General features: G+C 71.3%; 63 protein-coding genes (1 of these 63 cut by a window edge). 34 read left to right on the top strand and 29 right to left on the bottom strand.

Features of this window, described 5'->3' with window-relative positions:
* The 6 genes from pstB to BJF86_RS01305 form a co-directional block, all read right to left on the bottom strand.
* On the bottom strand, positions 1-90 hold the 5' portion of the coding sequence (gene pstB, locus BJF86_RS01330) for a phosphate ABC transporter ATP-binding protein PstB (protein ID WP_075816657.1). Its footprint begins 690 nt before the window's first position; 90 of the gene's 780 nt are visible here — the first part of the coding sequence; it begins with the start codon at positions 88-90; the stop codon falls past the left edge of the window.
* A gap of 23 nt (positions 91-113) precedes the next feature.
* On the bottom strand, positions 114-1,271 hold the full coding sequence (gene pstA, locus BJF86_RS01325) for a phosphate ABC transporter permease PstA (protein WP_075816656.1): 1,158 nt from the start codon (positions 1,269-1,271) through the stop codon (positions 114-116).
* Positions 1,271-2,218 (bottom strand): phosphate ABC transporter permease subunit PstC, encoded by a 948-nt coding sequence (pstC, locus tag BJF86_RS01320; protein ID WP_075812067.1) that lies wholly within the window; start codon positions 2,216-2,218, stop codon positions 1,271-1,273. The genes pstA and pstC overlap by 1 nt, the downstream gene beginning before the upstream one ends.
* Before the next feature lie 101 nt (positions 2,219-2,319).
* Positions 2,320-3,441 carry a phosphate ABC transporter substrate-binding protein PstS gene (gene pstS, locus BJF86_RS01315; protein WP_075816655.1) on the bottom strand — a complete coding sequence of 374 codons (1,122 nt, stop codon included), beginning with the start codon at positions 3,439-3,441 and terminating at the stop codon, positions 2,320-2,322.
* 228 nt (positions 3,442-3,669) lie between these two features.
* Positions 3,670-6,240, bottom strand: coding sequence for an ATP-dependent chaperone ClpB (gene clpB / locus BJF86_RS01310; protein WP_075816654.1), 2,571 nt, complete (start codon positions 6,238-6,240; stop codon positions 3,670-3,672).
* Between the two features lie 115 nt (positions 6,241-6,355).
* Positions 6,356-7,210 carry a ZIP family metal transporter gene (locus tag BJF86_RS01305; RefSeq protein ID WP_075816653.1) on the bottom strand — a complete coding sequence of 285 codons (855 nt, stop codon included), beginning with the start codon at positions 7,208-7,210 and terminating at the stop codon, positions 6,356-6,358.
* A 6-nt stretch (positions 7,211-7,216) separates the two neighbouring features.
* On the opposite strand from BJF86_RS01305, the gene BJF86_RS01300 reads away from it, so the two are divergent.
* Both BJF86_RS01300 and BJF86_RS19255 read left to right on the top strand, forming a co-directional pair.
* The gene (locus BJF86_RS01300; protein ID WP_075816652.1) at positions 7,217-7,732 is read left to right on the top strand and encodes an O-acetyl-ADP-ribose deacetylase; all 516 of its coding nucleotides are present in this window, start codon (positions 7,217-7,219) and stop codon (positions 7,730-7,732) included.
* Positions 7,733-7,874: 142 nt separating this feature from the next.
* Positions 7,875-7,997, top strand: a complete 123-nt coding sequence (locus BJF86_RS19255) for a hypothetical protein (RefSeq protein ID WP_269087244.1) — start codon at positions 7,875-7,877, stop codon at positions 7,995-7,997.
* Between the two features lie 49 nt (positions 7,998-8,046).
* On the opposite strand, the gene BJF86_RS01290 is transcribed toward BJF86_RS19255, so the two are convergent.
* The 5 genes from BJF86_RS01290 to BJF86_RS01270 form a co-directional block, all read right to left on the bottom strand.
* Positions 8,047-9,282: an MFS transporter gene (locus tag BJF86_RS01290; protein WP_075816651.1), complete on the bottom strand. Its 1,236-nt coding sequence runs from the start codon at positions 9,280-9,282 to the stop codon at positions 8,047-8,049.
* A complete protein-coding gene (locus BJF86_RS01285) occupies positions 9,279-10,385 on the bottom strand; it encodes an ATP-binding protein (protein ID WP_075812055.1) in 1,107 nt (368 codons plus the stop codon). Before BJF86_RS01285 ends, BJF86_RS01290 begins: the two co-directional genes overlap by 4 nt.
* Positions 10,315-10,764 (bottom strand): response regulator transcription factor, encoded by a 450-nt coding sequence (locus tag BJF86_RS18500; RefSeq protein ID WP_075816650.1) that lies wholly within the window; start codon positions 10,762-10,764, stop codon positions 10,315-10,317. Before BJF86_RS18500 ends, BJF86_RS01285 begins: the two co-directional genes overlap by 71 nt.
* 127 nt (positions 10,765-10,891) lie before the next feature.
* Entirely contained in the window at positions 10,892-11,566 is a 675-nt protein-coding gene (locus BJF86_RS01275; protein ID WP_075816649.1) for a response regulator, read from the bottom strand.
* Positions 11,563-12,858 (bottom strand): sensor histidine kinase, encoded by a 1,296-nt coding sequence (locus BJF86_RS01270; protein WP_075816648.1) that lies wholly within the window; start codon positions 12,856-12,858, stop codon positions 11,563-11,565. Before BJF86_RS01270 ends, BJF86_RS01275 begins: the two co-directional genes overlap by 4 nt.
* Positions 12,859-13,022: 164 nt before the next feature.
* Between BJF86_RS01270 and BJF86_RS01265 the strand changes: the two genes are divergently transcribed.
* The 4 genes from BJF86_RS01265 (at position 13,023) to BJF86_RS01250 (ending at position 16,665) form a co-directional block, all read left to right on the top strand.
* Positions 13,023-13,916: an ABC transporter ATP-binding protein gene (locus BJF86_RS01265; RefSeq protein ID WP_075816689.1), complete on the top strand. Its 894-nt coding sequence runs from the start codon at positions 13,023-13,025 to the stop codon at positions 13,914-13,916.
* Positions 13,913-14,830, top strand: a complete 918-nt coding sequence (locus tag BJF86_RS01260) for an ABC transporter permease (protein WP_075816647.1) — start codon at positions 13,913-13,915, stop codon at positions 14,828-14,830. The genes BJF86_RS01265 and BJF86_RS01260 overlap by 4 nt, the downstream gene beginning before the upstream one ends.
* 200 nt (positions 14,831-15,030) lie before the next feature.
* Positions 15,031-15,981, top strand: coding sequence for a type IV toxin-antitoxin system AbiEi family antitoxin domain-containing protein (locus tag BJF86_RS01255; RefSeq protein WP_075816646.1), 951 nt, complete (start codon positions 15,031-15,033; stop codon positions 15,979-15,981).
* Positions 15,982-16,200: 219 nt separating this feature from the next.
* Positions 16,201-16,665, top strand: a complete 465-nt coding sequence (locus BJF86_RS01250; protein WP_075816645.1) for a hotdog fold domain-containing protein — start codon at positions 16,201-16,203, stop codon at positions 16,663-16,665.
* A gap of 205 nt (positions 16,666-16,870) precedes the next feature.
* Here the strand turns inward: BJF86_RS01250 and BJF86_RS01245 are convergent, their stop codons facing one another.
* From BJF86_RS01245 to dnaK, 4 genes are read right to left on the bottom strand one after another with little or no spacing between them, the layout of a single operon-like run.
* On the bottom strand, positions 16,871-17,308 hold the full coding sequence (locus BJF86_RS01245; protein ID WP_075816644.1) for a heat shock protein transcriptional repressor HspR: 438 nt from the start codon (positions 17,306-17,308) through the stop codon (positions 16,871-16,873).
* A 3-nt stretch (positions 17,309-17,311) separates the two neighbouring features.
* A complete protein-coding gene (locus tag BJF86_RS01240; RefSeq protein WP_075816643.1) occupies positions 17,312-18,385 on the bottom strand; it encodes a DnaJ C-terminal domain-containing protein in 1,074 nt (357 codons plus the stop codon).
* A 47-nt stretch (positions 18,386-18,432) separates the two neighbouring features.
* Entirely contained in the window at positions 18,433-19,134 is a 702-nt protein-coding gene (locus BJF86_RS01235) for a nucleotide exchange factor GrpE (protein WP_075816642.1), read from the bottom strand.
* On the bottom strand, positions 19,131-21,038 hold the full coding sequence (dnaK, locus tag BJF86_RS01230) for a molecular chaperone DnaK (protein ID WP_075816641.1): 1,908 nt from the start codon (positions 21,036-21,038) through the stop codon (positions 19,131-19,133). The genes BJF86_RS01235 and dnaK overlap by 4 nt, the downstream gene beginning before the upstream one ends.
* 279 nt (positions 21,039-21,317) lie before the next feature.
* Here dnaK and BJF86_RS01225 point away from each other — a divergent pair, with 279 nt between their 5' ends.
* Together BJF86_RS01225 and BJF86_RS01220 are read left to right on the top strand one after the other, a co-directional pair.
* A complete protein-coding gene (locus tag BJF86_RS01225) occupies positions 21,318-22,544 on the top strand; it encodes an ATP-binding protein (protein ID WP_237768030.1) in 1,227 nt (408 codons plus the stop codon).
* Between the two features lie 145 nt (positions 22,545-22,689).
* The gene (locus BJF86_RS01220; RefSeq protein ID WP_075816640.1) at positions 22,690-23,688 is read left to right on the top strand and encodes an alpha/beta hydrolase; all 999 of its coding nucleotides are present in this window, start codon (positions 22,690-22,692) and stop codon (positions 23,686-23,688) included.
* On the opposite strand, the gene BJF86_RS18240 is transcribed toward BJF86_RS01220, so the two are convergent.
* Positions 23,648-23,863 (bottom strand): hypothetical protein, encoded by a 216-nt coding sequence (locus BJF86_RS18240; RefSeq protein WP_237768029.1) that lies wholly within the window; start codon positions 23,861-23,863, stop codon positions 23,648-23,650. The two genes, BJF86_RS01220 and BJF86_RS18240, sit on opposite strands and share 41 nt — an antisense overlap.
* Positions 23,864-23,981: 118 nt before the next feature.
* Between BJF86_RS18240 and BJF86_RS01210 the strand changes: the two genes are divergently transcribed.
* A complete protein-coding gene (locus BJF86_RS01210) occupies positions 23,982-24,233 on the top strand; it encodes an antitoxin (RefSeq protein WP_075812181.1) in 252 nt (83 codons plus the stop codon).
* Positions 24,230-24,655, top strand: a complete 426-nt coding sequence (locus tag BJF86_RS01205) for a TA system VapC family ribonuclease toxin (protein ID WP_075816639.1) — start codon at positions 24,230-24,232, stop codon at positions 24,653-24,655. Before BJF86_RS01210 ends, BJF86_RS01205 begins: the two co-directional genes overlap by 4 nt.
* A gap of 83 nt (positions 24,656-24,738) precedes the next feature.
* Here the strand turns inward: BJF86_RS01205 and BJF86_RS01200 are convergent, their stop codons facing one another.
* On the bottom strand, positions 24,739-25,053 hold the full coding sequence (locus BJF86_RS01200; protein ID WP_075816638.1) for a GNAT family N-acetyltransferase: 315 nt from the start codon (positions 25,051-25,053) through the stop codon (positions 24,739-24,741).
* A gap of 58 nt (positions 25,054-25,111) precedes the next feature.
* On the opposite strand from BJF86_RS01200, the gene BJF86_RS01195 reads away from it, so the two are divergent.
* The 8 genes from BJF86_RS01195 to BJF86_RS01165 all read left to right on the top strand — a co-directional run bounded on the left by BJF86_RS01195 (position 25,112) and on the right by BJF86_RS01165 (position 28,414).
* The gene (locus BJF86_RS01195; protein WP_075816637.1) at positions 25,112-25,339 is read left to right on the top strand and encodes a ribbon-helix-helix protein, CopG family; all 228 of its coding nucleotides are present in this window, start codon (positions 25,112-25,114) and stop codon (positions 25,337-25,339) included.
* The gene (locus BJF86_RS01190; RefSeq protein WP_075816636.1) at positions 25,336-25,761 is read left to right on the top strand and encodes a TA system VapC family ribonuclease toxin; all 426 of its coding nucleotides are present in this window, start codon (positions 25,336-25,338) and stop codon (positions 25,759-25,761) included. Before BJF86_RS01195 ends, BJF86_RS01190 begins: the two co-directional genes overlap by 4 nt.
* A 247-nt stretch (positions 25,762-26,008) precedes the next feature.
* Positions 26,009-26,299 (top strand): type II toxin-antitoxin system Phd/YefM family antitoxin, encoded by a 291-nt coding sequence (locus BJF86_RS01185; RefSeq protein WP_075816635.1) that lies wholly within the window; start codon positions 26,009-26,011, stop codon positions 26,297-26,299.
* A complete protein-coding gene (locus BJF86_RS01180; RefSeq protein ID WP_202817294.1) occupies positions 26,296-26,700 on the top strand; it encodes a PIN domain-containing protein in 405 nt (134 codons plus the stop codon). The genes BJF86_RS01185 and BJF86_RS01180 overlap by 4 nt, the downstream gene beginning before the upstream one ends.
* Positions 26,701-26,776: 76 nt before the next feature.
* Positions 26,777-26,929, top strand: a complete 153-nt coding sequence (locus BJF86_RS01175; RefSeq protein ID WP_202817293.1) for a type II toxin-antitoxin system VapC family toxin — start codon at positions 26,777-26,779, stop codon at positions 26,927-26,929.
* Between the two features lie 78 nt (positions 26,930-27,007).
* Complete coding sequence (locus tag BJF86_RS19445; protein WP_321166126.1) at positions 27,008-27,220, top strand: hypothetical protein; 213 nt, start codon at positions 27,008-27,010, stop codon at positions 27,218-27,220.
* Positions 27,187-27,765, top strand: a complete 579-nt coding sequence (locus tag BJF86_RS01170) for a class I SAM-dependent methyltransferase (RefSeq protein ID WP_321166125.1) — start codon at positions 27,187-27,189, stop codon at positions 27,763-27,765. The genes BJF86_RS19445 and BJF86_RS01170 overlap by 34 nt, the downstream gene beginning before the upstream one ends.
* A 1-nt stretch (position 27,766) precedes the next feature.
* Positions 27,767-28,414: a hypothetical protein gene (locus BJF86_RS01165; RefSeq protein ID WP_075816634.1), complete on the top strand. Its 648-nt coding sequence runs from the start codon at positions 27,767-27,769 to the stop codon at positions 28,412-28,414.
* A gap of 122 nt (positions 28,415-28,536) precedes the next feature.
* Here the strand turns inward: BJF86_RS01165 and BJF86_RS01160 are convergent, their stop codons facing one another.
* Genes BJF86_RS01160 through BJF86_RS01150 form a run of 3 tightly spaced genes read right to left on the bottom strand, consistent with a single transcriptional unit; the run spans position 28,537 to position 31,406 of the window.
* Entirely contained in the window at positions 28,537-28,956 is a 420-nt protein-coding gene (locus BJF86_RS01160; protein WP_075811963.1) for a VOC family protein, read from the bottom strand.
* Complete coding sequence (locus BJF86_RS01155) at positions 28,953-29,834, bottom strand: helix-turn-helix domain-containing protein (protein WP_075816633.1); 882 nt, start codon at positions 29,832-29,834, stop codon at positions 28,953-28,955. The genes BJF86_RS01160 and BJF86_RS01155 overlap by 4 nt, the downstream gene beginning before the upstream one ends.
* Before the next feature lie 24 nt (positions 29,835-29,858).
* Complete coding sequence (locus BJF86_RS01150) at positions 29,859-31,406, bottom strand: GMC family oxidoreductase (protein WP_075816632.1); 1,548 nt, start codon at positions 31,404-31,406, stop codon at positions 29,859-29,861.
* Between the two features lie 61 nt (positions 31,407-31,467).
* Here BJF86_RS01150 and BJF86_RS01145 point away from each other — a divergent pair, with 61 nt between their 5' ends.
* Together BJF86_RS01145 and BJF86_RS01140 are read left to right on the top strand one after the other, a co-directional pair.
* Positions 31,468-31,698, top strand: coding sequence for a FitA-like ribbon-helix-helix domain-containing protein (locus BJF86_RS01145; RefSeq protein ID WP_022925343.1), 231 nt, complete (start codon positions 31,468-31,470; stop codon positions 31,696-31,698).
* On the top strand, positions 31,695-32,081 hold the full coding sequence (locus BJF86_RS01140) for a type II toxin-antitoxin system VapC family toxin (RefSeq protein WP_075816631.1): 387 nt from the start codon (positions 31,695-31,697) through the stop codon (positions 32,079-32,081). The genes BJF86_RS01145 and BJF86_RS01140 overlap by 4 nt, the downstream gene beginning before the upstream one ends.
* 109 nt (positions 32,082-32,190) lie before the next feature.
* On the opposite strand, the gene BJF86_RS01135 is transcribed toward BJF86_RS01140, so the two are convergent.
* Both BJF86_RS01135 and BJF86_RS01130 read right to left on the bottom strand, forming a co-directional pair.
* Complete coding sequence (locus BJF86_RS01135; RefSeq protein ID WP_075816630.1) at positions 32,191-32,859, bottom strand: HAD family hydrolase; 669 nt, start codon at positions 32,857-32,859, stop codon at positions 32,191-32,193.
* 37 nt (positions 32,860-32,896) lie between these two features.
* Positions 32,897-33,466 (bottom strand): sugar O-acetyltransferase, encoded by a 570-nt coding sequence (locus BJF86_RS01130; protein ID WP_075816629.1) that lies wholly within the window; start codon positions 33,464-33,466, stop codon positions 32,897-32,899.
* 165 nt (positions 33,467-33,631) lie between these two features.
* On the opposite strand from BJF86_RS01130, the gene BJF86_RS01125 reads away from it, so the two are divergent.
* Both BJF86_RS01125 and BJF86_RS01120 read left to right on the top strand, forming a co-directional pair.
* Positions 33,632-34,453, top strand: a complete 822-nt coding sequence (locus BJF86_RS01125) for a phosphatase PAP2 family protein (RefSeq protein ID WP_075816628.1) — start codon at positions 33,632-33,634, stop codon at positions 34,451-34,453.
* A gap of 9 nt (positions 34,454-34,462) precedes the next feature.
* Positions 34,463-35,500 carry an ArsO family NAD(P)H-dependent flavin-containing monooxygenase gene (locus BJF86_RS01120; RefSeq protein WP_075816627.1) on the top strand — a complete coding sequence of 346 codons (1,038 nt, stop codon included), beginning with the start codon at positions 34,463-34,465 and terminating at the stop codon, positions 35,498-35,500.
* Here BJF86_RS01120 and BJF86_RS01115 read toward each other — a convergent pair.
* Positions 35,487-36,065: a sugar O-acetyltransferase gene (locus tag BJF86_RS01115; RefSeq protein WP_075816626.1), complete on the bottom strand. Its 579-nt coding sequence runs from the start codon at positions 36,063-36,065 to the stop codon at positions 35,487-35,489. The two genes, BJF86_RS01120 and BJF86_RS01115, sit on opposite strands and share 14 nt — an antisense overlap.
* A gap of 241 nt (positions 36,066-36,306) precedes the next feature.
* On the opposite strand from BJF86_RS01115, the gene BJF86_RS01110 reads away from it, so the two are divergent.
* Genes BJF86_RS01110 through BJF86_RS01100 form a run of 3 tightly spaced genes read left to right on the top strand, consistent with a single transcriptional unit; the run spans position 36,307 to position 38,026 of the window.
* The gene (locus BJF86_RS01110; protein ID WP_075811949.1) at positions 36,307-36,942 is read left to right on the top strand and encodes a methyltransferase family protein; all 636 of its coding nucleotides are present in this window, start codon (positions 36,307-36,309) and stop codon (positions 36,940-36,942) included.
* The gene (locus BJF86_RS01105) at positions 36,939-37,358 is read left to right on the top strand and encodes an ArsR/SmtB family transcription factor (RefSeq protein ID WP_083652623.1); all 420 of its coding nucleotides are present in this window, start codon (positions 36,939-36,941) and stop codon (positions 37,356-37,358) included. The genes BJF86_RS01110 and BJF86_RS01105 overlap by 4 nt, the downstream gene beginning before the upstream one ends.
* Positions 37,355-38,026: a cation diffusion facilitator family transporter gene (locus tag BJF86_RS01100; RefSeq protein ID WP_075816687.1), complete on the top strand. Its 672-nt coding sequence runs from the start codon at positions 37,355-37,357 to the stop codon at positions 38,024-38,026. Before BJF86_RS01105 ends, BJF86_RS01100 begins: the two co-directional genes overlap by 4 nt.
* On the opposite strand, the gene BJF86_RS19440 is transcribed toward BJF86_RS01100, so the two are convergent.
* Positions 37,920-38,246, bottom strand: a complete 327-nt coding sequence (locus BJF86_RS19440) for a HipA domain-containing protein (protein ID WP_414819923.1) — start codon at positions 38,244-38,246, stop codon at positions 37,920-37,922. The two genes, BJF86_RS01100 and BJF86_RS19440, sit on opposite strands and share 107 nt — an antisense overlap.
* 71 nt (positions 38,247-38,317) lie before the next feature.
* Here BJF86_RS19440 and BJF86_RS01090 point away from each other — a divergent pair, with 71 nt between their 5' ends.
* Positions 38,318-39,124: a patatin family protein gene (locus tag BJF86_RS01090; RefSeq protein WP_158068340.1), complete on the top strand. Its 807-nt coding sequence runs from the start codon at positions 38,318-38,320 to the stop codon at positions 39,122-39,124.
* Between the two features lie 6 nt (positions 39,125-39,130).
* On the opposite strand, the gene BJF86_RS01085 is transcribed toward BJF86_RS01090, so the two are convergent.
* The gene (locus tag BJF86_RS01085) at positions 39,131-39,802 is read right to left on the bottom strand and encodes an alpha/beta fold hydrolase (protein WP_075816625.1); all 672 of its coding nucleotides are present in this window, start codon (positions 39,800-39,802) and stop codon (positions 39,131-39,133) included.
* Entirely contained in the window at positions 39,799-40,308 is a 510-nt protein-coding gene (locus tag BJF86_RS18090; RefSeq protein ID WP_075816624.1) for a VOC family protein, read from the bottom strand. The genes BJF86_RS01085 and BJF86_RS18090 overlap by 4 nt, the downstream gene beginning before the upstream one ends.
* 123 nt (positions 40,309-40,431) lie before the next feature.
* On the opposite strand from BJF86_RS18090, the gene BJF86_RS01075 reads away from it, so the two are divergent.
* The 6 genes from BJF86_RS01075 to BJF86_RS01050 all read left to right on the top strand — a co-directional run bounded on the left by BJF86_RS01075 (position 40,432) and on the right by BJF86_RS01050 (position 47,498).
* Entirely contained in the window at positions 40,432-40,872 is a 441-nt protein-coding gene (locus BJF86_RS01075) for an OsmC family peroxiredoxin (RefSeq protein ID WP_022925330.1), read from the top strand.
* 77 nt (positions 40,873-40,949) lie between these two features.
* Positions 40,950-41,786 carry a crotonase/enoyl-CoA hydratase family protein gene (locus BJF86_RS01070; RefSeq protein WP_083652631.1) on the top strand — a complete coding sequence of 279 codons (837 nt, stop codon included), beginning with the start codon at positions 40,950-40,952 and terminating at the stop codon, positions 41,784-41,786.
* 14 nt (positions 41,787-41,800) lie between these two features.
* The gene (locus BJF86_RS01065) at positions 41,801-43,192 is read left to right on the top strand and encodes a DUF2254 domain-containing protein (protein WP_075816623.1); all 1,392 of its coding nucleotides are present in this window, start codon (positions 41,801-41,803) and stop codon (positions 43,190-43,192) included.
* Positions 43,189-44,028, top strand: a complete 840-nt coding sequence (locus BJF86_RS01060) for a mechanosensitive ion channel family protein (protein ID WP_075816622.1) — start codon at positions 43,189-43,191, stop codon at positions 44,026-44,028. Before BJF86_RS01065 ends, BJF86_RS01060 begins: the two co-directional genes overlap by 4 nt.
* A gap of 44 nt (positions 44,029-44,072) precedes the next feature.
* Positions 44,073-46,556, top strand: coding sequence for an excinuclease ABC subunit A (locus tag BJF86_RS01055; protein ID WP_075816621.1), 2,484 nt, complete (start codon positions 44,073-44,075; stop codon positions 46,554-46,556).
* 429 nt (positions 46,557-46,985) lie between these two features.
* On the top strand, positions 46,986-47,498 hold the full coding sequence (locus tag BJF86_RS01050) for a toll/interleukin-1 receptor domain-containing protein (protein ID WP_202817292.1): 513 nt from the start codon (positions 46,986-46,988) through the stop codon (positions 47,496-47,498).
* A gap of 339 nt (positions 47,499-47,837) precedes the next feature.
* Here the strand turns inward: BJF86_RS01050 and BJF86_RS01045 are convergent, their stop codons facing one another.
* The 3 genes from BJF86_RS01045 to BJF86_RS01040 all read right to left on the bottom strand — a co-directional run bounded on the left by BJF86_RS01045 (position 47,838) and on the right by BJF86_RS01040 (position 52,241).
* Positions 47,838-50,435 (bottom strand): hypothetical protein, encoded by a 2,598-nt coding sequence (locus BJF86_RS01045; RefSeq protein WP_075816620.1) that lies wholly within the window; start codon positions 50,433-50,435, stop codon positions 47,838-47,840.
* 238 nt (positions 50,436-50,673) lie between these two features.
* Entirely contained in the window at positions 50,674-51,411 is a 738-nt protein-coding gene (locus BJF86_RS17220; RefSeq protein WP_237768028.1) for a hypothetical protein, read from the bottom strand.
* A 149-nt stretch (positions 51,412-51,560) separates the two neighbouring features.
* Positions 51,561-52,241 (bottom strand): hypothetical protein, encoded by a 681-nt coding sequence (locus BJF86_RS01040; protein ID WP_237768027.1) that lies wholly within the window; start codon positions 52,239-52,241, stop codon positions 51,561-51,563.
* Positions 52,242-52,628: 387 nt separating this feature from the next.
* Between BJF86_RS01040 and BJF86_RS01035 the strand changes: the two genes are divergently transcribed.
* On the top strand, positions 52,629-52,835 hold the full coding sequence (locus BJF86_RS01035; protein ID WP_066638586.1) for an antitoxin MazE-like protein: 207 nt from the start codon (positions 52,629-52,631) through the stop codon (positions 52,833-52,835).
* Complete coding sequence (locus BJF86_RS01030) at positions 52,832-53,158, top strand: type II toxin-antitoxin system PemK/MazF family toxin (RefSeq protein ID WP_022923225.1); 327 nt, start codon at positions 52,832-52,834, stop codon at positions 53,156-53,158. The genes BJF86_RS01035 and BJF86_RS01030 overlap by 4 nt, the downstream gene beginning before the upstream one ends.
* Positions 53,159-53,431 lie beyond the last annotated feature (273 nt).

Below are 53,431 nucleotides of genomic sequence, written 5' to 3'. Positions count from 1 at the left end.
GCGGGGCTCGATAGACATGGAGACATCCTTCACGGCGTGGAAGTCGCCGTAGTAGATGTCGAGGTCGGTGACGTCGATGCGCTTGGACATGGGTATGCAGTGTCTCCTGGAGGTCAGCGGCCGGTCTTCGGCGCGAACATCGTGGCGATGAGCCGGGCGAGCAGGTTGAGGGCGATGACGATGAGCACCAGCAGCAGCGCGGCGGCCCAGGCGCGCTCCAGGCTCGGCTCCCGCACGGCGGGGCTGAGCGGCTTGGTGAACATGAAGTAGGCGTAGACCGCGAGCGTGTTCATCGGTCCGTCGAAGGCGTTCCAGTTGAGGCCGCGGGCATACCCGATCGCGACGAGCAACGGCGCGGTCTCGCCGATGACCCGGGCGATGGCCAGCGTGACCCCCGAGGCCAGGCCGGAGGCGGCGGTGGGCAGCACGACCTTGGCGATGACCCGCCACTTGGGCACCCCGAGCGCCAGTGCCGCCTCGCGCAGCTCGTTGGGCACGATCCGCAGCATCTCCTCGCTGTTGCGCACCACGGTCGGGATCATCAGCACCGACAGGGCGACCGCACCAGCGAGCCCCATCTTGGCGTCGCGGATCCCGAAGATCTGGGTGAACAGCGCGAAGGCGAAGAGCCCGGCGACGATGGAGGGTATGCCGGTCATCACGTCGACGAGGAAGCGGATCCCGCGGCTGAGCTGGTTGCGGCCGCCGTACTCCACCAGGTAGATCGCGGTGAACATCCCGATCGGGACCGAGATGAGCGTCGCCAGACCGGTGATGAGGAGCGTGCCCATGATCGCGTGGTAGGCGCCGCCGACGAAGTCCGCCGAGCCGTCGGCGTACCGCTGGTCGTTGAGCCCGGTGACGCCGTTCATCGTCTGGTTGAGGAAGGCGAAGTCGAAGGCCCGGCCGGCCCCCTGGGCGATGACCGTCCAGAGCACCGAGACCAGCGGCACGATGGCGCAGACGAAGGCGAAGTAGACCAGCGAGCGCACCAGGTGGTCGACGGCCACCCGGGTGCCGCCGAGCTGCCGGTAGGTGGCGTAGATCGCGCCCAGGTAGGCCAGGAACGACAGCAGCAGCGCCGCGGCCACGTGCAGGTCGAGCAGCTGCCACAGCACGAGGGCGAGGACGACGGCGCCGGCGGCGATCATCATCGCCGGGCGGCGGCCCGCCGGCCGCACCGGCGAGGGGACGATGCCGCTCACGGCCTCCTGCTGGGTGGGCCGCTGGTCGCTGCGCTGCGGCGACGGGGTCTGGGTCTGCGTGCTCATCAGTTGGCTCCCGAGAACTCGGCGCGGCGGTCCACGATCCAGCGGGCGAAGAGGTTGACGCCGAGGGTGATGACGAAGAGGACCAGGCCGGCGGCGATCAGCTCGGAGAGCCGCAGGCCGGCGGCCTCGGGGAAGTTCAGGGCGATCTCGGCGGGGATGGTGGAGTTGCCGTTGCCGATGAAGTTCCACGTGAAGATACCCGGCGCCAGGATGATGGCGACCGCCATCGTCTCCCCCAGGGCGCGCCCGAGGCCGAGCATCGTGCCGCCGATGACCCCGGGCATACCGAACGGGATGACCGCGGTGCGGATCATCTCCCACTGGGTGGCGCCGAGGGCCAGCGCGGCCTCCTCGTGCAGGCGCGGCGTCTGGAGGAAGACCTCGCGCGAGACCGAGGTGATGATCGGCAGGATCATCACCGCCAGCACGATGGAGGCGGTCAGCAGGGTGCGCCCGGTCGTGGACGAGTCCGCGAAGATCGGGATGAAGCCGAGGTAGCGCTCCAGCCACTCGAACAGCGGCACCAGGCGGGGCGCGAAGACCGCCATCCCCCACATGCCGAAGACGACCGAGGGCACCGCCGCGAGCAGGTCGATGACGAAGCCGATGCTCTTGCCCAGCCGTCGCGGCGCGTAGTGCGAGACGAACAGCGCGATGCCGACGGCGACCGGCGTCGCCAGCACCATCGCGATGAGCGAGGCGACGACGGTCCCGAAGACGAGGGGGGCGACGTAGCGCCAGAACCCGCGGCCACCGCTGATCTCGTCGGCCGGGGCGGTGAGGGCCGGCATGGCCTCCACCGCGAGGAAGACGGCGACGCCGGCCAGGATGAGCAGGATGACGACGGCGGAGCCGACGGAGGCGCCGGAGAAGAAGATGTCGCCCGGGCGCCGCACCGCCTTCGCCGGGCCGCGCTCACGCCGCGTGGGAGGGGCAGGGGCGTTCATGAGGTTCCTTCACGGGTCGGACAGGGGGCGGGCACGCCCCGACCGGCGGTCGACTCCTCGGTCGACCGCCGGTCCGGGGTGGCACGTGGGCGGGACAGGTGTCAGCCGCCCTGGATCGTGTCGATGAGCTCCAGCGCGCTGGTGCGGGTGTCCTCGGAGATCGGGGCGGACCCGGCGGCGTCGGAGGCGGCCTGCTGGCCCTCCTCGGAGACGACGTAGGACAGGAAGTCCTTGACGAGGTTGGCCCGCTCCGGGTCGTCGTAGGAGGTGCAGGCGATGTGGTAGCTCACGAGGACGATCGGGTAGGTGCCCGACTCGGTGGTGTCACGGGCCAGCTCCAGGGCCATGTCGCCCTCGACGCCGGTGTCGGCCGGCTCGGAGGCGTCGACGACGTTGGCCGCGGCCTCCGGGGAGAAGGTGACGAACTCCTCGCCCACGCCGATGGCGGCGGACTGGCCGGTGACGACCGAGGCGTCGGCATACCCGATCGTGCCCTCGTTGTCGTTGATGACCTGGATGACGCCGGTGTTCTGCGCGGCGGCCTCGGCCGGGACCGGCCAGGCGTCGCTGGGCTCGTGCGGCCAGGAGTCGGGGGCGGCGGCGGTGAGGTACTCCATGAAGTTCTCGGTGGTGCCCGAGTCGTCGGAGCGGTGGACCACGGTGATCTCGGTGTCCGGGAGCTCGGCGTCCGGGTTGTCCTCGGCGATGGCCGCGTCGTCCCAGGTCGTGATGTCCTGGTTCATGATCTGCGCCAGGGTGTCGGGCGAGAGCTGCAGGCCGTCGACGCCGGGCAGGTTGTAGGCGACCGCGACCGGGGAGATGTAGACCGGGACGTGCACGGCGCCGCCGTCACCGCAGGTGTCGGTCACCGCCTCGCGCTCCTCCTCGTCCAGGTAGGCGTCCGAGCCGATGAAGTCGGAGGCACCGGCGATGAGGTTCTCCCGGCCGGCGCCGGAGCCCACGGAGTTGTACTGCACCGTCACCTCGGGCTGGGTGCCCTGGTAGCCGGCGATCCAGGCGGTCATGGCCGCTTCCTGGGAGGACGCGCCCGAGCCGAGCAAATCGCCGGAGAGCGTCTCGCCGCCCTCCTCGGAGCCGGCGTCGGAGCCCTCGTCGGACCCCTCGTTGCTCGAGGTGGTGGGCGCGTCGTCGCCGCAGGCGGCGAGGGTGAGCGAGGCCGCCATCGCGATCGCGACGGTCGGACCAAAGCGGTGGAGCTTCACGGGTTGAACCTCTCTGCACGTCTTCCAGGACAGCCGGACGCGCCAGTGAGACGGCGCCCGGTTCGTGGTGGCGGCGTCGCCAACCGAGGTCGAACCTAGGGAGCACACGTGACGTGCTCGGGCGTGAGAGGTGAATGCCGCGTGAACGACGGTCGAAGTTCCGCGGGTGGTATGCCCGGGGCCCCGGCGACCTGCCGCGACCCCGGGTGAGGGTCGTCCGCCCGCGCGTCAGCGCAGGACGAGGTCGCCACCGTCCGGATCGACGTCGACCACCACCGTCGCGCCGTCGCGGACGTCCCCGGCGAGCAGCGCCCGCGCCAGGCGGTCACCGATCTGGGTCTGCACCAACCGGCGCAGCGGCCGGGCCCCGTAAGCGGGGTCGAAGCCACGCTCGGCCAGCCACCGGGAGGCCGCGTCGGTCACCTCGAGGGAGATCCGGCGACCCTCCAGCCGGCGGCTCAGCTCGGCCACCTGGAGCCCGACGATAGTGGCCAGCTCGTCCTGGCTGAGCGGGTCGAAGATCACGACCTCGTCGAGCCGGTTGAGGAACTCGGGCTTGAAGCTGGCGCGGACCGCGCTCATGACCTGCTCCCGCTTGGTGGCCTCGTCGGTGGTGGGGTCGATGAGGAACTGGCTGCCCAGGTTGGAGGTCATCACGAGGATGACGTTGCGGAAGTCGACGGTGCGCCCCTGGCCGTCGGTGAGCCGGCCGTCGTCGAGCACCTGCAGCAGGATGTCGAAGGTCTCCGGATGGGCCTTCTCCACCTCGTCCAGCAGCACGACCGAGTAGGGCCGGCGCCGGACGGCCTCGGTGAGCTGCCCGCCCTCGTCGTACCCGACATACCCGGGGGGTGCGCCGATGAGGCGCGCGACCGCGTGCCGCTCCGCATACTCCGACATGTCAATGCGGACCATCGCCCGCTCGTCGTCGAAGAGGAAGTCCGCCAGGCTCTTGGCGAGCTCGGTCTTGCCGACCCCGGTGGGGCCGAGGAAGAGGAAGGAGCCGGTCGGCCGGTCCGGGTCGGAGATGCCAGCCCGCGCGCGGCGGACCGCGTCGCTCACGGCGCGCACGGCGCGCCGCTGCCCGATGAGCCGCTCGGCGAGGACGTCCTCCATCCGCAGCAGCTTCTCGGTCTCGCCCTCGAGCAGCCGCCCGGCGGGGATGCCGGTCCAGGCCGAGATGACGTCGGCGATGTCGTCGGCACCGACCTCGTCCTTGACCATCGGCGCACTCTCGGTGTCTGTGCTCAGCGCGGACTCCTCCTCCTGCGCAGCCACCAACTCGGTCTCGGCCGCGGGGATCTCGCCGTAGAGCAGCCGGGAGGCGCCTTCGTAGTCACCCTGCCGCTGCAGCCGCTCGGCCTGGGTGCGCAGGTCGTCGAGCCGCGCCTTGAGCTCGCCGACCCGGTTGAGCCCGCCCTTCTCCGACTCCCAGCGCGCGGTGAGCGCGGCCAGCTCCTCGCGGCGGTCGGCGAGGTCGGCGCGCAGCTTGGCCAGCCGGGCCTGCGAGGCCTCGTCGTCCTCGCGGGCGAGGTGCATCTCCTCCATGGTCAGCCGGTCGACCTGCCGCTGCAGCTGGTCGATCTCGACCGGGGAGGAGTCGATCTCCATGCGCAGCCGGCTCGCGGCCTCGTCGACGAGGTCGATGGCCTTGTCCGGCAGCTGGCGGCCGCTGATGTAGCGGTCGGAGAGGTCGGCGGCGGCGACGAGCGCGGAGTCCTCGATCGCGACCTTGTGGTGCGCCTCGTAGCGCTCCTTGAGGCCGCGCAGGATCGCCACGGTGTCCTCGACGCTGGGCTCGCCGACGAAGACCTGCTGGAAGCGGCGCTCCAGCGCGGGGTCCTTCTCGATGTTCTCGCGGTACTCGTCCAGGGTCGTCGCGCCGACCATGCGCAGCTCGCCCCGGGCGAGCAGCGGCTTGAGCATGTTGCCGGCGTCCATCGAGGAGTCGCCGCTGGCTCCGGCGCCGACGACGGTGTGCAGCTCGTCGATGAAGGTGATGACCTGGCCGTCGCTGCCGGTGATCTCGGCGAGGACCGCCTTGAGCCGCTCCTCGAACTCGCCGCGGTACTTCGCGCCCGCGACCATCGACCCCAGGTCGAGCGAGATCAGGGTCTTGTCGCGCAGCGACTCCGGCACGTCGCCGGCGACGATGCGCTGGGCCAGACCCTCGACGACGGCGGTCTTGCCGACGCCGGGGTCTCCGATGAGGACCGGGTTGTTCTTCGTGCGGCGGGACAGCACCTGGACGACCCGGCGGATCTCGGAGTCACGGCCGATGACCGGGTCCAGCCTGCCCTCGCGGGCCAGCGCGGTGAGGTCGGTGCCGTACTTACCCAGGGCGTCGAAGGTCGCCTCCGGCTCGGCGGAGTCGACCGCCTTGCCGCCGCGCAGCGCCGGGATCCGCTCCGCGATGGCCTCGGCGTCCAGGGCCGGGAAGGCCCCGGAGCGGGCGAGCGCGAGGAGCAGGTGGTCGGTGGAGACGAAGGAGTCCCCCATCGCCGACATGGCGTCCTGCGCGCCCTTGATGACGGCGTGCATGGCGCGGGACAGGCCGGGGTTGCCCATGCTGGACCCACTCGCGGTCGGCAGCCCGGCGAGGGCGGCCTGGGCCGCCTGGCGTGCGGTGTCCGGGCTGGAGCCGCTCGCCTCGAGCAGCGGCCCGGTCGTGGTGTCTCCCTGGTGGGTCAGCGCGGACAGCAGGTGCGCCGGCTCGACCTGCGCGTGGCCGGCCGCGGCGGCGTCGCGCACCGCGGTCGACAGGGCCTCCTGGGCCTTGGTGGTGAGGTTGAGATCCATGGGTATGCGGTGCTCCTCCCGGCCCTCGCTCGGGGCCGCTCGCGTCGGTCAGTTCACTATCATGTCCAACCTGACCAAAGTTGAGTCTATTCCGCTCAACCCTGAGAAGAGGTCCTCAGAGCCGCAGCAGGGCGAGCGAGAGGAGCATCACGGCCGCGCCCGCCACGAAACCGAGCACCAGGGCACGGCGAGACCCGGCATGCTTGCGTGCGGTGGGGAGCAGCTCGACGACGCTGACGGCGACCATCATCCCGGCCACCAGCGCCAGCGACAGGTCGATCCAGCCCTCCGGGAGCAGAGCCTGCAGGACGAGGTAGCCCAGCACCGCGCCCACCGGCTCGGCCAGGCCCGAGGCTGCCGCCCACGCCATGGCCCGGGCACGGCTGCCGGTCGCGGCGTAGATCGGGGCCGCGACGACCAGGCCCTCGGGGATGTTGTGGATGGCGATGGCCGCGGCGAGCACCACCCCCACCGTCGGGTCGTCCAGGGTGGCGACGAACGTCGCCAGGCCCTCGGGCAGGTTGTGCAGCCCGACGACGCCGGCGAGGAGCAGGCCGGTGCGGAGCAGGCCGACGTCGAGATCGCCGGACCGGACCCGCCGCAGGTCCTGCCCGCCGCCGGCCTCGGCCGGGGTGAAGCGGTGCGGCATGAGGTGGCAGAAGAGGTGGACGACTGCGCCGCCGACGACCATCGCCCCGAGCACCGAGAGCAGGGCGGCCCGGGTACCGACGACCTCGGACAGCGCGCGCTGCGCCGAGGGTGCGATCTCGACGACGGAGATGGTGATCATGACCCCGGCCGCGAAGCACAGCGCCGCCGCCATCACCCCGGGGCGCAGCGCGACGCGCCGCGTGCCCAGCCAGCCGCCGACGCAGGTCGACAGCCCGGCCAGGACGGTGACGGCGAGCGCCAGGGCCACGGCATACCTCCTCGGGACGGCCGTGCGAAGTATGCCGGATCGCGCCACCATGGCCGCATGGACATCTCGGCACAGCTCGGCGACATCACCCAGGTCGACGTGGACGCGGTGGTCAACGCGGCCAACTCCACCCTCATGGGCGGGGGCGGTGTCGACGGGGCGATCCACGCCGCCGCCGGGCCGGAGCTGCTCGATGAATGTCGCCGGGTGCGGGCCGCGCGCTGGCACGACGGGCTTCCCGTCGGCGAGGCGGTCGCGACCGGGGCCGGGCGCCTGCCGGCGCGGTGGGTGATCCACGCGGTCGGCCCGAACCGGCACCGTGGCCAGACCGACCCCGAGCTGCTCGCGTCGTGCTTCCGCCGCAGCCTGGAGGTCGCGCAGGAGGTGGGTGCCAGGTCGGTGGCCTTCCCGGCGATCAGCGCCGGGGTCTATGGCTGGGACCCGGGTGAGGTGGCGCAGATCGCGGTGGCGACGGTGCGGCATACCGGGGAATCGGTGCCGGGGGTCGAGGAGGTGCGCTTCGTACTCTTCGGCGAGGACGTGCTGGCCCGCTTCGAGCACGCGCTGGCGTGAGCGCCGCCGGGCTGGGCCCGCGACGACGACCGGCTCGTGTGGGCGGTGGTCGACCGGGCCGGCGGCGGGGCTGCACCGGGTCGGGCTGGAGGTCTACGCCTGCAACCCGCGGGCACGGCGGGTCTACGAGAAGGTCGGCTTCGTGCTCGAGGGCACCCAGCGGGAGGCGTTGCGGTATGCCGACGGCTGGGTCGACTGCCACGTCATGGGGCTGCTGGCGAGCGACTGGGCCGCTCGCCCCGATCGAGGACCGACGTCGCCCTAGCACCACCCTCATCGGGAAGTCTGCCGATGAGGGTTGTGCTGGGCCGTGATCACTCCCGAGGGGGCGGGGCGGATGTCCGGGCCAGCGTCTCGGGGGCGCGGAGCCAGACCAACGCCCCCAGCAGGCTGACGGCGCCGGTCGTCGCCAGGGCCGTGCCGAAGCCGACGAGGTCGACGACCAGGCCGGTCAGGACGGGTCCGACGATCACCCCGACGTCGGTGGCCATCTGGTAGGTCGACAGCACCGTGCCGCCCTTGCGCTCCTGACCGACGATGTCGGCCAGCGCCGCCTGCTGCGCCGGGTTGACGAAGCCTGCTCCCACCCCGGAGACCAGGCTCAGCCCCAGCAGCACGGCCAGCGACGACGCCTGCCCCAGCCCGGGTAGCAGGCTCAGCCCGAGCATGCCGAGCGACAGCGCAGAGGTGGTCATGCCCGCGATGATGAGCGGGCGACGACCGATCCGGTCGGCGAGCCGTCCGGTGATTTGCAGCGTGACGGCGGTGCCGAGGGCGGCGGTGGTCAGCGTCGCGCCCGCCACCCAGGTCTCGTCGCGGACGGCGGCGGCGAGCAGCGGGATGACCGCCATCCGGACACCGAGGTTGGCCCACCCGTTGGCGACGCCGCACGCCAGCGCCGCCCGGTATGCCCGGTCCCCCAGCGCCTCCCGCACCGTCAGCACGGGGCGGTCGGCCTCCCCCGGCGGTGGGCGCAGCCGTGCGCCGCCCAGCCCGACGCCGACCACGAGAGCGGCGAGGACGAGGGCGACGGCATACACGACGAAGGGCACGCGCATCCCCCACCCGGCGATGAGGCCGCCGATGACCGGCCCCACCATGCTGCCGATGATGAAGGAGCTGCCCCACAGCGAGGACACCCGACCCCGGATCGACGGCGGCGCCAGCCGGACGACCAGCGCGATCGCCGAGATGGTGAACATGGTCGAGCCGAGGCCGCCGAGCCCGCGGAAGACGAGCAGCTGCCAGTAGGTCTGCGCGAAGGCCGTCGCCAAGGAGGAGACGGCGACGACGAGCAGCCCGGTGAGGTAGACCGGCCGCTCCCCCAGCCGCTGGACCAGGCGACCACCGGCGGGCGCGAAGACCAGGCGGCAGAAGGCGAAGGCGGAGACCACGATCGTCGCGGCGGTGGCGCCGACGTCGAAGGACCGGGCGAAGCCGGGGAGCACGGGCGAGACCAGCCCGAAGCCGACGGCGATGACGAAGGAGGCGCCGACGAGGATCCAGATCTCGGACGGGATGCGGACCCGCTCGTGCGTCGCGGCGCTCACCGGCGCCTCAGGTGCTCGCGGAGGTAGGGCAGGGCCACGTCCACGAGGCCGTGCCCGGCCGGCACGATGAGCTCCCGGTCCATGAGGCGGCCGCGGATGACTCCCCCGTGCTGCTTGCTGACGCCGAGCCGCTCCGCGACCTCCCCGGTCGACGAGGGACCGTCGTCGAGCGCCATCGCTTCCAGGTAGTCCAGCTGGCCCTGCGGGACCCCGCGCAGCGCCGGGGTGTGGACCAACCGGCTCATGCGGTCCACGACCACCGGCAGGGTGCCCTCCACGTCGCCGTGGGTGATGACCTCGGCGTCGCCCGCCGCGCGCCAGGCCTGGTATCCCACGAGCTGCAGGAGGTAGGGGTAGCCGTGGGCGATGGCACCGAGCCGCTCGGTCGCCTCCGCGCTGATCACCCGCCCGGCCGTGCGCACGGTCTGCACCGCGGCATCGCGCACCTCCTCCTCGCGCAGCGGCCCCAGGTCGACCCGCTCGGCCCGCCGCAGGAAGGTCGAGCCGTGCTGGTCTAGCAGCGTCCCGATGCCCGAGGGCAGCCCCGCGCCGACGAAGGCGACCTCCCGCTCGTCCCGGACCAGGTGCTGGTAGGCCGAGGCCAGCCGGGCCACGTCCTCGATCGGCGCGGCCTGCACCTCGTCCAGCGTGAGGAGCACGCCGCTCCCGTGCGATTCGGCGATCTGCACGAGGCGAGCGAGCATGGTGCTCACGCTCTGGTCGACCGGGTAGGTGTCGGTGGTCTCCGTGGTCAGCGAGCCCACCGCGCTGATCCCACCCCCGGTGACCCGGCGCTGCTCCGCGGCAGGGTCGTGCTCGGCGAGCAGCGCCGGCAGCACGCTGCGCTCCAGCTCGACCAGCAGCCCCGGGCCTTCGGGGAGCCGGATGACGTGCCACCCTCGCGCTCGCGCGCGGTCCTCCAGCTCGTTGAGCACCACGGTCTTGCCCATCCCGCGGGGCCCGCTCAGCAGGACCGAGCGCATGGGCGACCCGGGGCCCTCGTCGAGGGCCGTGTCGAACTCCTCCACCAGGTCACCACGCCCGGCCAGCACCCGCGGGCTGGCTCCGAAGCTCGGTCGGAAGGGGTTGCCGCGACGCGGCATGCGTCTCACCTCTCGTCGGTCCTGCTGCTGTTTGATCTGTTGTACCACGCCAAGACTGTTTTACCTGTTTTACTTGACGGATCTCGTGCTGACCCGTCGTCGACACCCAGGAGCTGGGCATACCGCGAGAGGTCGACGTTGCCGCCGGTGAGCACGACCCCGACACGCTCGCCAGGTCGCACCGGCGCAGCACCTCGAAGCCGTCGATCCCGGGGATCATGAGATCGAGCACGACCAGGTCGGGCCGCACGTCCGGGAAGGCGCGCACCGCGACCAGCCCGTCCGCCGCCTCGTGCGTGGGCAGCCCGGCCCGGTGCAGGTAGGCACAGACGACCTCCCGCACCGTCGCCTCGTCCTCGACCACCAGCACCGTGCCCACACGGCGAGCGTATGCGCTCGCGCCGGCGCGAGTCCTTACCCTTCGCTGACGCGGTTCGCGCGGCGGCTCGTCACACGTGGTCCCGAGCACCGTGCCGGCGGGCCCGACCCGCTGAGCTGCGCCCGGCTCAGTGCTCGGCGTCGTGGACGAGCAGCGCGACCTGGACCCGGTTGGTCAGGCCCAGCTTGGCCAGGATGCTGGAGACGTGCGCCTTGACCGTCGGCACGCCGAGGTAGAGCTCGCGCGAGATGTCGGCGTTGGAGCCGCCCTGGGCCACCGCGCGGGCCACCTCGACCTCACGCTCGGTGAGCCGGTCGAGCTGCGCCCGGGCGCGGTCACCCCGGTCGTCCGGGGCGGCGGTGGCGCCGCTGACCTCCCGGACCAGGAGGGCCGTCACCGACGGCGAGAGCGCATGGTCGCCGGAGGCGACCTCGTGCACCGCGGCGACGAGCCGCTCCGGCGGGGTGTCCTTGAGGACGAAGCCGCGTGCCCCGGCCCGCAGCGCCCCCAGCACCAGCTCGTCGGCGTCGAAGGTGGTCAGGACCAGGACCTTGGCCTCCGGCCACGTGGCCAGGACGTCACGGGCCGCGCTCAGCCCGTCCACCCGCGACATCCGGATGTCCAAGAGGAGCACGTCGGGCCGGTGCCGGCCGACCAGCTCGACGGCCTGGTCGCCGTCCTCCCCCTCAGCGACGACGTCCACCCCGTCCGGGCCGCCGAGCAGCATCCGCAGCCCCGCCCGCACCAGCGGGTCGTCGTCGACGAGCACCACCCGGGTGCGCCTCCCCGCCGTCTCCGTCATCCCTGTCCCTCCTGCTGCCACGGGAGCCAGACTCGCACGACGAACTCGCCCGCCTCGACCCCGGCCTCGAAGCGGCCGTCGGCGAGGTGCACCCGCTCGGCCATGCCCGGCAGGCCCATCCCCGAGGACGGCGCCGAGCCTCCGGTCGGGCCGACCGCGTTGCGGACGACCACCTCGAGCCCGTCCTCCTCCGACCCGGCAACCCGGACCCGTGCGACGGAGTCGGGAGCATGCTTGCGGGCGTTGGTCAGCGCTTCCTGCACGACGCGGTAGGCGTGGCGTCCGACCAGGTCGGACAGGTGGACGGAGCGGGACCACAGGTCGGGGTCGGCCTCGAGCAGCACCTCCTGCCCTCTGCTCGTCGCCTCGGCCACGAGGGACGGCAGCGCCGTCAGGGTCGGCTGCGGCGCCTCGACCTGGCCGGTCTCGAGTGGGTCCGGATCCTCCTCGGCCCGCAGCACACCCAGGACGTCACGCAGCTCCTGCAGCGCCTGGTGCGCCCCGTCCCGGACGATCTCGGCGCTGGCCCGACGCTCCTCATCGCTGAGGTCGGGCCGGTGCGCGAGGGCACCCGCATGCATCGCGACCAGCGACAGCCGATGACCCATGACGTCGTGCATCTCCCGCGCGATGCGGGCCCGCTCCGCCAGGCGGGCCTGCGACACCCGCGCGGCCTGCTCCCGGCGCGCGGTCTCCGCCTGCGAGCGCCAGCTCGCGATCAGCTGTCTGCGACCACCGATGTTCCACCCGATGAGCCCGACGATGCAGAAGACCAGCAGGACGACGAGGGTGTTGATGCCGACCTGCCACAGGGAGCCACCGTCGGCGTAGGCCGGGTCGTCAGGCAGCAACGTCGGCGCGACGAGCGTGTCGTAGGTCAGGCTGATGAGGGCGTTGAGCGCTAGGACGACCAGCAACGGGGGGAGCCGGCGACGGGTGGCCAACGACAGGACGGCGAGCAGGGCTGCCGGGGCGCCCCAGGCGGAGACCGCGCTGAGCAGCGTGACCACCACCGCGACGGTGGCCGGGCGGCGACGGCGGAAGGCCACGAGCAGCACGCAGAGCTGCCCGACCAGCAGGTCGAGCACGAGCAGGACGTCGACCGCTCCCGTCCGCTCTAGGTCGCCCTGGCCCGCGGGCGACAGCCCGAAGACGACGAGCCACAGCAGCCCACCGAGCAGCCAGACCGTGCCCAGCCGCCAGGCCTGCTGCCACGGACGCAGGTCGGGCGGGTCGACCGCGGGGTCCGACGGGTCGGCGTGGACCCGGTCGGAGGGCAGGCTGGGGGGCATACCTGTGACGATAGGCCGCGCCGCCGCACCGGGGCACCCGTCCACCGGCGGGACCACCCCCTACCTTGGTCGGAGACGGAGCCCGATCGGACGAGACCGTGGTCGTGCTCGACCGAGACCTGGGACCGATGCCCGCCCGTGCCACCGGACGGCAGGCTGGACGCATGATCCAGATCGAGAACCTCACCAAGCGCTACGGCAGCTTCACCGCCGTCGACGACGTCACCTTCACCGCGCGGCCTGGCCGCGTCACCGGCTTCCTCGGCCCCAACGGCGCCGGCAAGTCCACAGCGATGCGGATGATGTGCGGGCTCACCCCCGCCACCTCGGGCACCGCGCACATCCTGGGCCGCCCCTACCGGGCGCTGCCCAACCCCACGACGCACGTCGGCGTCATGATCGACGCCAGCGCGCAGCACGCCGGGCGGACCGGCCGCGAGGTGCTGACCCTCGCGGCGATCCTCGTGGGGGCCGGCCGCGGCAAGGTCGACGAGGTGCTGGACCGGGTCGGCCTGTCCAGCCGCGAGGCGGAGCGCCGCGTCGGCAACTACAGCCTGGGGATGCGGCAGCGTCTCGGCCTGGGGGCCGCGCTCGTCGGCGACCCGGGCGTGCTCATCCTTGACGAGCCCGCCAACGGCCTGGACCCGGGCGGCATCCACTGGATGCGCGAGCTGCTGCGCGGGTATGCCCGCGACGGCGGCACCGTGCTGCTCAGCTCGCACCTGCTGTCCGAGGTGGAGCAGGTCGCCGACGACCTCGTGCTCATCGGTCGCGGCCGGATCGTGGCGCAGGGCGCCAAGGACGAGCTGCTCGCCGAGGCCGGGGTGGTCGTGGACGCGACTGACCGGGCCGCGCTGCACGCGGCGCTCGAGCGGGCCGGCTTCGCGCCGGTCGCCCGCCCGCGCGGCGGCTTCACCGCGACCGCGCAGACCGCGCAGATCGGTGAGCTCGCGCTGGCCGAGGGGCTCGTCATCACCGACCTCGGCGCGGCCGGCGGCGGCCTGGAGGAGATGTTCCTCAGCCTCACCGCCGACGACGCCCGCGAGGTCGCGGCATGAGCACCTCGACCGGGCACTCAGCAACCACCAGCATCGAGGACGGGGACCAGACCATGACCACTTCCACGGCGACCGGCACGGCCGCGACCACCCACGACCCGACCGACGCCCGACCGGGCGGGGCCTCGGGGGCGAGCGGGACGGCACACCAGGGACCGGAGCCCACCGGACCCGGGCTCTCCTTCGCCCGGCTCTTCCAGGCCGAGCTGCGCAAGACCGTCGACACCCGCGCCGGGCGGTGGCTGCTCGTCGTCATCGTCGCGCTGACCGTGCTGGCGATGGGTCTGGTGATGTGGTTCGGGCGCGAGTCGGGCGCGGCCTACGCCACGCTGCTGGCGACCGCGGTGACGCCGCAGGCAGTGCTGCTGCCGGTGCTGGGCATCCTCACGGCGGCCTCGGAGTGGAGCCAGCGCACGGCGCTGGTGACCTTCACCCAGGAGCCGCGGCGCATGCGGGTCATGGTCGCCAAGGCGCTCGCGGCCGTCGCCCTCGGGCTGGTCGTCGTGGCGATAACCTTCGGGCTGGCCGCCCTGGCCCACGTCATCTCCGCGAGCATCGCCGGCGGCGACATCGACCTCGGCGTGCCGGGTCACGTCTACCTCGGCGCCGTGGTGCTCCAGGTGATCTACGTGCTCATGGGTGTGGGCTTCGGGGCGCTCTTCCTCAACGTGCCGCTGGCCATCGCCGGGTTCTTCGTGCTGCCGGTCATCATGAACCTGCTGGCGGCGACGGTCACCTGGATCAGCGAGCGCGCGGCCTGGATCGACCAGACCATCGCGCAGATGCCGTTCATGGCGGTCGACGCCGCGCCCACGGGCGAGCAGTGGGCCCAGCTCGGTGTCACCTCGATCTGGTGGGTCCTCATCCCGCTGGCCGTGGGCCTGTGGCGGGTGGCGCGCCGCGAGGTGAAGTAGCGGCCGGGCGGGCATACCTGGCCCTCCCCAGCCTCCCCTCCCCCATTCCCCCCCCGAACCGGAGAGTGACCACGGGATAGCAGGACCTTCATCGGGAAGTTCGCCGATGAAGGTTCTGCTATGCCGACGTTGGTCCGGGCTCTCGTCGGGCCTGTGGACAGGATCTGCGGGCGACCGCCCCGCAGGGGCACAGTCACGGTATGCCTGATCCCACCCCCGAGCTCCCGATCCCGCCGGCCGAGCTGGCCTCGCTACGGCACCTGCTCAGCCTGGGCCACGGGACGGTGACGACGCCGGACCTGCGCGCCCTCGGCCTGGGGACGGCGCGGATCGCGCTGCTGCAGCGTCACCAGATCCTGTTGCGTGTCGGGAGATCCGCCTTCGTCGACCACCAGGCCGACGCCATGGCCTCGCCCCGCGAACGCCACGTCCTCCAGGCCACGGCCGTGGCCCGGACCTGGCCGGCAGGCGTCGCCCTCAGCCACCTGAGCGCCGCGCTGGCGCTCGAGCTGCCGGTGCCCGCGCTGCCGGACCAGATCCACGGGTGCCGCCTCGGCACCGGTCAGCACCGCAAGAACGACGTCTACACAATCCACACGGGCTACGTCGGTGCCTCGTCCTCCAGCTGGCACGGCATCGAGCTCCTCGAGCCACGCTTCGTCATCATGGGGGTCGCCGAGGAGCTGGGCCGGGATGCCGCGGTCATGGCGGCAGATGCTGCGCTTCACCGCGAGCTGGTCACCGTCGATGAGCTGACCGCGGCCTGCGAGGCCAGGCCCAACCACCCCGCTCACGCGCTGCTGGAGCGCAGCATCGAGCTGGTGGACGCGCGGACCGAATCGCCAGGCGAGACGCGCACCCGCCTGATCATGCTGGGCCTGGGCTTCACGCCCGTGCCGCAGGTCGTGATCCGGGACAAGCAGGGCGCTTTCATCGGCCGGGTCGACTTCCTCATCGCCGGGACGAAGGTGGTGGTGGAGTTCGACGGGATGACGAAGTATGCGTCCGCGCAAGACCTCGCAGACGAGAAGCGTCGTGAGCTGCGCCTGCAGCGGGCCGGCTACGTCGTGGTGCGCCTCGTCTGGACAGACCTGGCTCACCCGGAGCGGATTCGTCGCCTGATCCTGGACGCCCTGGCGGCGGCACCCTGAGGCGGAACCCCCTCGACGTCGCTGAAGTGGGGACCGGCCGACCCATCACTCCTGTCGCGTCATCGGCAACCCCTCCCCCGCCGGCATACCTCCTTCCCGCCGGGAGTGACCACGGGGTAGCAGAACCCTCATCAGGAGGTTCGCCGATGAAGGTTCTGCTATGCCGACGTCGGTCCCGCGATCGGCGCGGTTACCGGCCGGTCACCTAGGCTGGGAGGTATGCCCGACGTGCTCGCCCTCTACCGCCGCGCCGGCGCGGTCCCCGTCGTCGGAACGCGCCTGTTCGACCTGGCGTTCAGCCAGATGGCGCCCTACTTCGCGACGATCCGTCCGCGCTTCACCCGGATCGAGCCCCACCGCGCCGAGGTCGTGATCCGCAAGCGGCGTCGGGTCACCAACCACCTCGGGACGGTGCACGCGATCGCGCTGTGCAACGGGCTGGAGGCGGCGATGGGGGCACTCGCCGAGGCCACCATCCCGGCAGGGCGGCGGTGGATCCCCAAGGGGATGGAGGTCAGCTATCTCGCCAAGGCTGTCGGCGACGTCACCTGCATCGCCCAGACCGATGCTGCGCAGTGGACCTCCGGAGACCCGGACCTGCCGGTCCGCGTGCGCGGCCAGCTGGCCGACGGGACCGTCGTCATCGAGGGCACGATCCGGCTTTGGGTGACGGACAAACCCTGACCCGCCCGTGCCCAGTGCGACCGGCGCGAGGAACCCGGGCATACCCGTGGCGCGGGCGCGGCCCCAGCGTGGGCGTCCCCCGGCCCAGGAGTGACCACGGCATAGGCGAACCTCCATCGGGAAGTTCGCCGATGCAGGTCGTGCTATCCCGACGTCGGTCCCGAGCGGCAAGGCTTCCTGGAAAGGGCAGCCCGGGCCGGGGCGCTCAGTCGCGGGGCCACCCTTGCGGGCGCCAGAGCGCCAGCGCCGTCGTGCCCGCGCGGCCGGGCGGCCGCTGGCCAGCGCGCACGGCGACGACCTCTCCCCCGAGGTCGGCGGCAAAGACCCGGCCGCCCTGCGCGGCGTGGTCGTGCAGCCGCTCGTTGTCCGCAAGGAGCTGGGCGACCCGGTCGCGCAGCGCCTCGACCTGCACCTCCAGCTCCATGATGCGCTGGATGCCGGCGAGGCTCACGCCCTCGGCGGAGAGCCGCTGCACCTCGCGCAGCCGGTCGACGTCCCGCGAGGAGTAGCGACGGCCCCCGCCCCGGGTGCGCGAGGGCGTGACCAGTCCGAGCCGGTCGTACTGCCGCAGCGTCTGGGCGTGCATCCCGGCCAGCTCGGCGGCGACCGAGATGACGTAGACGGGGGTGTCGCGGTCGACCACGGCTCAGCCCTGCGCCTGCCGGATCAGGTCGGCACGGGGGTCGCTGTCGCCCTCCTCGGCCCGCAGCGCCTCGACGGCCTGCCGGGCCTCGTCGGACAGCCGCTGCGGGACCATGACCTGCACCTTGGCGAGCAGGTCGCCGGTGCCCTTCGTCGTCTGGATGCCGCGGCCCTTGACCCGCAGCACCCGCCCCGACGGCGTGCCGGGCGCGACCTTGACCTTGACGGTGCTGCCGTCGAGGGTCGGCACCCGCACGGTCGCCCCCAGCGCCGCCTCCGAGAAGGTGACGGGCAGGTCGAGGGTGAGGTGGTCGCCGTCGCGGCCGAAGACGGGGTGCGGGGTGACGGTGACCTTGAGGTACATGTCACCGGGCTCGCCGCCCTGCATCGGCGCGGGCATGCCCTTGCCCTTGAGCCGGATCCGCTGGCCGTCCTTGACGCCGGCCGGGATCCGGGTGGTGATCCGCCCACCGTCGGGCTTGGAGAGGGTGACGGTGTCGCCCATCGCCGCCGACCGGAAGTCGAGCGTGGTGGACGCCTCTACGTCCTGGCCGCGGGGCATACCCCCGCCACGTCCCTGACCGGTGAACCCACCGCCGCCGGGGAAGCCCTGCGCGCCGCCCGGGAACCCTCCCGGGAATCCCTGGCCGCCCTGCTGCTGGAAGCCGCCCGCGCCACCGAAGGCACCGAGCAGGTCCTCCAAGTCGATTCCGCCGGCACCGCCCTGGCCGAAGCGAACGTTCTGGGCGCCACCGGCACCGCCGAACATCTGCGCGAAGACGTCCTCGAAGCCGCCACCGGCTCCGCCCGGGCCGCCGGAGCCCGCGGTGAAGCGGGCCCCGCCGCCCATGGCGCGCACGGCGTCGTACTGCTTGCGCTGCTCGGCGTCGGAGAGCACCGCGTAGGCCTCACCGATGTCCTTGAAGCGCTGCTCGGCGGCCGCGTCGCCCGGGTTGTTGTCCGGGTGGTGCTGCCGCGCCAGCTTGCGATAGGTCTTCTTCAGCTCCTTGGCGTCGACGTCCTTGCTGACGCCGAGGATCGCGTAGAAGTCCTTCTCGAACCAGTCCTGGTTCACCATCGGTGCTCACCTCCTCCTTCGTGCCCGATGTTGCGTGGGTATGCCCGTCAGCTCGGGTCCGCGACGGCGACGCGCGCGGCGCGCACGACCTGGTCGCCGACCTTGAAGCCGGGCTGCATGACCTGCACGATCGTCATCTCGGTCGCGCCCTCGGGCAGATCGGCCTGATCGGCCGGCAGGTGCATCAGCGCCTCGTGGACGGTCGGGTCGAAGACGTCGCCGACCGCGCCGACCCGCTCGACGCCGAAGCGGCCCAGGGCCTGCTCCAGCTTGTCGGCGATCGCCGCGAACGGGCTGCCCTCGGCGATGTCGCCGTGCTCCCGGGCGGAGTGCACGTCGTCCAGCACCGGCAGCAGCGCCTCGACGACGGCGCCGGTCGCCCGGCCGCGGTCGGCCTCCCGCTCGCGCTGGGTGCGGTTGCGGAAGTTGACGAACTCCGCTTGCATTCGGCGCATCTCCTCCAGCCGCTCCGCGGCCAGGAGGGTGTCCGGGTGGGTGTCGCTCTCGGCGCCCTCAGCGGCGTCGGCGGTGGGGCCGGCCTCGGGGGCCTGGCCCTCCTCCGTCACCTGCTGCTCGGGCGCGCCCTGCTCGTCCTTCTCGTCGGTCACGGACCCTGCACCTTCCGTCGTCTGCCGCAGCTTGCCCGTCTCGGGGTCGATGCGGCGCTTGTCCCGGATGACCGGGCCCGCCCCGGGGCGCTCCTCGTCGGGAGCGCCCTCGGGGTGGGTGCCGTGCGGCTGGTCGGTCACTTGGTGTCCTCGTCGTCGTCGACGACCTCGGCGTCGACCACGTCCTCGTCGGAGCCCTGCTGGGCACCGGCGTCGGGGCCACCCTCGGCGCCGCCGGGGAAGCCGGCACCAGCACCGGCGTCACCCTGCGCACCCTCGGACTGCGCGGCATACATCGCCGAGCCCATCTTCTGGCTCTCGGTGGAGAGGGCCTCCATCTTGGCCTTGATGTCGTCCAGGCTGGCGCCGCTGTCCTCCTTGAGCGCGTCCTTGAGGTCGGTCAGCGCGGTGTCGACCGGGCCGCGGGTGTCCGCGGGCACCTGCTCGCCGGAGTCGGCGAGGAACTTCTCGGTCGAGTAGACCAGCTGCTCCGCCGTGTTGCGGGTCTCGGTCTCCTCGCGGCGAGCCTTGTCCTCCTCGGCGTGCGCCTCGGCGTCCTTGATCATCCGCTCGATCTCGTCCTTCGGCAGCGCGGAGCCACCGGAGATCGTCATCGACTGCTCCTTGCCGGTGCCACGGTCCTTGGCGGACACGTGCACGATGCCGTTGGCGTCGATGTCGAAGGTGACCTCGATCTGCGGGACGCCGCGGGGGGCCGGGGCGATGCCGGTGAGCTCGAAGTTGCCGAGCAGCTTGTTGTGCGCGGCGATCTCGCGCTCACCCTGGTAGACCTGGATGCCCACCGACGGCTGGTTGTCGCTGGCCGTGGTGAAGACCTCGGAGCGCTTGGTCGGGATCGCGGTGTTGCGCTCGATGAGCCGCGTCATGATCCCGCCCTGGGTCTCGATGCCCAGGCTCAGCGGGGTGACGTCGATGAGGAGCACGTCCTTGCGGTCGCCCTTGAGGACGCCGGCCTGCAGGGCGGCGCCGACGGCGACGACCTCGTCCGGGTTGACGCCCTTGTTGGGCTCCTTGCCACCGGTCATCTTCTTGACGACGTCGACGACGGCGGGCATACGGGTCGAGCCACCGACGAGGACGACGTGGTCGATCTGGTCGACCTTGATCCCGGCGTCCTGGATGACCTGCTCGAAGGGCTGCTTGACCCGGTCGAGGAGGTCGGAGGTCATCTGCTCGAACTGCGCGCGGGTGAGGGTCTCGTCCAGGTGGATGGGGCCGTTCTCACCCATGGAGAGGTACTGCAGGTTGATGGAGGTGCTCGAGCTCGAGCTCAGCTCCTTCTTGGCCTGCTCGGCCGCGTCCTTGAGCCGCTGCAGCGCGATCTTGTCGTTGCTGAGGTCGACGCCGGACTGGTTCTTCACCGTGGTGACCAGGTGGTCGATGATGCGCTGGTCCCAGTCGTCACCACCGAGCTTGTTGTCACCGTGCGTGGCCTTGACCTGGATGGTCGCGAAGCCGTCGTCGGCGTCCTTGCCCACCTCGAGGAGGGACACGTCGAAGGTGCCACCACCGAGGTCGAAGACGAGGATGAGCTCGTCCTCCTTGCCCTTGTCGAGGCCGTAGGCGAGCGCCGCTGCAGTCGGCTCGTTGACGATGCGCAGGACGTTGAGGCCCGCGATCTCACCGGCGTCCTTGGTGGCCTGCCGCTCGGCGTCGTCGAAGTAGGCCGGCACGGTGATGACCGCGTCGGTGACGTCCTCGCCGAGGTAGGACTCGGCGTCCCGCTTGAGCTTCATCAGCGTGCGGGCGCTGATCTCCTGCGGGGTGTAGCTCTTGCCGTCGATCTCGGTGCTCCAGTCGGTGCCCATGTGGCGCTTGACGGAGCGGATGGTTCGGTCGACGTTGGTGACGGCCTGCCGCTTGGCGACCTCACCCACGAGCACCTCGCCGTTCTTGGCGAAGCTGACGACGGAGGGGGTGGTGCGCCCACCCTCGGCGTTGGCGATGATCTCGGGCTCGCCACCGGTCAGCACGGCGACGGCCGAGTTGGTGGTGCCGAGGTCGATTCCGACTGCACGTCCCATGAACTGCTCTCCTTGGTATGTCGTGGCGCACCTCGTGCGCCCGGGTTGATACGTCTGCACTCAACTCTGGTGAGTGGCCGGCGTGTTGTCAAGCCGAGGCTCAGTGAAGTTGAGTTCACTAGGCTCAACTGTGGTTGTACCTAGATTGTTCCCCGCCTGGCCGTGTGCGGTCGCGCTCGCACGGGCGAACATCCAACAGTAGTGCAGAGATGCGACTAAAAGTAGGGTAACAAGGCGACTGAGAGTAGTGTAGTGCCCGTGGATTACCAACGCAGAGCGATGGACGATGAGCTGGATCGACTCCTGCCGCTCTCTCCTGCCATCGCCCTCGAGGGCGCCAAGGGCGTCGGGAAGACCGACACCGCGCGGCGGCGCGCACGCACCACCTACCTCCTCGACGACCCCGACGACCTCGCGGCGTTTCAGGCTGATCCGCGGGCCATTCGAGACACGGCCACCCCGGTCCTTCTCGACGAATGGCAGCGGCACCCAGCCAGCTGGGACGTAGTGCGACGATGGGTCGACGCGGGCGCCGAGCCAGGTTCTGCCCTGCTGACGGGGAGCGCCGGGCTGAGGTCTGGTGTGGAGGCGCATTCGGGCGCAGGGAGGATCCTGACGCGCCGGATGCGACCCATGGCACTGTTCGAGCGAGGGGCCACAGAGCGGAGCGTCAGCCTGTCAGGGCTGCTCACGGGCTCGAGCGAGGTGTCGGGCAGTACCACGTTCCGAGCTGTCGACTACCTCGCTCAGATCACCGAGAGTGGCTTCCCAGGCATCCGAGCGGCCGCTCCCGACGTGCAGCGGGACCTCCTCGACGCCTATGTAGCGGCCATCATCGACCGCGACCTGGCGGAGAGCGGGGTGCAGGTGCGTCGCAAGGAGACGCTGCGTCGCTGGCTCACCGCCTACGCTGCAGCGTCGTCGAGCACCACGGCATACTCCAAGATCCTCGACGCCTCGGCCGCTGGTGACGGCTCGCAACCGGCCAAGACCACCACTATCACCTATCGAGACCACCTCACGGGAATCTTCGTGCTGGACCCGGTCCCGGGCTGGAGCCCCTCGGCCAACCCGTTCGCGCCGCTCCAGGTCGGCCCGAAGCATCAGCTCGTCGATCCGGCGCTCGCCGCTCGCATGTTGGGACACACCGCCGCCTCGCTGCAGGGAACTCGGGGACGGGCTCTGACGGGGCCGCTCTTCGAGTCTCTGGCCACTCTGTCCGTGCGAGTGGCTGCAGAGCGGGCGCGCGCCCGCGTGGGACACCTTCGCACCCGTCAGGGTGATCGCGAGGTCGACCTCGTGGTCGAGGGCCCCGAGGGCCAGGTCCTGGGAGTCGAGGTCAAGTGGTCTCGCGAGGTGGGTGATGCCGATGTCAAGCACCTGCACTGGTTGCGCGACAAGATGGGGGCCGACTGCGTGGACACGCTAGTGCTCTCGACCGGCAGTCGCGCGTATCGGCGGCGTGACGGTGTGGCCGTCGTCCCGCTCGCGCTGCTCGGGGCCTGAACCCTCCTGGCGACGACAGACCAGCAAGTTCGCGATGGTGGGTCCTTTGACGCGTCCAGCGGTTTCGGAGTGGTCCGCGGCTGGCTCCCACCCCGCCGGGTCTGATGCACTGGCATCCGTGTCACCGCGCGACAAGGAGACCCTCATGAAGTTGATCTGGACCGCCGTGTTCACGGCTTTGGCCGCGGCCGGGCTGGCCAAGCATCGACAGGTATGCCGAGCCAGGCCCGAGCTGCGGGTTGCCGCGGCATACACCCCGAACCCCCTCTCCGACCGCAGCCTGCCACTCATCAAGGCCGGTCTGGCCCGGTTGACGCAGGCCGAGGACGCCAGCCGCACGCAAGTCTCGGTGCCGTCGCCGGACGGGCCGGTGACGGCCTTCACCTACGCCCCGGCGTCGGGCGAGCCCCACGGTGCGCTGCTCTGGATCCACGGCGGCGGAAGGGTCCTGGGGTCGGCGGCCCAGGACCACGACCTGTGCCAGATGCTCGCCGATCACGCCGGGTTGTTCGTCCTGAGCGTCGACTACCGCCTGGCGCCGGAGCACCCCTACCCCGCGCCGCTGGATGACTGTCACGCCGCGCTCACCTGGCTCGTGGAGCGCCGCCGCGCTGACGGACCGACGGCCGGCGGGATCGCCGTCGGGGGCGCGAGCGCCGGGGGTGGTCTCGCCGCCGAGCTCGCGCAGCGCGCGCACGACGAGGGGCTCCAGGTGGACTTGCAGCTGCTCCTCTACCCGATGCTCGACGACCGCACCCTGAGTCACGGGCCCCAGGACCGTGGTCGCCTCGTGTGGACACCGGGCGCGAACCGCGCCGCATGGTCCGCCTACCTCAGCCACCCCGCGGGGCAGGACGAGCAGCGCCCGTATGCCGTCGGCGCCCGTCGCGACGACCTCACCGGACTGGCGCCGGCGTGGATCGGCGTCGGTGACCTCGACCTTTTCTACGACGAGAACGTCGACTACGCCCGGCGGCTCGAGGCGGCCGGGGTCGCGGTCGAGCTGCACGTCGAGGAGGGGATGTACCACGGCGCCGATGCGCTCCCGGGCACGGCAGACGCACCCTCGATGGTCGCCCTCCGGGGCCGGATGGCCGAGGCAGTCAGAGCCGCGATGGAGCGGGAGCCCCTCGATCGGTCGTGACCGGCATTTCCTCGAAGGTGAACCTCTGCACGATGCGGTCCTCGGTGATCTGGTGGAAGCACCCGCGGAACCAGTACTCCTCACCACCGCGGCGGGCGACGTAGCGTTCCCACGACACGATGGCGACGATCTCTACCGTCGGCACGACCAGGCGACGTGGGTCACGCCGCAGCAACGACTCCCCTACGCACAGGCACTGGGGAACGAGCTCGGGCTACCCACGACCTTCGCGTCACGACGTGCAACCCAGTTGCACACAAAGCATCAACTGCCATGATGCTATGCTGTCAATCATGCGGACGACTGTCACGCTCGACGCCGATGTCGAGCACATCATCAGGCGCCGGATGCAGGAGAAGGGCGTCTCCTTCAAGCGCGCGCTCAACGGCGCCATCCGTGACGGCGCACAGGACCGGCCGACGCGGCGCCACGAGACGCCGACGTTCGATATGGGCGTACCCACGGTGGATGTGACGAAGGCTCTACGCCTGTCCGGCGAGCTCGAGGACGAGTCGCTCCTCGGGCGTCTACGACGTGGAGCATGAAACTCGTCGATGCCAACGTGCTCCTGCACGCCGTCAACAGCGCGTCCCCCGACCATGCCGTCGCCAAGCGGTGGCTGGACGACTCGCTCAGCGGCAAGGACACGGTGGGCCTGGCGTGGGCAGCACTGCTCGCGGTCGTGCGACTGGCCACCCGCCCGGGGCTCTTCGCCCGGCCCCTGACCACCGACGAGGTTCTCGGCGTGGTCCGCGGCTGGCTGACCGCGCCCTCGGCCATCGTCCTCCACCCGGGCGAGCGTCACCTCGACCTCCTCGGTGAGCTGCTGTTCTCCGCCGGCACCGCAGGCAACCTCACCAGCGACGCACACCTCGCCGCTCTGGCGCTGGAGCACCACGCCACCGTCGTCACCTTCGACGCGGACTTCGACCGCTTCCCGGGGCTGACCTGGATGCGGCCCGCCTGACGTCCGGTATCGCCCTCCCCGCTCCTCTTTGACCGAAGCAGCAGCGACTCCTGCGCGCGACGACGACCTCCGGCTGGAGCCGGTCAAGCGGGACTTGCCGCAGCCCCGCGCTCAAGATCGCGCTCGAAGCGGCGCAGCGTCGGGTGGGGCGGAAATTCCGTGCGCGACGTGCTGTCGGTCGGCACCCACCCGTGGCGGCGGTAGAACCTCACGGCGCGCTCGTTCTCGTCGAAGACCCGCAACCAGGCGGTGGCGCGTCCCTGGGCGCGCAGGTGGTCGAGTACCTCGTCGTGGGCTCGCGGTGCCAGTCCTGAACCCCAGGTATGCAGCGCCGTCGCGAAGTGGAGGAACTCATCATCGCAGGTGGCCGCGAAACCAGCCAGCTGACCTTCCTCCACGATGGGCCCGGGCCTGGCGCCTCTCGCGGACGTCGCATCATGATGCTAACGTCATTGCATGAGGACGACGATCACGCTGAGCGATGATGTCGCAGCGGAGGTCGACCGGCTGCGGCGCGAGCGTGGCATGGGCCCGAGCGAGGCGGTGAACTCACTCGCCCGTCGCGGTATGACCGCACCCGACCAGCCGCCGTCCCCCTACCAGCACCAGTCGACGAAGCTCGGCCTCAAGGTCGACGTCCGCAACGTCGGCGAGGTCCTCGACCTGCTCGATGAGGCACCGTGATCATCGACGCCAACATCCTGCTCTACGCCATCGACGAGGACAGCCCGTTCTGGAGCCGCGCCTCGACATGGCTCACCGAGGCCATCTCTGGACACGAACGCATCGGACTTCCGTGGCAGACCATCGGCGCCTTCCTGCGGATCGCCACCCACCCGCGCATCGCCGAGCATCCGCTCTCCGCCTCGGCGGCGCAGGACTACGTCGACCGCTGGCTGGCTGCACCGACGGTATGGGTCCCACCCGCCACCGAGCGCACGGTCGGGGCATACGCGCAACTCACGAAGGCGCACCACATCACCGGCAACCTCGTGCCCGATGCCCAGCTCGCGGCGATCGCCCTGGAGCTCGGCGTCGCGGTGGTCTCGGCGGACTCGGACTTCGCCCGCTTCCCCGAGGTCCGGTGGGTCAACCCGCTGGCCTGACCCGCGCCACCCTGGCCGCTCGCCCGCGCTCGTCGCGCGCCTCGTCGAACTCTCACGCCGGTCGGCGCCACTCGACCGTCTCGCGCATGGCCTCGCCCCGAGCCGGGCGGCCATGCGGTGCGAGCCACGGTTGGTGGTGTCCGTCTCGGTCACGAGGTGCGTGACGCCCCGGCTCTCCAACGTGCGGGCCAGGCCGGTCGGGCCGAGATCCGGCGCCCCTCAGCTACAGGTTCGCTACGATAGCGCTATGAGCACGGAGATTCGCCAGTCCGACCTGCGCAACGACAATGCCGTCATCATGCGTCGCGTGGCGGCTGGCGAGTCCTTCGTGGTGACGGTCAACGGTCGGGCGGTCGCCGACGTCGTCCCCCAACAGCGCGACACGGGCCGGCGGGCCTTCGTGCCGACAGCCGATGCCGTGGCCGCTCTGACCAGTACTCCCCTCAGCAGGAGCGACGCCCGCCGCTGGCTCGCGGACATCCGCCAGGACGACGACACTCCCCGCGACCCCTGGGCGCGCCAGAGCAGCGGCGCATGAGCACCACCGTTCGGCGTGCCCTGCTCGACACCTCGGCCATCATCGAGCCGCCTTCCGCCTCGCAGTTGCGCGACCACGCCGACGAGCTCGCGGTGCCGGTCATCGCCATCGGGGAGCTGCACTACGGCATCACGGCCACCGACGACCCGCTGGAGCAGACCCGGCGACGTCAGCGCATCCGCAGCATCCTCGAGGTCTTCGACGTGCTCCCCTTCGACCTGCTCGCGGCGGAGTACTACGGAGCCTGGCCACCCTGGTCCGCGAGCATGGCCGCAACCCCCGTCCGCGGCGGATGCACCTGCAGATCGCCGCCACGGCGGTGCGGCATGACATACCGCTGCTCACCCGCAACCCCGACGACTTCGCCGGCCTGGAGGATGCCCTCGACCTGGTGGCGTTGACGACCGGCGGCTGATCGGGCCCCCCGGGTCATCGGATGGCGGAGGTATGCCGGCGGCGCTGCCGGACCGTGATGCCATGGCGCCGATGCAGCGTCGCGTCCTGGAGCTCCGGCACAACGCCACCGCCTACGACGCCTTCTACGTCGCTCTGGCGGAAACACTCGGTATACCGCTGCTCACCGATGACCAGCAGTTCGCCCGGGCGCCGGGCATGGGGTGGACGTGGTGATGTGGGGGTGAGCGCAGGCGAGCGGTGAAGCGCGTGTTGGTCGAGGAAGTCCCCAGGATCAGGCCGCACGCTGGTGGTATGACCTCGGACGCCGAACCGGCAGCGGACACCGCCGCAGCGGCCGTCGTCTCGTGGCGACCCGACGCCTACGACGACTTCGCCGCCAGCTACGAGGCGGAGAACGTCGCCAGCCTGCTCAACGCCTTCTACGCTCGCCCCGCCATGGTCGACCTCGCGGCGACGTCGACGGGCGCCGGATCCTGGACGCCGGGTGCGGGGCGGGGCCGCTGACCGCGCTGCTGCGCGATCGGGGAGCCCGCATGACCGGGCTCGACGGCAGCCCGGCCATGATCGACCTGGCCCGGAAGCGCCTGGGCGACGACGTGCCGCTGCACGTCCACGACCTGGCCCAACCCCTGCCCTTCGCCGCCGACTCCTTCGACGACGTGGTGTCCTCGCTGGTGCTGCACTATCTCGAAGACTGGGACGCGCCGCTCGCCGAGATCCGTCGGGTGCTCCGGCCGGGGGGCCGCTTCATCCTGGCGGTGAACCACCCCTTCGTGCGCACCTTCACCCACCCAGACGAGGACTACTTCGCGACGCGGCAGTACTCCGACGAGTTCGACTTCGACGGTCGGCCCGCAACGCTGACGATGTGGCACCGCCCCGTGCACGCGATCTTCAACGCCTTCACCCGCGCCGGGTTCGGCATCGAGATGGTCGACGAGCCGCCGCCCTCCCCGCAGACCCCGACCGAGCTCCTGCCGCCGCGCATCGCGAGCGGCGAGCGGACGGCATTCCTCTGCTTCCTCTTCGTCGTGCTGCGAGCGCCCTGACATGCGGTGGCTCCAGCGCGATGCGCCCGCCGCCCGGCTAGAGCTCGACGACCTGCCGGAAGACCTCCGCACCCTGCTGGAGGCGACCGTGGCAGGTGAGGAGGTCACCCTCACCCGCGGCGGCGAGCCGATCGGCACGCTCTCCTTCACCTCGCGGGTGCTGCAGGGCGCGATCCTCCACGCAGAGGACGAGGACGACGAGGACGAGCCGGCCACACCGCATACCGAGGGCGTCACCGTGGTCGCGACCGCGATGCGGCTGTCGAAGGCGGTGCGGGCGCGCCTCTCGGAGGAGTTCGGTGACGACTACCTCGTCATCGACATGACACAGGCCCCGCGGACTGCCGACGTGCTGCTGGTGCCGCCGGTCAGTACGCAACTCATCGGCAGTCTGCGCGCAATGTTCCCGGACGCGCGCGTCGTGGTGACCGAGATCGAGGACGAGGAGCTCGGCGTCAGCTATGGAGGGCAGGTCGGCCGGATGCTCGACGCCGGCGCCTCCGCCTACCTGCCGTCCCGGCCGATCGCGCAGGTCGCGGCGGGTGTGCGGCACCACCTGGCTCAGACCGAGGGGGCGGCGCTGGAGGGCAGCGGTGGCGCTGCGCCAGCCGCGTTGGAGGCTGCGCCCGAGGTCGGGACCGACGCCTGAGTGGCCCTCGGGTCGCCCGGCGTGCACAAGGGCACACGTGCCGATCCTGACCTGCGGGTTCACGCGTTGCCGCTGCGTTGTGCACGCCGGTCGGTACACCGGGTGGGTCCGGAGCAAGGGGGTCAGCGACGGCGGGGCTCGCCGGCGTAGGTCCCGAAGCTCCACTGGTTGCCCTCGGGATCGCGCACCAGCACCTCGCGGCTGCCGTAGGACTGCTCCACCGGAGCGTCCGGCACGTCGACACCCGCTCCGCGCGCCCGCGCCAAGACGGCATCGACGTCCGCGGTCACGACATACGCCGCCGTGGTGCCTAGGGTCTGGGAGAAGGGAGCGTCGGGGCGGTGCTGACCGAGCATCACACCTCCGCCCTCGGGCCAGTCGAGCTGCGCGTGCTGCAGGACGCCGTCGTCGTCTGTGTAGGCGACGGTCTCCTCGAACCCGAGGGCGACGAGGAAGTCGATGACGGCGCGCGGATCGCGCGCCTGGAAGGCGGGCCAGACGGTCGGCGGGTGCGTGCTGGGATCGGGCGCGGCGTCGGTCATGGCACCGATGCTGGCGCGCGGAGCGCCTCGCCGGCTTGGACGTTCGGGAACTCCTCGGCGAGCCAGGCCGTTGGGCTCAGACCCGCGAACTCGCCGAAGTCGCGGACCAGGTGGGCGTGGTCGTAGTAGCCGTGGTCGACGGCGAGCCCCGCGAGATCGAGCGAGCGACCGGGCACGGACGCGCACGCCCGGGTCGCCAGGGCCCGCCGCGCCGCGTCGAAGCGCACCAGTCGCGCCGCCGTCCGCACCGTCACCCCGAGCTCGGCGGCGAAGAGCGTGCTGAGCCGGCGACGCCCCAGGCCCACGTGCCGGGCCACGTCGTCGACCCGGACGGCCCCCCGCCGGGCACGCACCATCCGCCATGCCTCGGCCACCTCCGGGCGCAGCCTGGCGCCGTCGCCGACCGCGAGCCGCCCGAGCAGGAAGTCGGTCACCAGCCCGTAGCGGGTCTGCCAGTCCTCCGTCGCGGCCAGCCGCTCCGAGAGCCGCCGCAGGGCATCCCCCAGCAGGTCGGCGGCGTCCCAGTGATCCACCGGCAGCCCCGCCGCCGGAGCGCCGAAGAGGGCACGCGCCCCCAGCGGCGACACGGCGAGCTGGATCCCCTCCCACGTCTCCGGTTGCAGCACGAGGGCGCTGCGCACGTGGAGCCCGCTCAGCACGACCGCCTGCTCGTCGACCGAGCCGGCGTCGAGCGCCTCCCACGAGGTGGCGGTGCGCAGCGGGGCGCCGATCGCCAGCACCATGGTGAGGGTGTCGGAGGGCAGGCCGCGATGGACACCGGGGCGCATCCCCTCGGCCCGATAGCCGACCATCTCCCGCACGTGCCGACGCAGCGGCGGCGGCAGCACGGCGGGCGGCGGCGAGGTCCACACGACCATCGCCCCATCGTAGGTCGGCTCGATCTACCCCCTCAGCAGCTGCGCCGCCCGCTCGCCGATCACGACGCTGGGCGCGTGCGTGTGCCCGCGGATGATCTCGGGCATCACCGACGCGTCGGCGACGAGCAGCCGCTCGACACCGCGCACCCGCAGCTCGGGGTCGACCACTGACGCGGCATCGGTGCCCATCCGTGCGGTCGACGTCGGGTGGTAGAGCGTGTGCGCGTGCTGCTCCAACGCCACGACGGCCCGCTCCTCGGCGCTGAGCCGCTCGCCACCCACCGGGCGGACGTAGGACCCACCGGTCACGTCGCGCAGCGCAGGTGAGGCAAGGATCCGCTCGGCGATCGCCAGCCCGGCGAGCATGGTCGCGCGGTCGGCCCCCTCGGGGTCGCTGAGGTAGCGCGGGTCGATGCGCGGGTGCTCGAACGGGTCCGCCGAGGCGAGGCTGATCGTGCCGCGGCTGCGCGGCTGGAGCAGGATCGGGCCGAGCGTCAGGCCGTGCTCCGGTATGCCGTGGAGGCCCTCGTTGGCATACGCCACCGGTGCCCAGATCAGCTCCAGGTCCGGCTCGTCCAGCTCCGGCCGGGAGCGCACGAAACCGTAGGCCTCGGCGATGTTGGAGGTCAGCATCCCGCGGCGCCGCAGCAGATACCGGGCCAGGTTGGCCGTCGACGTCGCGGACGCGAGCGTGTCCGCCGAGGTGCGCGCGATGAGCCCGCTGACCAGGTGGTCGCGCAGGTTCTTGCCGACCTCGGGGGCGTCGACGAGCACCGGGATGCCGTGCTGCTGCAGCTCGGCGCCGGAGCCGATGCCCGAGAGCATGAGCAGCTGCGGCGTGTTGACCGCGCCGCCGCAGAGCACGACCGCCTGCCGCGCGGTCGCGGTCCGCCGGACCCCGCCGACGGCATACTCCACACCGGTCGCGACCCGCCCCTCGAAGAGCACCCGCGTCACGTGCGCGCGGGTGCGCACCTGGAGGTTCGGGCGCCCGGCCGCGGGTCGCAGGTATGCCTGTGCGGTGCTCGAGCGCGCGCCGCGCCGCTGCGTCACGCGGGTCTGGGTGAAGCCGTCGGGCGCTGCGGCGTTGGCCTCCTCGACCGCGAACCCGGCCTCGCCGGCGGCCTGCAGGAAGCGACGGGTGAGCGGACTCGGGTCGCGCTGCTCCTCGACCGAGACGAGCGTGCCCTGCAGCAGCGGCGCGACCTCGTCCGGTCCCCACGTCGGACCTGCGAGCTCGGCCCAGCGGTCGTAGTCGGCGGCGAAGCCCGGCACCCACATCATCGCGTTGAGCGAGGACGAGCCGCCGAGCACCTTGCCGCGCGGCCAGTAGATCGAGCGGCCAGCGAGCCGCGGCTGCGGCGTGGTGCGGTAGTTCCAGTCGGCCGTGGACTCGAAGAGCCGGGAGAAGGCCGCGGGGATGCGGACGTTCGGCGAGATGTCGCGCCCACCGGCCTCCAGCAGCAGCACCCGCCGCGAACCGTCCTCGGTCAGCCGGTGCGCCATGACGGCGCCCGCCGACCCGGCACCCACCACGACGACGTCATAGGTCTCGTCGCCCGGGGTGCTCACGCGCCTCACGGTAGCCGGGGCTCGTCCCGGTCGTGCACCCGTATGGATGTAATCTGTATGCATGGCATCCACCCTGCTGCAGATTCGCGGTGTCGATCCCGCGACGCGCGACGAGCTGGCCGCCCGCGCGGCCCGGCGCGGCCAGAGCCTGACGGCATACCTGCGCGACCTCCTCCAGCGCGAGGTCGCCACCCCTGACCTCGCAGAGGTCCTGGCCAGGGTGGACGCGCGGTCGGAGTCGAGCGCCGTGTCGGCGGTCGACATCATCCGCGCCGACCGCGACTCCCGATGATCGTCGTCGACGCCTCGGTGGTCGTCGACGCCCTCACCCAGCGCGAGCTGGCTCCTCTCCGGTCCCAGCTCGCCGAGGAGGTGCTCCACGCACCCGACCTCGTTGACCACGAGGTCGTCAGCGCGCTTCGCGGCCTGACCCTCGGCGGGCACCTGAGCGCCCATCGCGCGCAGGACGCTCTCGCCGACTTCGACGACCTCGCCCTGCGCCGACACCCCAGCACAGCCGCCCTCCGTGCCCACGTCTGGACGCTCCGCGACAACCTGACCAGCTACGACGCCGCGCACGTCGCCGTCGCCGCCGCGCTCGGGTGCCCGCTGTGGACCCGTGACCGTGGGCTCGCGGCGAGCGCTCGTCGGCACGTGACCGTCACGCTAGTGTGAGCCGGCCGAGGCGCCTGTCCCGGCGACACTCCGGCCCACGACGGCTCCAGCGTTCACGTGAACGCTGGAGCCGGTCTCGACTGGCGCGGCGCCGCCACGTGTCGCCCGGTCAGCGGCCCTCGACGAAGAGCTCGTCCAGAGACGTCACTCGACGCACGCCCGCGTCCGCGTGCTGGTCGCGCCGATCCACGAGGACCGCGTCCAGACCGGCCGCGAGCGCCCCCTCGACATCGGCGGCCAGTGAGTCCCCCACCATGAGCGTCTCCTCCGGCGCGACACCGAGCCGGTGCACCGTGGTGAGGAAGGCTGGCGGATCGGGCTTGCCCGCAGGCAGCTCGGAGGAGCAGACCACCGCCTCGAACCGCTCCGTCAGACCGACCCGGTCGAGCTTTCGCAGCTGCTGCTGCGACTCACCGTTGGTGAGGATCGCGAGCCGTATCCCGTGGCCAGCCAGGCGGTCCAGGACCGGGGGAACATCCGGGAAGACGCGCCAGCCCGCCTCGTACCTCGAGAGATAGCCCGCGAAGACTATGTCGGCCCCGTCGTCGCTCAGCTCACGCCCGAGGAACTCGCGGACACGCTCGCGACGCTGCTCCTGGAAGGTGATCTCTCGCCGCTGGTAGCGGCGGTAGTGCCGCTCGGCGACCGCGTCCCACCGTCGAGCGACCTCAGGACCGACCACGCCGAGCTCGGCCGCCCAGGAAACCACCGCTTCGTGCGCCGCGGTGCGCTGGTCCACGAGCGTGTCGTCGAGGTCGAAGATCACGGCACGCGGCATGGCGCGATCCTCACACGCGCCGGGGTATGCCCGTGGCTCAGTCGTCGATCGAGCGGACCACCCGCGCGGGGACCCCGGCGACGACCGTCCGGGCGGGCACGTCCTTGGTGACCACCGCGCCGGCACCGACGATGGCCCCGTCGCCGATGGTCACGCCGGGCACCACGGTCACGCTCGCACCCAACCAGACGTCCTGGCCGATCCGCACCGGGGCCGGGATCATGTCGCCGCGACGGGCGGGGTCGACGCCGTGGTTGAGCGTGGTGATCGTCGAGCCGTGCCCGACGAGCGACCGGTCGCCGATCGTGATGCCGCCGGTGTCCTGGAAGCGGCAGCCCATGTTGACGAAGACGCCCTCGCCGAAGGTGAGATTCTTGCCGAACTCGCTGTAGAACGGTGGGAAGACCGTGACCGAGACCGGCACCTCCCGCCCGGTGAGCTCGCAGAGCAGCGCCCGGACCTCCTCCGGCGGGTGGTATGCCCCGTTCAGCTCGGCCACGACGCGCAGCGCCTCCTGGCTCGCCCCGTGCATGAAGGCGTGCGCGTCAGAGCCCGCCTCGATGAGCTGACCGGCGGCGACGTGCTTCAGGAATTCCACCAGGTGCATACCTCGCATCGTGCCACGCCCCCGCGTCGTCGGATTTCTGTGACCACCGCCACAATCCCTCTCGCCAAGCGCTGACCTGCGAAGTTCGCTATCCTAGGAACGCCAGGATGCCCAGGGGAGCGCATCAGGGAAATCACAGGGAATCCAACTACCGTGGGGTAAAGAATGCTGACCTTTCGTCGTCTGACCAGTCTGCCGGTGCTCATCGGCATGCTGGTGCTGGTGACGGCTCTGGTCGCCGGCCCGCTGCGCGAGTTCGACCGCTCCCTGCACGGCTTCTGGTCCGACGAGCTCACCCCGCGCTGGACCGACTTCCTCGACCAGGTCCCCAACGCCGTCGCAGGACAGGCGGTCTGCCTGCCCATTCTGCTGGCGGTCGCCTTCACCCTGGCTTGGAAGCACCGCACCTGGCGCCCGATCCTCATCGCCGGCGCGGTCGAGGCCGGGTTCTACGGCGTGGTCGGCGGCCTCAAGATCGTCCTCGCGCGCACCTCCCCCAAGGCCGACGACGTCTCCGGCCGCTTCTTCAACGGGGGCGCCGCCGAGCACGGCTGGTACGGCATGACCTACCCCTCCGGCCACGCCGCCGAGGCGATCCTCATCTACGGCGCCGCGGCCTACCTCATCGTCATCTACTCCCACCCGGACTCCCGCGTCAGGCGGCGGCTCGGCTGGGTGCTGGCGCTCATCACGGTCAACGCGGTCGCCGTCGCCTACTACCTCGGCTACCACTGGCCCTCCGACCTCATCGGCGGCATGCTCACCGGCGCCATCGTGCTCCGCGCCGTCATCGACGCCGACCAGTGGCTGCTGCGTCGCCGCACCCGCGCCCTGTGGGAGCGCGTCCTGCGCAGCCGGGAGGCGGCGGTGCGCCCGCGGCCGGTCTCGGTCACCCGACCGGCCCCGGCACCGCGTCCGGTGCGACCCCGCACCCCGGTCGGCGCCGGTCACCGGCAGCACGACCGCGAGCCCGAGCTCGTCCCCTAGCCTGACCCGGTGACTTCCGCCGACACCCAAGCGCTCGTCGTCGGCGGTGGACAGGCGGCGCTCGCCGCGTCCTTCTACCTCCGTCGCCGCGGGGTGCAGCACGTGCTGCTCGACGCGGCGGACGAGCCGGGCGGCGCGTGGCGGCATACCTGGCCCTCGCTGCGGCTCTTCTCCCCCGCCGCCTACTCCTCCCTCCCCGGCTGGCGCATGCCCGCGGTCGAGGGTGCCGACAACCCCGACGCGAGCCACGTCGTCGACTACCTCACCCGCTACGAGGAGCGCTACGACGTGCCTGTGCGACGGCCCGTCCGCGTGCTCGACGTGCGGCGCCGCGGCGGCGCCTACGAGGTGGCCACCGATTCCGGCACCTGGCGGGCGCGCGCGGTGATCGGCGCGACGGGCACGTGGTCTCGGCCGTTCGTCCCGGCGGTCCCGGGGCTCGCCGAGTTCGGTGGTCGCCAGGTGCACAGCGGGCGGTATGCCGGTCCCCGCGCCTTCGCGGGCCGACGGGTGCTCGTCGTCGGCGGGGCCAACTCGGGCGCGCAGATCGCCGCCGACCTCCTCCCGGTCGCCGAGGTGACGTGGGCGACGCTGGGCGAGCCGCGCTACCTGCCCGACCACGTCGACGGGCGCGAGCTCTTCCGCGTCGCGAGCGCCCGGCTGCGCGGCGAGGGCGAGGGTGTCGGCGGGCTGGGCGACATCGTGGCGGTGCCGCCGGTGCGGGCGGCGCGCGACGCAGGCGGTCTCGTGGCGACGCCGATGGTGCGGCGCCTCACCCGGGACGGGGCCGTCGGTGCGGACGGGGTCGAGCGGCCCCTGGACGCGGTCGTGTGGTGCACCGGCTTCCGGCCCGAACTGTCCTGGCTCACCGGGCTCGACCTGCCTCGCCGCGACGGGCAGGTCCTGACCGACGGCACGCCCACCGTGCCTGGGGTGCCCGGGCTGTTCCTCCTCGGCTACGGCGACTGGTGCGGCCCGGCCTCGGCGACCCTCATCGGCGTGGGTCAGTGGGCGCGGCGGGTCGCCGAGCAGGTCACAGCTGCTTGACGACCCGGGCGGGGTTGCCGAGGGCGACCACGTCGGCGGGGAGGTCCTTGGTGACGACGGCCCCGGCGCCGACGACGGTGTTGTCACCGATCGTGACGCCCGGGCAGACGATGACCCCGCCACCCAGCCAGACGTTGTCGCCGAGGGTGATCGGCTCGGCGGCTTCGAGCTTGTCGCGGCGCGGCTCGGGCTCGACCGGGTGCGTCGGGGTGAGCAGCTGCACGTTGGGTCCGATCTGGCAGTCGGCACCGATGGTGATGGGCGCGACGTCGAGCAGCACCAGCCCGTAGTTGGCGAAGGTCCGTGGCCCCACTCGGGTGTGGACGCCGTAGTCGCAGTAGACCGGCGGTTTGAGGTAGGCGTCCTCACCCAGCTCGCCGAGCAGCTCCTCGAGCACCTCGCGGGCGGTGTCCGGCTCCTCGGCGGTGCGCCGGGCATACTCCGCCTGCAGCCGCAGCGCCCGCTGCGCGATCTGCGCGCTCTCCGGGTCGTCGGCGATGTAGAGGTCCCCGGCGAGCATGCGCTCGCGGTTGGTGCGGTCGTCCCCGGCGAAGTAGTCCTTCATGGCTCCGACGCTACCGGCCAGGGCCTTTCCCGCGGCCCCCTCCCGGGACCGACGTCCACGACCCGGAGACCGGGCATACCCTGCTGTTCATCGAGGTGGGTGACGCTCGCCTACCCCGAGGGCAGCCAGTTCTGCGTGCTGTCCTCCCGGGCGGAGCTGGCGGCCCGCGGCTGATGCGCGCTGCTTCCACTGATCGCTGAGAGCCGCTATCATCGGTCATCTCCGATGAAAGGATGCGGCCATGGGGTGGCTGGCGCTGGGGTTGTTCGTGCTGTATGCCGGGATCGGCTTCGGCTGGCGCAGCTGGGTGCAGTGGCGGCGCACCGGCGACCACGGACTGCGGGGGTTCAGCGGCCGGGCGTTGTCGGTGGAGTGGTGGGCCGGGATGAGCTTCGGGCTCGCCACGCTGCTCGTCGCCCTCGGCCCGGTCGACGCGATCGCGGGCTGGACGCCGATCGTCACGCTGGAGCGGCCGTGGGTCGCCGCGCTCGGCACCGCGCTGACGCTGGCGGGGATCGCCGGGACCGTGTGGACGCAGCTGGCGATGGGGGCGAGCTGGCGGGTCGGCGTCGACGACTCCGAGCGCACCGCACTCGTGACCTCCGGGCCGTTCGGGCTCGCCCGCAACCCGATCTTCACGATGATGGTGCTCACCGTCGGCGGGTTGTTCCTCATGGTCCCCACCCTCACCTCGCTGCTGGGTCTGGTCCTCTTCGTCGTCGCGGTCCAGCTCCAGGTGCGGGTCGTCGAGGAGCCCTACCTGCGGCGCACGCACGGTCAGGGGTATGCCGACTACCTCGCCTCGGTGGGTCGCTTCGTGCCGGGCCTGGGGGTCGACCGGCTGGGATCCGGAGAGCACGCGGGGTCGGTGCGATGAGCGCGGCGCTGGCCTCGGGCCGCGCGGCGGAGCGCGAGGCGTCTGTGCGTGGCGCGGAGCGTGAGGCGGCGACGCGGACGGCGGAGCGTGACGCGGCGGTCCGTGCCGCGGCGCTCTTCCACGGGCTGAGCGACCCCTCGCGGGTGGCGATCCTGCGGCACCTGCTGCTCGGCGAGCACAACGTGCGGGAGCTGACCGAGCACCTCGATCTGGCCCAGTCCACGGTGTCCGGGCACCTCGCCTGCCTGCGCGGCTGCGGGCTGGTGTCCGCCCGGAGCGTGGGCCGGTCCACGATGCTCAGCGTGGCCGATCCGGCCCTGGTCACCTCGCTCCTCGCCGCCACCGAGGAACTGCTCGCCGCCACCGGCGACGCCGTCGTGCTGTGCCCCGCGAGCGGACCGGGGGTGCGGCGATGACGTCGGTCGAGCTAGTGACGCCCGGCGCGGCGGGCCGCCGCCGGACCCTGCAGCGGCGGGCGAGGCTGCTCGCGCTGGCCTCGGTGGTCTACAACGTGCTCGAGGCGGTCGTCGCGATCGCGGCGGGTCTGGTCGCCGGGTCCGTCGCCCTCGTCGGCTTCGGCCTGGACTCGGTGGTCGAGGTGAGCAGCGGCCTCATCGTGCTGTGGCAGTTCAGCCACCGCCTTCCCGAGCAGCGGGAGAAGCAGGCGCTGCGGATGATGGCGATCGCCTTCTTCGCCCTGGCCACCCTCGTCTCGGTGGAGTCGGTGCGGGCGCTGGTCTCGGGGCGCGAGGCGGAGACCTCCATGGTGGGGATCGGGCTCGCCGTCGCCTCCCTCGTCGTCATGCCGGTCCTGTCCTGGGCGCAGCGACGGACCGGCCGGGCCCTGGGCTCCAACGCCGTGGTCGCGGACGGCACGCAGACGCTGCTGTGCACCTACCTCTCTGCGGTGCTGCTCGTCGGCCTCCTGCTCAACGCGACGCTCGGCTGGTCCTGGGCCGACCCGCTGGCCGGGCTGGTCATCGCCGGCATCGCGCTGCGCGAGGGCGTGCTGGCCTGGCAGGGCAAGGGGTGCTGCGCGCCCTCCGGCGGCGGGTGCGGCTGCACCGGCGGCACCTGCTGCTGATCAGCAGCCGAGGTCGCGACGGCGTCGCCGCAGGGTGCGCGCGGCGGGGCGGCCCGTAGGGCACCGTGCTGGGCACGTCGTAGACCGGGGCGACGCGCCACTCGCCGTCACGCTGCAGGACGGACAGGTTCTTGGCGTGCAGGTCACCGTTGCCGGTGGCCCAGGCCGTGGTCCGAGCCCCGGCGCCTGAGCCCCTAGGCTGACCTGCGTGACCGAGCAGCAGCGGCGTCTGGTGGGCGACACCGCCCTGGTCTTCGAGGGCGGAGGGATGCGGGCGCATACACCTCGGGGGTGGTCGTGACCCTGCTCGAGGCGGGGATCGACCTGGGCTGGGTGGGCGGGATCTCGGCGGGGGCGAGCAACACCTGCAACACGCTGTCGCGTGACGCCTGGCGCGCCCGACACAGCTTCACCGACTTCGCGGCCGACCCCCGCTTCGGTGACTGGCGCAGCTTCGCGCGGGGTCGTGGGTGGTTCGACGCGGAGTACATCTACGAGCAGACCGCCCTCCCGCACCAGGCGCTGCCCTTCGACTTCGCGACCTTCGCCGCGCACCCGGCGCAGCGGCGGATCGGCGCCTTCGACGCGGTCAGCGGGGAGCAGGTCTACTGGGGCCGCGACGACCTCGCGACGATGCGCGACCTCATGGTGCGGGTGCGGGCGTCCTCGACGATGCCGGTGGTCATGCCGCCGGTGACGATCGACGGGAGGGTCTACGTCGACGGCGCGCTCGGCCCGTCCGGAGGCATACCGCTGGACGCGGCGCGGGCCGACGGCTTCGAGAAGTTCCTCGTCGTGCTGACGCAAGAGCGCGGCTACCGCAAGACGCCGCAGCGCGGGCTGGGCTACCTGCGGCGGCACTTCCGCCGCTACCCCGCGGTGCCGGAGGCGATGGCGCTGCGGGCGGAGCGCTACAACGCGGTGCGGGAGGAGCTGTGGGAGCTCGAGACGAGCGGGGCGGCATACCTCTTCGTGCCGGAGCGTATGCCCGTCGGCAACGGCGAGCGCGACGTCGCCAAGCTGCGCGCGAGCTACGACGCCGGGCTCGCGCAGGCCCGCCGCGAGCTTCCCGCCATCCGCGACTTCCTCGGGATCTGAGGACCCTCAGGCGTCCAGGAAGTCGCGCAGCAGGTCGACCAGGGCGGCGGAGGCGTCCTCGTTGAGGGCGTGGCCGGCGCCCTCGACGATCCGCAGCCGCGCCCCGGGTATGCCGTCGGCCAGCGCCCGCGCACCCGGCTGGTTGGCCTTGTCCTTGGCCCCGACGAGCACGAGCGTGGGCGCCTGCACCTTGGGGAGCGCGTCGGTCAGGTCGGCAGAGCGGGCCACCTCCAGCGCCTGCAGCAGCCGGTCCTTTGAGACCCCGGCGTCGGCCAGGCGGGCCGCGGGCACGAGCCTGAGCGCGGCGCCCTGGGCCCGCATGAGCATCCGCGGCGGGCGGACCTGCCCGGCGATGAGCACGAGCCGCCGCACCCGCTCGGGGAAGTCCGCCGCGAGCCGGGTCGCGACCATCGCGCCGTAGGACAGCCCGCACAGGTCGACCCCCTGCATCCCTTCGAGCATGAGCTGCTGGTCCAGCGCGGCAGCCGCGTCGTCGAGCGGCAGCACCCGCTGCTCGGTCGGGCGCAAGCCGGGGACCCACGGGGTGAGCAGCCGCCGGCTGCCGTAGAGCGCGACGACGACGTCCTCCCAGGCCATCGGCGCCTGGCCGACGCCGTGCAGCAGGACGAGCGGGGCAGGGTCGCCGCCGGCGCCGGTCTCCGGGACGCCCTCGGTCATCGCTCGTCCGCCGCGGCGTCGTCCCTCGCGGCTTGCGCCGCGGCGGCGTCACCGGCGGCCCGCTCTTCCGGGGTCTGGTCGGCCACCTCGTCGGCGTGCCGGTCCCGCGCCTCGGTGTCGTCCTGCGCCGTCTCCCCCTGCTCCTCCGAGCCCGCACCGTCGTCCCCCGTCCCGTGCGGGTCGCTGACGCAGAACTCGTTGCCCGCCGGGTCGGTCATCACCGTCCAGCCGAAGTCGTCCACGTCGTGGGTCCGCACGACGTCGCCGCCGAGCTCCACGAGCCGGGCGACCTCGGGGGCGCGGTCACCGCCGGAGAGGTCGAGGTGCAGCCGGTTCTTGCCGGGCATGACCTCCTCGACCCGCTGCAGCCCCACCGCCGGCTCACCCCGCAGGATGACGAAGTCGCCCCAGTCGACGGCCACCTCGGTCTGCAGCGCCTGGGTCCAGAACTCCACCATCGGCTCCAGGTCGACGCAGTCGATGGTCACCATGTTGACGCTCAGCATGCGCCCCATCGTGTCAGGTCTGTCCCGGCCCCGGAGGGTATGCCCGCGCCTAGGCGCTCGGAATGCCCGGGCATACCTCCCGGTTGACGCCCACGACAGCGCAACCCGACGAAAGGACCCATCGTGCCCACTCGCACCGCACGCACCGCCTGGACCGGCTCCCTGCAGGACGGCAACGGCACGGTCGAGCTGGCCAGCTCGAAGGCCGGCAGCTACGACGTGTCCTTCCCGAAGCGCTCGGCCGAGGACGCCGGCGGCGCCACCTCCCCCGAGGAGCTCATCGCCGCGGCCCACTCCTCCTGCTACGCCATGCAGCTCTCGGCCTTCGTCGCCGAGGCCGGCGGCACCCCGCAGGCGCTCGACGTCTCCGCCGACGTCTCGCTCGGCGAGGACCCGGCCGGTGGCTTCAAGCTCACCGGCATCACGCTCACCGTCCGCGGCGAGGTGGACGGGCTCGACGAGGCCGCCTTCGTGCAGGCCGCCGAGAAGGCCAAGGAGCAGTGCCCCGTGAGCAAGGCCCTCACCGGCGTTGACATCACCCTGGACGCCGCGCTGGAGTCCTGAGCCCCCCGACCCGCCCCCACCCACCGGCCAGACCTTCCGTCCGGGCGGTGGGGGCGGGGTCTGGGATGCTGCGGGGTATGCCGACCCACCAGCGCAGCGAGCACGTCACCGTCGAGCGGGGGGCCGACGGCGTCGCGCACGTCCGGCTGGCCCGCCCGGACAAGCTCAACGCCCTCACCCTGGGCATGCTCGACGACCTCGTCGGCACCGCGCGCAGCCTGGGCAGGGACCACACCGTCCGCGCGGTCGTCCTCTCCGGCGAGGGCCCGGCCTTCTGCGCCGGCCTCGACCTGCGGGCCGCGCTGACGGACCCGGTCGGCATCGGCACCCGCTTCCTCCCCCGGCCCTGGCGCGGCACCAACGTCTTCCAGGAGGCGTGCTGGGCCTGGCGCCGGCTGCCCGTGCCGGTCGTGGCCGCGGTCCACGGGCACTGCCTCGGCGCAGGCATCCAGCTCGCGCTCGGCGCCGACCTGCGCACCTCGACTCCTGACGCGTCCTGGTCGGTCCGCGAGGTGCGCTGGGGGCTGGTGCCCGACATGACCGGCATCCGCTCGCTCGCCGAGCTCGTCGGCGTCGACGTCGCCAAAGAGCTCACCCTCAGCGGCCGGCTCGTCCCCGGCGGCGAGGCCCACGACCTGGGCCTGGTCACCCGCACCGGCACCGACCCGGTCGCCGAGGCCCGCACCCTGCTCGAGCCCATGCTCGCCCACGACCGCACCGCCCTGGCCCGCGCCAAGCGGCTCTTCACCACCTCCTGGCACTCCTCCCCGCGGGTCACCTTCGCCCGCGAGCGCCGCGCCCAGCTCGGGCTGCTCGCCCGCCTCGCGCGCGACCGCAGCGGCCTCCCCGGCGGCACCCGACCCACGACCAGCGGCGAGGGTGCCGGTCGAGGTGCGGCCGGGCATACCCCCTGACAGGCTGTGCCCCGATGACCGAGGCGACCAACCAGACCACCCGTGACGCGGACCACGACGATCTCGACGACGTCGGCGTCCTGCCGAGGACCCGCAGCATCACCCGGTGGGACCGGTTCTGGCGGCCGTTCTGGATGCTGCCGACGGTCATCGTCGTGCTCGCCACGGTGACCGGCGCGCTGCTGCCGGAGTGGGAGAAGACCTTCGACGAGCACCTGCCCTTCGTCTTCCAGGGCGGCCCGGGCGGCGCGCGCGACATGCTCGGCAACATCGCCGGCGCGATGATCTCGGTGACCGGCCTCGTCTTCTCGATCACGATGGTCGTGGTGCAGCTCGCGAGCAGCCAGTTCAGCCCGCGCGTGCTCAGCGACTTCCTCTCCAGCCGGATCACGCAGGCCACGCTGGGCATCTTCGCCGCGACCTTCACGTATGCCCTCACCGTGCTCCGGTCGGTGCGCGGCGACACGGGCGACATCACCGCCTTCGTGCCGCAGATCTCGATCACGCTCGGCTTCCTGCTGGTGCTGGCGAGCGTGGCGATGTTCCTCGCGTTCATCCACCACATCACCACCTCGATCCAGGTCTCCTCGATCGTGTCCCACCTCGGGGAGTCGACGATGGCGATCGCCGACCGCTACTTCCCTCGCTCGGACGACCCGACCGCGCAGCGCCGCGACGCGCGGTGGGACGAGCCGGAGCAGCAGGCGCCGCTGACCGTGGAGTCGCAGGAGCACGGCTACGTCGTCGAGATCGACCACCGTTCGCTCGTGAGCTGGGCGACCGAGCGCGACGCCGTCGTGCAGGTGCTCACCCCGGTCGGGCGCTACGTCACCGAGGGCGCGCCGGCGCTGCGCGTCTGGGGCCTCGACGTGCCCGGCGCCCCGGTCACCGTCGCCGAGCACCGCGACGACCAGGAGGAGCTGGAGTCCGAGCTCGACCTCGCGACGCTGCGCCGGGCGGTCGCCGTGGAGCAGGACCGCGCCTTCAACCAGGACCCGGCGGTCGGCATGCGCAAGCTCGTCGACATCGCCGAGCGGGCGCTGAGCCCGGGCATCAACGACCCGACGACCGCGAGCCAGGTCATGGACGAGATCCACCGGATCCTGCGGCGGGTGGTCACGCGGCGCGACCTGCCCCGGGCGGTTCGCCACGACGGAATCGTCCGGCTCGTTCACACCCCGCAGCGGGTGGAGGAGCTCATCGACCTCGCGCTCGAGGAGGTCCTGCACTACGCGGAGAACTCACTGCAGGTGCCGCGGCAGGTCCTCTTCATCATCGAGCGGCTGCGGCCGGTCGCGCTGCCGGAGTATGCCGAGGCGCTCGACCACTGGGAGCGCGTCGCCGAGCAGATCGTCGAGCGGGCGCGCGCCGACGACGAGGCCGCGCCGACGGAGCAGCGCGCGTGAGCCTGCCCGAGATCACCTGGAAAGGCGTCGCCGTCGCGGCGGCGGTGCTCGTCGGGTCGGTGCTGCTGGGCCAGGTGGTGCGGATGGCCTTTGGCCGGGCGCTGCGCTGGCGGGGCCGCAGCAAGGAGTCGGCGCAGGTCTTCGGGCGGCTGCTCGGCTGGGTCGTCGTGGCGCTCGGGATCGGGATCGCGCTGACCGTGCTCTTCCCCAGCGTGCGGCCGGTCAACATCCTCGGCGGTGTCGGGATCGTCTCGATCGCGGCGGGCATCGCCTTCCAGACGGTGCTGGGCAACCTCTTCGCCGGCATCGTCATCCTGGCGCGCGACCGGATCCAGGTCGGCGACCAGATCGCGCTGCTGGAGCAGGCGGGCACGGTCGTCGAGATGAGGCTGAGCTCGACCTCGGTGCGGACCTTCGACGGGCGGCTCGTGCTGGTTCCCAACGGGGTGCTCCACAGCAACCTGGTCACGGTGCAGACCGGCTACGAGCACGTGCGCAGCTCGATCACCATCGAGCTCGCGGACGACGACGACCTCGCCAGCGCGCAGGACCTGGCGGTCGGCACGATGCGCGCGCTGCCGCAGGTGCTCGACGAGCCCTCCCCGGAGGCCTTCTTCACCGCCGTCGGCACCAAGGCGGTGGTGCTCGAGCTGCGCTTCTGGTCCGGCGCCCGGCAGCTCGAGACCAAGGAGGCCACCGACGCGGTGATCCAGGCCGTGCTCGGGGCCTTCGCCGACGCGGGCATCGAGACGACCTCCGACGCGGTGACGGTCGACGCCGGGCCGCGGCTGCAGCGGACGCTGCGCGAGACCTTCGGCGAGCAGGGGCCGGCCTGACCGGCGCGGTCGGGCTGGCGAGCCCCCGGCATACCCTGACCGGCATGGACGGTCGGATCGAGGTCTGGGGAGCGCGGCTGCACAACCTGCGCGACGTCGACGTCAGCCTCCCCCGCGACGCGCTGGTCGCGGTGACCGGGGTGAGCGGGTCGGGCAAGTCGAGCCTGGCCTTCGGCACGATCCACGGGGAGTCGCAGCGGCGCTACCTCGACTCCGTCGCGCCGTATGCCCGTCGCCTCCTGCACGGCGCGCTCGACCCGCAGGTGAGCGACGTGGGCGGGCTGCCGCCGACGGTCGCGCTGGAGCAGGGCCGGGGTGCGGGCGGCGCGCGGTCGACCGTCGGCACGGTGACCACGACCGGCGCGACGCTGCGGATGCTGCTGAGCCGGTGCGGGGCATACCCCGAGGGCGCGGAGCGGCTGGACTCCGACCACTTCTCGGCGAACACCGCGGTCGGCGCCTGCCCGGAGTGCGGCGGGCTCGGGGTGGTGCACGAGCCGACCGAGGCCTCGATGGTGCCGGACGACTCGCTCTCGATCGCCGAGGGCGCGATCGCGGCGTGGCCGGGGGCGTGGCTGGGCAAGAACTACCGCGACATCGTCGCCACGCTCGGGCACGACATCGACGCGCCGTGGCGCGAGCTGCCCGCGGCGACGCGGGAGTGGATCCTCTTCACCGACGAGCAGCCGGTGGTCACGGTGGTGCCGGTGCGCGACGCGGAGCGGATCAACCGGCCCTACCAGGGCACGTTCTCCTCGGCGGCACGGTATGTCCGGCGCACCCTCGCGGAGACGAGGAGCGCGACGTCGCGGCGGCGGATGCTGCGCTTCGTCGAGACGCGGCCGTGCCCGGAGTGCGGTGGGCGGCGGCTGCGGCCGGACGCGCTGGCGGTGACGTGGCAGGGGCTGGCGATCGACGAGGTGGCGGCGCTGCCGGTGAGCGGGTTGGTGTCGGTGCTGCGCCGGCGGCGCGAGGAGCTCGGCGGCGGGGCGGGTATGCGCGCCTCCGGGTCGGGTGTGGCGTCGCCCGGGCCGGGCGATGCGTTGGCGCAGGCGGAGTCCGTGCTGGTCGAGGACCTGCTGGGGCGGTTAGAGCTGCTGCTCGACCTGGGGCTGGGGCACCTCTCGCTGGACCGGCCGGCGGCGGGCGTGTCGTCGGGCGAGCTGCAGCGGCTGCGGCTGGCGACGGCGCTGCGGTCGGGGCTCTTCGGGGTGGTCTACGTGCTCGACGAGCCGTCGGCCGGGCTGCACCCGCGCGACGTCGACCAGCTGATGCGGCTGCTGCGCGCGCTCGTGGCGGCGGGCAACACGGTCGTGGTGGTCGAGCACGACATGGCGGTGGTGCGGGAGTGCGACTGGGTGGTCGACGTCGGCCCGGGTGCCGGCCGGGACGGCGGGGAGGTGCTGTGGTCCGGGCCGGTCGAGGGACTGGCCGGGGTGGAGGAGTCGCCGACCGCGGCGTACCTGCACGAGCCGGTGCACCTTGCTGAGGTGCTGGGCGAGGGCGCGGCAGTTGGTGGGCGGCAGCCGTCGGGGACGTTGGAGCTGCGCGGGTTGCGGCGGCATACCGTGCGGGGCGTCGACCTCGACCTGCCGCTGGGGGTCCTCACCGTGGTGACGGGGGTGTCCGGGTCGGGCAAGACGAGCCTGCTGGACGCTGTGCACGACGTGGTCGGGGGCCAGCTCGCGCGGGTGGAGGACCTGGAGGAGTCCGTGGAGGCGGACGGGGAGGAAGACGAAGGGATCGACGAGGGCGAGGCCGATGCCTCGACAGGATCGGTGCGGGCGGTGGGCGCGGGGGCGCCCCGGCGGGTCGTGCGGATCACGCAGAAGCCGATCGGCCGGTCGCCGAGGTCGACGCTGGCGACCTACACCGGGCTGTGGGACGCGGTGCGCAAGACGTTCGCTGCGACGCCGGAGGCGCGGGAGCGCGGCTTCACCGCGTCGCGCTTCAGCTTCAACACCACGGCCGGGCAGTGCCCGACGTGCGGGGGCGAGGGCGCGGTGGCGGTGGAGCTCCTCTTCCTGCCCGGCACGTATGCTCCGTGCCCCACGTGTCACGGCGACCGCTTCGGGCCGGAGACGCTGGAGGTGCGGTGGCAGAGGCATACCGTCGCCGACCTGCTGCGGATGAGCGTGCGCGAGGCGCGAGAGGTCCTGGCCGAGGTGCCGGCGGCGGCACGGGCGTTGGAAGCGTTGGACGCGCTGGGGCTGGGCTACCTGCAGCTCGGGCAGTCCGCCACCGAGCTCTCCGGCGGCGAGGCGCAGCGGATCAAGCTGGCGACAGAGCTGCAGAAGCAGCGCCGCAGCGCCACGCTCTACCTCTTCGACGAGCCCACCACCGGCCTGCATCCCGCCGACGTGCACCGTCTCCTGGCGCAGCTGCACGCGCTCGCGGCGGGAGGACACACCGTCGTCGTGGCTGAGCACGACCCGGTGGCTGTGGCGACGGCAGACGTAGTGGTCGAGCTGGGGCCGGGTGCTGGGGATGAAGGCGGCCGAATCGTGGCGGTCCGTGGGCGGACGTGACATCACTGTCATGCCGATGTCCGGATGCTGCACTGGCGGTCAGCACGGCCAATTGCACCGCCCATGAGCAACGGGTCGCAGCGAACAATCGCGTCCCCCTGGGGGTGTAACCCCGCACGCAATCCCGCCCAGGACCGGGAAGATGGGAACGGTTCTGGGGGCATGTCGGAGGTCGCCACTACCATTGGCCACATGCCTCAATGCACTGCGCCCGTGCTGGGCCACATCAGGGGCGGTGGCGCCGACTGCCCAGTTCACGGACGCGGCGGAGGCTACGCGCCGCCGCGATCGTACCCGTCCTACTCAGCACCGCCCGCAGCCGTGCGTAGGGGCGGGAGCTCGTCGAGCAGCAGCGGGGGCGGGGGACGTCGCACGGCCCGGCCGGCCTGGCAACCGAGCACGTCAACTGTTTCGTATACCCCGCAGCAGGTGCGCGACCTCGAGCCCGTCCGTGCGGCCGCGGTGGCACGAACCCAGGAGCACGACGTCTTCCTCTGTCACGCCTGGCCCGACCGCCAGGCCGATGCGAAGGACGTCTACGACCTCCTCGTCGAGGAGGACATCTCGGTATGGTTCAGCGAGGTGAGCCTGCGGCCCGGCACGGACATGCGAGTGGCCATTGAAAGGGGGCTGGTGAGTTCGCGTCTGGGGATCGTCTTAGTGACGCCCGCGATGCTCGACAAACTACGCACAGACCGAAGTGTCGCGAACGCTGAACTCAGCGCGCTGTTGCGCCGCAACCTGCTGGTGCCGGTCATGCACGGTGTGACGTTCGAGGACCTGGACCAAGTGAGTCCCACGCTTGCGTCACGTGGTGGATTCAGCACGGCGGAAGAGCCTATGGGGAAAATCGCGGTGAAGATCGCCGAACTCGTCGGAACGCTCGCCGATGAAGATGCAGACGAACTAAGAACTGCTTCGGCCCCGAGTAGCGCCGGGTAGGAACGGGACTACGCCTCGAGGCGTCCTCGATAACCGATTGGTTCCGGACCTCTGGGAAATTTGAGAGTGCAGGCTCATGCCGCATCTGTGTGGTGGAGCAGCAGACGCCCATCAGTCGCCGCATGACCCTCGAAATTGTCTCCTGAACCGGGTCTTGACGTCGCTCGTCTACGGGACGGGAAGAGTCTGAAGCGCCCAAACATGGAACGGGGTGACGCTCACATCGACATCACTTCGTTCCTCGAAAGGTGGCGAGTATTAGCGGCTATTCGAGGGCTGAGGTGCCAGTTCTCGTCCAGTTCCCACTTACGGGTCGCAGGTACCTCGTCAGCGTACGAACTATTTCACGTTCTGTAGTGCATACATGGTGCGCAGCCAGCCGGAGACAACTAGGCCGAGGAGGGTACGCGCGTTCGACCGGTCCTTCTCGGTCAGGGGTGAGGGCTTGGTCTGTCCCTTCTTCGTGGCGTGACCCTGCCTGATTTCGTGTAGGCCGAGGACCTGAGCGACCCACGGGAAGCGTTGCTGCACGTGCTGTCTACCTGCGACGCTGCCGGGGTTGCCTTCGTCCCGGACCCTGATCTTCTCGGTGTCAACTCCCTTCACGGGATGCCCGGCGTCAGCGGCTGCGATGATGGCGGAGAACATGAGCTCGTCCGCCAGAGAGGTGGAGGCGGTGACGAACGCCGTGGGGATCGCCGCTGTGCTGTTGGTCTGGAGCACTTCGTTGGCGGCGTGAACAAGCCTCTCGGCGTCGTCGGTGCCGTCACGGGGTGCGCCGGCTGACACGAGGGCGTTGGTGGCGGTCTCACCTGTGAGGTCAAGCAGTCTACGCACCGCGTCGGTCGCGGCCTTCGCGTGAACGCGAGTGAGGGCGTTCCCGTAGAGATCCCGGGCGTCCGCGTCGGTTTCCGCATCGTAAACCGCTTCAAGACGTGGGATGTCGACCGCCTGTAGCGTGGAGCGGTTGAGTACCTCGGCGGCGGCGAGGTTCACGTCCGCGTCATCTGCTCCGGCGAGATCTATAGCGGCCGCGTAGCTGCGGTCAGCGTCCGCGACGGCAGCCAGACGGAGGGCGTCAGCGCGATCACTCGTTGGGCAGGAGAAATCCTGCGCTGTGTCGATCAACACGTCCGCCAGGTGCGCTCGCAGCGAAGACAGCGACTGATGAGGTACTGCCCGCTTCTGATCGGCGTCCACCGCGACCCGGACGAGAGCCTCCAGATCGACCCGTTCCTCCTCGAGGTGTTCCGCCCAGGCGCACCCAGCCTCGACAAGGTCGCTGTGCCGGTGGGCGCCCAGCAGCGACCCGATGCGCTCAAGGACCTTCGCGTCTGTTTCCTCGTCCGCAAGTCCGTGCGCCAGGGCGGCCCGGATGGTGCACGCCACGACATCTGGCGCGGGCCGTTCCGCCTGTACGGGGTGTCCCAGCGCATCGACCAAGTGGCAGGCACGTTCGTGGACTACGTCGGCGTGCCCGAGCGCAGCAACCTCTAAAGCGGTAGACCACGCGTCCAAATCGTTGCTGCCTACCGTGTCGAGCAGCGCGACCACCTGCTCGGGGGAGAGCATCCGGCTACCCCACCCCAGCAGACGGATTGCGAGCGTCGGTGTGCTCGCGCGCGAAACGACTTCCAATACCGCCCCGCTCTGCACGTACGCCACCGTGGTCTCCTCGTCGGCCAGGACCAAGTCGAGCAGGGCCGGTGGAGCGACCATGGTTTGGAAATGGGGAGCAAGCCGTCGCAGGAACGGCAGCCCGAGGCGCCGCGCGGTTTCAACGGCCATGTCGGTCCACTCGGGCGCTGGGATCCGTCGCCCCGTTCCGGGTTCTGCCTCGCTCAAACGGACAGCCATCTGGGTCACCACGTCAGCGATCTTGTACACGGCACGGGGGTGCTCGGCGTGGCGTTGTGAGGCGGTGATGACCGTCTCGGGAGTCGCGGCCTCCGTGAAGGCGGAAACCAGTTGATTCGTCGGGTCTGCGAGCAGGACGTGCCAGGCCACGTCGCGGACCAAGGGCTTGCCGTCCTTCTTCAGGTATCGGGCGGCGCCGTCAGGCAGGGCGTGACCGGCTTCGACGAGCTGGGCCGCGATGGAGGCATCCGACGCCCAGTCCAGCCCGTAGGCAGCTGTGTACACGCCCGAGATCTGGTCGACCGTCATGATGTCACGCACTAGGGCGGCCACTGCCTCCTTCCCCAACGCTTGCCCGAAGTCACTCGTCGCCACGCGGCCCAAACCGTATCGCCAGTGCGAATAGAACCAGCTGGTCACCCAATCACCGTCCAGCCGTGAGGCGATACGACCGACCGCCGCGTCGTCCAAGTCGCCGGAAAAGGCCGTCACCTCCGTCAGGGCAGCCCGCGCGGCTCGCTTTTCGGTAGTCGTCTTGAGCGCGCCGAGAGCGTCCAGCCGGTGAATCCTGTCGGGCAGCGACACCTCCGTACGTGTGGCATCCCTGACCACGAGGGCACGGTCCTTCGGGTCTTTAGACCTGCTCAACAACTGTATAGCCGCGTCGCGCAGTGGCCCGGTCGCGGGCGCGTCTTTGGTGATCTTGCGGGCAGCCTTGAGCCTGCCGTCTGAAACGGGAGCGGCAGAGACGAGTCTGGCGACCGCAGCCGCTTGCTCGGATGCGGGCAAGCCAACGGCCGCCTTCACCAAACGCCCCACAGCTGCCTCTGTCTGTGCATCGAGAGGGATGGTGCTCGGCAGTTCGGACTTGACCTCACCCCAGAGAACATCCGTGAGCTCCAGAATAAGGAGCCAAGCCAGGGCGTCCCCCCTGTTGGAGGCCTTGGCAAGTAGCCTGACGGCCTCTCCGGAGTTCGAACCGCCTGCGGCGACGATAGCCGCCAGCGCCCTGTAGTTGCCGTCACGGCCCAGCGATGCCGGCGTGAGCGCTCGGCGGGTCAGCTTAGGTTCGGAGGCCACACTGCGAGGATATCTAGAGGGACCGACAATCCTGGGAGCGACGCAGTCCTGGGCCAGGTCCACATGTGTGGATCACGGATGGAGAGGCGCTCGCCCGAAGTTGAGTCCTTATCCTCATACGTGGAGGGACGAAGCCCGCCGACGCGCTACTTTGCCGCTGAGTGACAGCCGCAGCCGCGAATTCGCGAGCACGTCACCTCTCGACGCATTTCCACGGCCCACGGGGGACTGAGCTGACCTACGTCACCCGAAAGGCGCCAACATAAGCGACACGATGTTCGTTTGTCCTTGCAGCGATTAGGTCTACGGAAGAAGTCAGTCGGTGATCGATGACCATCCCCTGGTTCGAAGACGCCTGCACGACCCTCCCTGCAGATGCCGTGAGGGCCCGGTGGTGCCAAAGGAGGTTCTTCCGGGTGTTTCTCAGGTTGGCGATCCTCCAGAGCAGAATGAAATTGTCAATAACAAGTGTCCCTGGAACTGGTGACGCTTGGGTGCGCAACGCATACAACTTGTCCGCATCGGACCGCAGCTTAGCCTCGTCGACCCGCATGGCTTTCGCTCGCTTCGGGCTAGCTATCTGGAAAAAGCCAAACTCGAGACGGATTTCTCGCTTCTGTGGAGCCGAGGCCGACCCAGGGATCGGCAGTTCGCCGAAGAGCGAGATGTCGATGGTTGGATGGCGCCCGGACCCAGTCGACCGTTTTGCGACTGGCCGTTCCCATACAGCAGCGAGCTTCTGCCGTTCCAGCCACCGTTGCGCCAAAGTGTGAAACTTCCCCACCACTGATACTTCGTAGCTCTCATTACGAGCAAAAGGGCGCATCTCTTCCGGTATCTCCGCCTGATCACGTTCCAGAACGAATCGCTCTGCGTCCACCGACTCGATCGCCCCTTGCAGGATGAGGACCAACTGCTCCAAATCCAACGCCGCATCTGACGGGCGGCCTCGACTCCCATAGGTGACTTTCCGCATTGGTAGACCCTCTCGTGTGATGGTCTCTCACAGGCTATCCACTTGCCGTGGACCGGAAGAGGCGCCGCTCCGGTAGGTGTACGCCCGTTTGTTCGCGATGCATCCGCTCATGCCGCGTGCAGGTAGTGGCAGCGCGGTCGTCAACAGGCTCAGGTGCTTCGGCCCACAGACTTGAGTGAGTCCTCAATGTGGTCGAGGAGCTCGTCACCGTATGCGGCTACGTGGCTCAGCACGGAGCTGCCAGAGGAGTGCAGGTTGATCCACCTGCCGAAGTTGTCTGTCACGGTGACCTCCGTAGCGCCGGTCTCGCAATCACGGGCCAGGAGTGCCAGGTAGGGCCACCGGTCACGAGACTTCGGGCCCCATTCCCACGCACCCATGATGCGCAGCCACGCACGCGAACCGCGCCGCAGGGTCACGACCTCAGCAGCACCAGAGCCATGTACACGCCACGAACTGCTCTTCTCCAGCTGGGCCGCCGCCACGGCAGGCTCAACACCGGCCACCAAGACGGTTCGCCGGTAAAAACCTCCACCCTCGCGTCGACCCACCACAATCGGGGTCGCGTGGTCATGCGAGATGACGGTTTCCTCACCGTCGTCTCCTGGCTCGTGAACTCTCGAACCTGCGGCACCTGGACGGCGGGCCATCATGCGCTGATTCATTTTCATGCCGAGCCACAACATGGCAGGAACGAAGAAGGCCGCCCAGACCACCCCTCCCAGGATCGACAGGAGGAGTGGTTCCCCGAACATGAGCATTCCCGCGGCATAGAGAGCGGCAGCCAAAAAGAAGAACACCGCGGCTGCCTTCCAGTTGATGCCTCGCATCACATCCAACCCTCCTGCCTCCTCGGCGCGTCGCCGCCAGCACTGGCGAGACCCCCTGAATACTTGCGTCCTCGGACTATTGTGCGGGACTGTACTCGCTGTCGCCCAGAGCGCCGGCAAGAACTGTGACCGGTGATGCGCCTCCGAACTTTCTCGATGACGCCGCCCCCTGGTCCACTTCAATCCCCCGAGCGTCTGACGTGACAGCGCGGCAACGAACAGTCATACCGACACGGTCCTCACCGTGACCCCCACGGCAGCGCCGACCGGTGCCATCCGCTGCTGCCGCTGGTCGCTCGGCGGGTGAGGTGGGGACCCAAATCTTGGTGCGCTGTTAGGGACGTAGCCGCCTTCCGCTGCACTGTCGTTACATGTAACGTGGGAGGCATGACGGTGAAGCATCGAGTCAGCGAGTACCGGCGCAGGATGCGCGCACGCGGACTTCGACCCGTGCAGATCTGGGTGCCGGACGTGCGTAGCGAGCGCTTCGCACAGGAGGCCGAACGTCAGGCGGCCCTGGTCGCCAGGGCGGACGAGCAGTCCGATGACCAGGAGTTCGTCGAAGCCGTCACCGCCCCCTGGGACGAGGAGTGAGGCGCGGCGAGCTGTGGACCGTCGCCGGGGGTGTCTACGCCTCCAAGCCGAGGCCCGCACTGATCGTGCAGGACGACCTCTTCGAGGGCACTGCCTCGGTGACCGTGGCGCCCCTGACGACGACGCTGGTAGATGCCCCTCTGCTTCGCGTACGCGTCGCCGCCGATGATTTCACCGGCCTGCAGCACGACAGCCAGGTCATGATCGACAAGGTCACCACAGTCCGCCGCGAGAACGTCGGTACCCGCATTGGCCGCCTGGCGCCCGAAAGTCTCGTGGAGGTCGAACGCGCCCTCATGGCTTTCCTCGGCCTGGCTAGGTAGCGGACGAGAGACCACTGCGGACATCCGCTACTGCAGCGCTCAGGACGTCTGCGGCGTCCGTTCGGCAATACTCATGTCTATGTCTGGCCTCGAGGACGCCCTGGTTGAGCTCGCGCGAAGCAATTACCAGGGGGCGGTCTTAGTGGAGTCCTGCAGAGTGGTGTACGAGCACCGGGGTGAGCGTGTCCTGCTGAGGTAGGCGCGGCCACCGGTGTGATCCTTCGAGTGATCTCTCACAACCGACTCGAAACGGAGCACCACGATGGCCGCTGG

It is taken from the genome of Serinicoccus sp. CNJ-927, from assembly GCF_001942435.1.
Taxonomy (GTDB): Bacteria; Actinomycetota; Actinomycetes; order Actinomycetales; family Dermatophilaceae; genus Ornithinicoccus; species Ornithinicoccus marinus.
Note: the sequence above shows the minus strand (reverse complement) of the source record. Positions and strands in the feature narration are given on the sequence as shown.

Excerpts from the sequence above, each read along its gene's own strand:
- pstA (WP_075816656.1), bottom strand. The coding sequence starts at position 1,271 with ATGAGCACGCAGACCCAGACCCCGTCGCCGCAGCGCAGCGACCAGCGG.
- pstC (WP_075812067.1), bottom strand. The coding sequence starts at position 2,218 with ATGAACGCCCCTGCCCCTCCCACGCGGCGTGAGCGCGGCCCGGCGAAG.
- clpB (WP_075816654.1), bottom strand. The coding sequence starts at position 6,240 with ATGGATCTCAACCTCACCACCAAGGCCCAGGAGGCCCTGTCGACCGCG.
- BJF86_RS01305 (WP_075816653.1), bottom strand. The coding sequence starts at position 7,210 with ATGGTGGCGCGATCCGGCATACTTCGCACGGCCGTCCCGAGGAGGTAT.
- BJF86_RS01300 (WP_075816652.1), top strand. The coding sequence starts at position 7,217 with ATGGACATCTCGGCACAGCTCGGCGACATCACCCAGGTCGACGTGGAC.
- BJF86_RS01285 (WP_075812055.1), bottom strand. The coding sequence starts at position 10,385 with ATGCCGCGTCGCGGCAACCCCTTCCGACCGAGCTTCGGAGCCAGCCCG.
- BJF86_RS01275 (WP_075816649.1), bottom strand. The coding sequence starts at position 11,566 with ATGACGGAGACGGCGGGGAGGCGCACCCGGGTGGTGCTCGTCGACGAC.
- BJF86_RS01270 (WP_075816648.1), bottom strand. The coding sequence starts at position 12,858 with ATGCCCCCCAGCCTGCCCTCCGACCGGGTCCACGCCGACCCGTCGGAC.
- BJF86_RS01265 (WP_075816689.1), top strand. The coding sequence starts at position 13,023 with ATGATCCAGATCGAGAACCTCACCAAGCGCTACGGCAGCTTCACCGCC.
- BJF86_RS01260 (WP_075816647.1), top strand. The coding sequence starts at position 13,913 with ATGAGCACCTCGACCGGGCACTCAGCAACCACCAGCATCGAGGACGGG.
- BJF86_RS01255 (WP_075816646.1), top strand. The coding sequence starts at position 15,031 with ATGCCTGATCCCACCCCCGAGCTCCCGATCCCGCCGGCCGAGCTGGCC.
- BJF86_RS01250 (WP_075816645.1), top strand. The coding sequence starts at position 16,201 with ATGCCCGACGTGCTCGCCCTCTACCGCCGCGCCGGCGCGGTCCCCGTC.
- BJF86_RS01240 (WP_075816643.1), bottom strand. The coding sequence starts at position 18,385 with ATGGTGAACCAGGACTGGTTCGAGAAGGACTTCTACGCGATCCTCGGC.
- dnaK (WP_075816641.1), bottom strand. The coding sequence starts at position 21,038 with ATGGGACGTGCAGTCGGAATCGACCTCGGCACCACCAACTCGGCCGTC.
- BJF86_RS01225 (WP_237768030.1), top strand. The coding sequence starts at position 21,318 with ATGGACGATGAGCTGGATCGACTCCTGCCGCTCTCTCCTGCCATCGCC.
- BJF86_RS01220 (WP_075816640.1), top strand. The coding sequence starts at position 22,690 with ATGAAGTTGATCTGGACCGCCGTGTTCACGGCTTTGGCCGCGGCCGGG.
- BJF86_RS01210 (WP_075812181.1), top strand. The coding sequence starts at position 23,982 with ATGCGGACGACTGTCACGCTCGACGCCGATGTCGAGCACATCATCAGG.
- BJF86_RS01205 (WP_075816639.1), top strand. The coding sequence starts at position 24,230 with ATGAAACTCGTCGATGCCAACGTGCTCCTGCACGCCGTCAACAGCGCG.
- BJF86_RS01195 (WP_075816637.1), top strand. The coding sequence starts at position 25,112 with ATGAGGACGACGATCACGCTGAGCGATGATGTCGCAGCGGAGGTCGAC.
- BJF86_RS01185 (WP_075816635.1), top strand. The coding sequence starts at position 26,009 with ATGAGCACGGAGATTCGCCAGTCCGACCTGCGCAACGACAATGCCGTC.
- BJF86_RS01180 (WP_202817294.1), top strand. The coding sequence starts at position 26,296 with ATGAGCACCACCGTTCGGCGTGCCCTGCTCGACACCTCGGCCATCATC.
- BJF86_RS01175 (WP_202817293.1), top strand. The coding sequence starts at position 26,777 with ATGGCGCCGATGCAGCGTCGCGTCCTGGAGCTCCGGCACAACGCCACC.
- BJF86_RS19445 (WP_321166126.1), top strand. The coding sequence starts at position 27,008 with ATGACCTCGGACGCCGAACCGGCAGCGGACACCGCCGCAGCGGCCGTC.
- BJF86_RS01165 (WP_075816634.1), top strand. The coding sequence starts at position 27,767 with ATGCGGTGGCTCCAGCGCGATGCGCCCGCCGCCCGGCTAGAGCTCGAC.
- BJF86_RS01160 (WP_075811963.1), bottom strand. The coding sequence starts at position 28,956 with ATGACCGACGCCGCGCCCGATCCCAGCACGCACCCGCCGACCGTCTGG.
- BJF86_RS01155 (WP_075816633.1), bottom strand. The coding sequence starts at position 29,834 with ATGGTCGTGTGGACCTCGCCGCCGCCCGCCGTGCTGCCGCCGCCGCTG.
- BJF86_RS01145 (WP_022925343.1), top strand. The coding sequence starts at position 31,468 with ATGGCATCCACCCTGCTGCAGATTCGCGGTGTCGATCCCGCGACGCGC.
- BJF86_RS01140 (WP_075816631.1), top strand. The coding sequence starts at position 31,695 with ATGATCGTCGTCGACGCCTCGGTGGTCGTCGACGCCCTCACCCAGCGC.
- BJF86_RS01135 (WP_075816630.1), bottom strand. The coding sequence starts at position 32,859 with ATGCCGCGTGCCGTGATCTTCGACCTCGACGACACGCTCGTGGACCAG.
- BJF86_RS01130 (WP_075816629.1), bottom strand. The coding sequence starts at position 33,466 with ATGCACCTGGTGGAATTCCTGAAGCACGTCGCCGCCGGTCAGCTCATC.
- BJF86_RS01125 (WP_075816628.1), top strand. The coding sequence starts at position 33,632 with ATGCTGACCTTTCGTCGTCTGACCAGTCTGCCGGTGCTCATCGGCATG.
- BJF86_RS01115 (WP_075816626.1), bottom strand. The coding sequence starts at position 36,065 with ATGAAGGACTACTTCGCCGGGGACGACCGCACCAACCGCGAGCGCATG.
- BJF86_RS01110 (WP_075811949.1), top strand. The coding sequence starts at position 36,307 with ATGGGGTGGCTGGCGCTGGGGTTGTTCGTGCTGTATGCCGGGATCGGC.
- BJF86_RS01105 (WP_083652623.1), top strand. The coding sequence starts at position 36,939 with ATGAGCGCGGCGCTGGCCTCGGGCCGCGCGGCGGAGCGCGAGGCGTCT.
- BJF86_RS01100 (WP_075816687.1), top strand. The coding sequence starts at position 37,355 with ATGACGTCGGTCGAGCTAGTGACGCCCGGCGCGGCGGGCCGCCGCCGG.
- BJF86_RS01085 (WP_075816625.1), bottom strand. The coding sequence starts at position 39,802 with ATGACCGAGGGCGTCCCGGAGACCGGCGCCGGCGGCGACCCTGCCCCG.
- BJF86_RS18090 (WP_075816624.1), bottom strand. The coding sequence starts at position 40,308 with ATGCTGAGCGTCAACATGGTGACCATCGACTGCGTCGACCTGGAGCCG.
- BJF86_RS01070 (WP_083652631.1), top strand. The coding sequence starts at position 40,950 with ATGCCGACCCACCAGCGCAGCGAGCACGTCACCGTCGAGCGGGGGGCC.
- BJF86_RS01065 (WP_075816623.1), top strand. The coding sequence starts at position 41,801 with ATGACCGAGGCGACCAACCAGACCACCCGTGACGCGGACCACGACGAT.
- BJF86_RS01055 (WP_075816621.1), top strand. The coding sequence starts at position 44,073 with ATGGACGGTCGGATCGAGGTCTGGGGAGCGCGGCTGCACAACCTGCGC.
- BJF86_RS17220 (WP_237768028.1), bottom strand. The coding sequence starts at position 51,411 with ATGCGGAAAGTCACCTATGGGAGTCGAGGCCGCCCGTCAGATGCGGCG.
- BJF86_RS01040 (WP_237768027.1), bottom strand. The coding sequence starts at position 52,241 with ATGCGAGGCATCAACTGGAAGGCAGCCGCGGTGTTCTTCTTTTTGGCT.
- BJF86_RS01035 (WP_066638586.1), top strand. The coding sequence starts at position 52,629 with ATGACGGTGAAGCATCGAGTCAGCGAGTACCGGCGCAGGATGCGCGCA.